The sequence below is a fragment of the Microbacterium sp. ARD31 genome, assembly GCF_031844425.1.
On sequence record NZ_JAUZVE010000017.1, the window covers coordinates 112805 to 159121 of the forward strand.

Annotated in this window: 43 protein-coding genes (1 of these 43 running past the window's edge); 30 read left to right on the plus strand and 13 right to left on the minus strand. The window is 70.3% G+C overall.

Annotated elements, in window-relative coordinates; genetic code table 11:
• Positions 1-1137, plus strand: the 3' portion of a protein-coding gene (locus Q9S36_RS29295) for a carboxyl transferase domain-containing protein (protein WP_311288354.1). It extends 336 nt beyond the left edge of the window; the window shows 1137 of its 1473 coding nt (coding positions 337-1473); its start codon lies beyond the left edge, outside the window; it ends in the stop codon at positions 1135-1137.
• Between the two features lie 12 nt (positions 1138-1149).
• Here the strand turns inward: Q9S36_RS29295 and Q9S36_RS29300 are convergent, their stop codons facing one another.
• Positions 1150-2109, minus strand: coding sequence for a Ku protein (locus Q9S36_RS29300; protein WP_311288355.1), 960 nt, complete (start codon positions 2107-2109; stop codon positions 1150-1152).
• Between the two features lie 95 nt (positions 2110-2204).
• On the opposite strand from Q9S36_RS29300, the gene ligD (Q9S36_RS29305) reads away from it, so the two are divergent.
• From ligD (Q9S36_RS29305) to Q9S36_RS29345, 9 genes are all read left to right on the plus strand, one after another.
• The gene (gene ligD, locus Q9S36_RS29305) at positions 2205-3119 is read left to right on the plus strand and encodes a non-homologous end-joining DNA ligase (protein WP_311288399.1); all 915 of its coding nucleotides are present in this window, start codon (positions 2205-2207) and stop codon (positions 3117-3119) included.
• The gene (locus Q9S36_RS29310; protein WP_311288356.1) at positions 3116-3823 is read left to right on the plus strand and encodes a L,D-transpeptidase family protein; all 708 of its coding nucleotides are present in this window, start codon (positions 3116-3118) and stop codon (positions 3821-3823) included. The genes ligD (Q9S36_RS29305) and Q9S36_RS29310 overlap by 4 nt, the downstream gene beginning before the upstream one ends.
• 64 nt (positions 3824-3887) lie before the next feature.
• Positions 3888-4793 (plus strand): non-homologous end-joining DNA ligase, encoded by a 906-nt coding sequence (ligD, locus tag Q9S36_RS29315; RefSeq protein WP_311288357.1) that lies wholly within the window; start codon positions 3888-3890, stop codon positions 4791-4793.
• A 93-nt stretch (positions 4794-4886) separates the two neighbouring features.
• Positions 4887-5033 (plus strand): hypothetical protein, encoded by a 147-nt coding sequence (locus Q9S36_RS29320; RefSeq protein ID WP_311288358.1) that lies wholly within the window; start codon positions 4887-4889, stop codon positions 5031-5033.
• Between the two features lie 22 nt (positions 5034-5055).
• Complete coding sequence (locus Q9S36_RS29325; protein WP_311288359.1) at positions 5056-5745, plus strand: response regulator transcription factor; 690 nt, start codon at positions 5056-5058, stop codon at positions 5743-5745.
• A 2-nt stretch (positions 5746-5747) separates the two neighbouring features.
• On the plus strand, positions 5748-6953 hold the full coding sequence (locus Q9S36_RS29330) for a histidine kinase dimerization/phospho-acceptor domain-containing protein (protein ID WP_311288360.1): 1206 nt from the start codon (positions 5748-5750) through the stop codon (positions 6951-6953).
• A 50-nt stretch (positions 6954-7003) separates the two neighbouring features.
• Complete coding sequence (locus tag Q9S36_RS29335; protein WP_311288361.1) at positions 7004-10249, plus strand: hypothetical protein; 3246 nt, start codon at positions 7004-7006, stop codon at positions 10247-10249.
• Between the two features lie 73 nt (positions 10250-10322).
• The gene (locus Q9S36_RS29340) at positions 10323-11894 is read left to right on the plus strand and encodes a glycosyltransferase family 39 protein (RefSeq protein ID WP_311288362.1); all 1572 of its coding nucleotides are present in this window, start codon (positions 10323-10325) and stop codon (positions 11892-11894) included.
• Positions 11891-13114 carry a hypothetical protein gene (locus tag Q9S36_RS29345; protein WP_311288363.1) on the plus strand — a complete coding sequence of 408 codons (1224 nt, stop codon included), beginning with the start codon at positions 11891-11893 and terminating at the stop codon, positions 13112-13114. Before Q9S36_RS29340 ends, Q9S36_RS29345 begins: the two co-directional genes overlap by 4 nt.
• Here Q9S36_RS29345 and Q9S36_RS29350 read toward each other — a convergent pair.
• The 5 genes from Q9S36_RS29350 to Q9S36_RS29370 all read right to left on the minus strand — a co-directional run bounded on the left by Q9S36_RS29350 (position 13086) and on the right by Q9S36_RS29370 (position 17532).
• Complete coding sequence (locus Q9S36_RS29350; RefSeq protein ID WP_311288364.1) at positions 13086-13820, minus strand: class I SAM-dependent methyltransferase; 735 nt, start codon at positions 13818-13820, stop codon at positions 13086-13088. The genes Q9S36_RS29345 and Q9S36_RS29350 overlap by 29 nt on opposite strands.
• Positions 13817-14974 (minus strand): dTDP-4-amino-4,6-dideoxygalactose transaminase, encoded by a 1158-nt coding sequence (gene rffA, locus Q9S36_RS29355; protein ID WP_311288365.1) that lies wholly within the window; start codon positions 14972-14974, stop codon positions 13817-13819. The genes Q9S36_RS29350 and rffA overlap by 4 nt, the downstream gene beginning before the upstream one ends.
• Positions 14968-15717 carry a sulfotransferase gene (locus Q9S36_RS29360; RefSeq protein WP_311288366.1) on the minus strand — a complete coding sequence of 250 codons (750 nt, stop codon included), beginning with the start codon at positions 15715-15717 and terminating at the stop codon, positions 14968-14970. Before Q9S36_RS29360 ends, rffA begins: the two co-directional genes overlap by 7 nt.
• Positions 15714-16697, minus strand: a complete 984-nt coding sequence (locus Q9S36_RS29365; protein WP_311288367.1) for a glycosyltransferase — start codon at positions 16695-16697, stop codon at positions 15714-15716. The genes Q9S36_RS29360 and Q9S36_RS29365 overlap by 4 nt, the downstream gene beginning before the upstream one ends.
• Before the next feature lie 220 nt (positions 16698-16917).
• The gene (locus tag Q9S36_RS29370; RefSeq protein ID WP_311288368.1) at positions 16918-17532 is read right to left on the minus strand and encodes a hypothetical protein; all 615 of its coding nucleotides are present in this window, start codon (positions 17530-17532) and stop codon (positions 16918-16920) included.
• A 148-nt stretch (positions 17533-17680) separates the two neighbouring features.
• On the opposite strand from Q9S36_RS29370, the gene Q9S36_RS29375 reads away from it, so the two are divergent.
• A complete protein-coding gene (locus tag Q9S36_RS29375; protein ID WP_311288369.1) occupies positions 17681-18592 on the plus strand; it encodes an ATPase, T2SS/T4P/T4SS family in 912 nt (303 codons plus the stop codon).
• 8 nt (positions 18593-18600) lie between these two features.
• Here Q9S36_RS29375 and Q9S36_RS29380 read toward each other — a convergent pair whose 3' ends face one another.
• From Q9S36_RS29380 to Q9S36_RS29390, 3 genes are all read right to left on the minus strand, one after another.
• A complete protein-coding gene (locus Q9S36_RS29380; RefSeq protein ID WP_311288370.1) occupies positions 18601-18906 on the minus strand; it encodes a hypothetical protein in 306 nt (101 codons plus the stop codon).
• A 111-nt stretch (positions 18907-19017) separates the two neighbouring features.
• Complete coding sequence (locus Q9S36_RS29385) at positions 19018-19926, minus strand: hypothetical protein (protein ID WP_311288371.1); 909 nt, start codon at positions 19924-19926, stop codon at positions 19018-19020.
• A 354-nt stretch (positions 19927-20280) separates the two neighbouring features.
• Entirely contained in the window at positions 20281-21033 is a 753-nt protein-coding gene (locus Q9S36_RS29390; RefSeq protein WP_311288372.1) for an SHOCT domain-containing protein, read from the minus strand.
• A 238-nt stretch (positions 21034-21271) separates the two neighbouring features.
• On the opposite strand from Q9S36_RS29390, the gene Q9S36_RS29395 reads away from it, so the two are divergent.
• Entirely contained in the window at positions 21272-21793 is a 522-nt protein-coding gene (locus tag Q9S36_RS29395; protein WP_311288373.1) for a hypothetical protein, read from the plus strand.
• Between the two features lie 31 nt (positions 21794-21824).
• Here Q9S36_RS29395 and Q9S36_RS29400 read toward each other — a convergent pair whose 3' ends face one another.
• Both Q9S36_RS29400 and Q9S36_RS29405 read right to left on the minus strand, forming a co-directional pair.
• Entirely contained in the window at positions 21825-23048 is a 1224-nt protein-coding gene (locus Q9S36_RS29400) for a 5-methylcytosine restriction system specificity protein McrC (protein ID WP_311288374.1), read from the minus strand.
• A complete protein-coding gene (locus Q9S36_RS29405; RefSeq protein WP_311288375.1) occupies positions 23020-25374 on the minus strand; it encodes an MrcB family domain-containing protein in 2355 nt (784 codons plus the stop codon). Before Q9S36_RS29405 ends, Q9S36_RS29400 begins: the two co-directional genes overlap by 29 nt.
• Positions 25375-27210: 1836 nt before the next feature.
• Between Q9S36_RS29405 and Q9S36_RS29410 the strand changes: the two genes are divergently transcribed.
• The 6 genes from Q9S36_RS29410 to Q9S36_RS29435 all read left to right on the plus strand — a co-directional run bounded on the left by Q9S36_RS29410 (position 27211) and on the right by Q9S36_RS29435 (position 31890).
• Positions 27211-27531 carry a hypothetical protein gene (locus Q9S36_RS29410; RefSeq protein WP_311288376.1) on the plus strand — a complete coding sequence of 107 codons (321 nt, stop codon included), beginning with the start codon at positions 27211-27213 and terminating at the stop codon, positions 27529-27531.
• 195 nt (positions 27532-27726) lie between these two features.
• Positions 27727-29283, plus strand: coding sequence for an AAA family ATPase (locus tag Q9S36_RS29415; RefSeq protein WP_311288377.1), 1557 nt, complete (start codon positions 27727-27729; stop codon positions 29281-29283).
• A complete protein-coding gene (locus Q9S36_RS29420) occupies positions 29280-29735 on the plus strand; it encodes a hypothetical protein (RefSeq protein WP_311288378.1) in 456 nt (151 codons plus the stop codon). The genes Q9S36_RS29415 and Q9S36_RS29420 overlap by 4 nt, the downstream gene beginning before the upstream one ends.
• Positions 29736-29761: 26 nt before the next feature.
• Positions 29762-30205 (plus strand): hypothetical protein, encoded by a 444-nt coding sequence (locus Q9S36_RS29425; protein WP_311288379.1) that lies wholly within the window; start codon positions 29762-29764, stop codon positions 30203-30205.
• Positions 30202-30672, plus strand: a complete 471-nt coding sequence (locus tag Q9S36_RS29430) for a hypothetical protein (RefSeq protein ID WP_311288380.1) — start codon at positions 30202-30204, stop codon at positions 30670-30672. Before Q9S36_RS29425 ends, Q9S36_RS29430 begins: the two co-directional genes overlap by 4 nt.
• Positions 30673-30819: 147 nt before the next feature.
• On the plus strand, positions 30820-31890 hold the full coding sequence (locus Q9S36_RS29435; protein WP_311288381.1) for a hypothetical protein: 1071 nt from the start codon (positions 30820-30822) through the stop codon (positions 31888-31890).
• A gap of 57 nt (positions 31891-31947) precedes the next feature.
• Here Q9S36_RS29435 and Q9S36_RS29440 read toward each other — a convergent pair whose 3' ends face one another.
• Positions 31948-32133 (minus strand): YjzC family protein, encoded by a 186-nt coding sequence (locus Q9S36_RS29440; protein ID WP_311288382.1) that lies wholly within the window; start codon positions 32131-32133, stop codon positions 31948-31950.
• Between the two features lie 330 nt (positions 32134-32463).
• Positions 32464-33915, minus strand: a complete 1452-nt coding sequence (locus Q9S36_RS29445) for a recombinase family protein (RefSeq protein ID WP_311288383.1) — start codon at positions 33913-33915, stop codon at positions 32464-32466.
• A 23-nt stretch (positions 33916-33938) separates the two neighbouring features.
• Between Q9S36_RS29445 and Q9S36_RS29450 the strand changes: the two genes are divergently transcribed.
• The 12 genes from Q9S36_RS29450 (at position 33939) to Q9S36_RS29505 (ending at position 46307) form a co-directional block, all read left to right on the plus strand.
• Entirely contained in the window at positions 33939-34379 is a 441-nt protein-coding gene (locus tag Q9S36_RS29450; protein ID WP_311288384.1) for an ATPase, T2SS/T4P/T4SS family, read from the plus strand.
• Complete coding sequence (locus Q9S36_RS29455; RefSeq protein ID WP_311288385.1) at positions 34379-35233, plus strand: type II secretion system F family protein; 855 nt, start codon at positions 34379-34381, stop codon at positions 35231-35233. Before Q9S36_RS29450 ends, Q9S36_RS29455 begins: the two co-directional genes overlap by 1 nt.
• Positions 35230-36171, plus strand: a complete 942-nt coding sequence (locus tag Q9S36_RS29460) for a type II secretion system F family protein (protein WP_311288386.1) — start codon at positions 35230-35232, stop codon at positions 36169-36171. Before Q9S36_RS29455 ends, Q9S36_RS29460 begins: the two co-directional genes overlap by 4 nt.
• Before the next feature lie 26 nt (positions 36172-36197).
• Positions 36198-36380 carry a hypothetical protein gene (locus Q9S36_RS29465; protein ID WP_311288387.1) on the plus strand — a complete coding sequence of 61 codons (183 nt, stop codon included), beginning with the start codon at positions 36198-36200 and terminating at the stop codon, positions 36378-36380.
• A gap of 9 nt (positions 36381-36389) precedes the next feature.
• Positions 36390-36785 carry a TadE/TadG family type IV pilus assembly protein gene (locus tag Q9S36_RS29470; protein WP_311288388.1) on the plus strand — a complete coding sequence of 132 codons (396 nt, stop codon included), beginning with the start codon at positions 36390-36392 and terminating at the stop codon, positions 36783-36785.
• Entirely contained in the window at positions 36782-37231 is a 450-nt protein-coding gene (locus Q9S36_RS29475; protein ID WP_311288389.1) for a hypothetical protein, read from the plus strand. The genes Q9S36_RS29470 and Q9S36_RS29475 overlap by 4 nt, the downstream gene beginning before the upstream one ends.
• Positions 37228-37680 carry a Tad domain-containing protein gene (locus Q9S36_RS29480; protein ID WP_311288390.1) on the plus strand — a complete coding sequence of 151 codons (453 nt, stop codon included), beginning with the start codon at positions 37228-37230 and terminating at the stop codon, positions 37678-37680. The genes Q9S36_RS29475 and Q9S36_RS29480 overlap by 4 nt, the downstream gene beginning before the upstream one ends.
• 166 nt (positions 37681-37846) lie before the next feature.
• Positions 37847-39106, plus strand: coding sequence for a carboxypeptidase-like regulatory domain-containing protein (locus Q9S36_RS29485; RefSeq protein WP_311288391.1), 1260 nt, complete (start codon positions 37847-37849; stop codon positions 39104-39106).
• A 92-nt stretch (positions 39107-39198) separates the two neighbouring features.
• Positions 39199-41376 carry a glycogen debranching protein GlgX gene (gene glgX / locus Q9S36_RS29490; protein ID WP_311288392.1) on the plus strand — a complete coding sequence of 726 codons (2178 nt, stop codon included), beginning with the start codon at positions 39199-39201 and terminating at the stop codon, positions 41374-41376.
• Positions 41373-43682, plus strand: coding sequence for a malto-oligosyltrehalose synthase (gene treY, locus Q9S36_RS29495; RefSeq protein WP_311288393.1), 2310 nt, complete (start codon positions 41373-41375; stop codon positions 43680-43682). Before glgX ends, treY begins: the two co-directional genes overlap by 4 nt.
• The gene (gene treZ, locus Q9S36_RS29500) at positions 43679-45427 is read left to right on the plus strand and encodes a malto-oligosyltrehalose trehalohydrolase (RefSeq protein ID WP_311288394.1); all 1749 of its coding nucleotides are present in this window, start codon (positions 43679-43681) and stop codon (positions 45425-45427) included. The genes treY and treZ overlap by 4 nt, the downstream gene beginning before the upstream one ends.
• A gap of 97 nt (positions 45428-45524) precedes the next feature.
• The gene (locus Q9S36_RS29505) at positions 45525-46307 is read left to right on the plus strand and encodes a hypothetical protein (RefSeq protein ID WP_311288395.1); all 783 of its coding nucleotides are present in this window, start codon (positions 45525-45527) and stop codon (positions 46305-46307) included.
• Positions 46308-46317: the final 10 nt, after the last annotated feature.

The following is a 46317-nucleotide window of genomic DNA, read 5'->3' on the forward strand; positions in this document are numbered from 1 at the left end:
ACGGCCTCGGGCGGCACGCGGATGCAGGAGGGGACCCCGGCGTTCGTGCGGATGGCGGAGATCTCGCGCGCGCTGATGGACCACCGTGCCGCCGGCCTGCCCTACCTCGTCCACCTGCGCCACCCCACGACCGGCGGCGTGTACGCCTCGTGGGGCTCGCTCGGCCACGTCACCGTCGCCGAGCCGGGGGCGCTCGTCGGGTTCCTCGGGCCGAAGGTCTACGAGGGCCTCAACGGACGGCCGTTCCGGCCCGGCGTGCAGGTGGCGGAGAACCTCGCCGCGGCCGGCGTCATCGACGGCGTGGTCGCCGCCGAGCACCTCCCGGAGATGGTCGACCAGGCCCTCGCCGTCCTCGTCGACGCGCCCGGACCGGGCCGCCTGCCCGTCCGTGCGGCGCGGCCGGTCGGCGACGGGTCGGCCTGGGACAGCATCGAGCGCACCCGCCGTCCGGACCGGGTCGGCGTGCGCGACCTGCTCGCGCACGGTGCCGCCGGCACCCTCCAGCTGCGCGGCACCGACGAGGGGGAGCGTGACTCCACCGTCCTGGTGGCGCTGACGCGGCTCGACGACCAGCCCTGCGTGGTCATCGGCCAGGACCGCTCCCGGCAGGTGCCCGGCCACGCGATGGGCCCCGGTGCCCTGCGCGAGGCGCGCCGCGGGATGCGTCTGGCCGAGGAGCTCGGCCTGCCGCTGGTGAGCGTCATCGACACCCCGGGCGCCGAGCTCTCGCCGGAGGCCGAGGAGCGCGCCATCGCCGGTGAGATCGCCCGCTGCATCGCCACGTTGACGACGATGACGGTGCCGACGGTGTCGGTCATCCTCGGTCAGGGCTGTGGGGGCGGGGCGCTCGCGTTCCTGCCCGCCCGGTCGGTCGTCGCGACCGAGCACGCATGGCTCTCACCGCTGCCGCCCGAGGGCGCCAGCCTGATCGTGCACGGCGACGTCGACCACGCGGCCGAGATGGCGACCCGGCAGCGGGTCCGCGCCGCCGACCTCCTCGCCGACGGCGTCGTGCAGCACGTGGTCCCCGAGGTCGACGGGGAGGCGCCCCGCGACCTCGCCGTCGCGGTGGCCGCCGAGGTCGGCCGCCGGCTGCGGGAGCTGTCCGGCCGCGAACCGGTGGCCCACGCGTCCTGAGCGACGCCGGGGTCAGCTGGCCTTCTTGGCCGCCGTCTTCTTGGTGGTGGCCTTCTTGGCGGTCGTCTTCTTGGCCGCCGTCTTCTTCGCGGTGCTCTTCTTGGCGGTCGACTTCTTCGCCGTCGACTTCTTGGCGGTCGTCTTCCTGGCCGGCTTCTCGTCGGCGTCGTCGGCGTCGACCTCCTCACCGCGAGCAGACTTGGCCGCGGCCACGGACTTCTGCAGGGCGGCCAGCAGGTCGACCACCTCGCCGGAGGTCTTGGTCGAGGTCTCGGTGCGCTTGATCTCGCCGCCCTCGATCTTCGACTTCACCAGGGCCTCGACCGCGCCGGCGTAGTCGTCCTCGAACTCGGTCGCGTCGAAGTCGCCGGCGAGGGTCTCGACGAGCATGTGCGCCATCTTGACCTCCTGCGGCTTGGCGTCGTCGACCTCGACCTTGAAGTCGGGGACGCGCACCTCGTCGGGCCACATCATGGTCTGGAGGACGATCACCTCGCCGGCCTCGGTCTCGCGCACGCGGAGCACCGCGATGGTCGTGCGCTGGCGCAGGGCGACCGTGACCACGGCCATCCGGTCGGCGTCCTTGAGGGCCTGGCGGAGCAGGGCGTAGGGCTTGGCGCCGGCGCCCTCGGGCTCGAGGTAGTAGGACTTCTCGAAGAGGAGGGGGTCGATCTGCTCGCGCGGGACGAACTTCTCCACCGCGATCTCCCGCGACGACGTCGAGGGCAGCTCGGCCATGTCGTCGTCGGTGAGGATGACCATCTCGCCGTCCTCGGTCTCGTAGCCCTTGGCGATGTCGGCGTAGGCCACCTCCTCGCCGTCGAGGGAGCAGACGCGCTGGTACTTGATGCGGCCGCCGTCCTTGGCGTGCACCTGCCGGAAGGACACGTCGTGGCTCTCGGTCGCGGCATAGAGCTTCACGGGGACGCTGACCAGGCCGAAGGAGACGGCACCCTTCCAGATCGCTCGCATGCCAAGACGATAGCCGTCCACGCGGACAGCCGTCTCCACTCGTGTGGGGGAGCAGGGACGCCGGCTCGGGTGCCAGACTGACCCGCGTGCGCCCCATGCTCGCCACCAAGACCGACCGCGTGCCCACCGGCGCGCAGTGGCTGCACGAGGTCAAGTGGGACGGCGTGCGGGTGCTGGTCGACGTACGCGACGGCGTCGCCCGGATGACCAGTCGCAACGACAACAACGTGACCGCGGCCTGGCCCGACCTCAGCGAGCCGCCGCTCGGTGACCGCGACCTCATGGTCGACGGAGAGGTCATCGCCCTCAACGAGCGGGGCGTGCCCGACTTCCGGGTGCTCCAGCACCGCATGCACCTGCGCAACGCCAAGGAGGTCGCCCGGCTGGTGAGGAGCGTGCCGGCGACGCTGATGGTGTTCGACCTGCTCCGCCTCGACGGGGTCGACCTCACCGACCGGCCCCTGGAGGAGCGCCGCGCGCTGCTCGAGGAGCTCCCGCTCGGCGACTCGCGCTGGCAGGTGCCGGCGGCCTACGACGACGGCGACATGCTGTTCGACGCCACCTTGCAGCAGGGCCTCGAGGGGGTGGTCAGCAAACGACGCACCTCGCGCTACCGCTTCGACCAGCGCAGCGAGGACTGGCGCAAGCTAGCCCACCGGCACCGGGGCTCGTTCGTGGTCGGCGGCTGGCGCCCCCAGGTCGGTACGACGAACCGGCTCGCCGCGCTGCTCGTCGGCGAGCAGACCGCCGACGGACTGCACTATCGCGGCCGCGTCGGCAGCGGCATCGCCGGCGCCACCAGCGCCCGGCTGGCGGCGCTGCTCGCCCCGCTGACCAGCGACGTCAACCCCTTCGCGGACGAGGTGCCGCGCGTGGACGCCGAGGGCACCTTCTGGGTGGAGCCGCGCGTGGTCGTCGACATCGACACCCACGGCCTGGGCTACGAGCGCCTGAGGCAGCCGTCGTTCCAGGGCGTGCGGTCCGACCTGGCACCGGAGGACCTCGGATGAGGCCCCTTCTCGTGGCGCTCCCGTCGCTCGTGGCCTCGCTCGTGGCCTCGCTCGTGGTGGCGACCGCGCCGGCGGCCCACGCCGAGCCGGTCGAGCTCGGCGGGGTCCGCGTCGACCTGCGTCCCGGGACGACCCAGGTCGTCACCGTCGACCACACCCGCGGCACCCGTGCCACGGTGTCGCTGTGGCGGCTGACCGCCTCCGGCTGGAAGCGCCAGCTCACCACCCGCGACGGCCGCACCGGGTACGGCGGGCTGGTGCGCGGGGACCGGCGGGTGCAGGGCACCGGGACCACCCCGCTCGGCACCTACGGGCTCACCTCCACCTTCGGCACCCACGGGCGCGACGCGCGCGCCCGGCTGCCGCACCACCGCATCCGGCGCGGCGACTTCTGGGTGCAGGACAACGCCTCGCCCCACTACAACCGGCTGCGCAACCAGCGCGACGGCGGCTTCCGGTGGTGGCTGCCCTCCTCGCACCCCGACTCCTCCGAGCGGCTGACCGACTACCCGCGCCAGTACGAGTGGTCGATCGTCACCGACTTCAACGTCGAGCAGGTGCGCCGCCGCGGCTCGGGGATCTTCCTCCACGTCAACGGCCGCGGCGCCACCGCCGGCTGCGTGAGCGCGCCGCGGCGCACGATCCGCGCGCTCGTGCGGCTCCTCGACCCTGCCCGGGTCCCCGTGATCGGCATCGGCCGATGAGAACCACCCCACGGCGTTCTTCTCCGCCGCTGCGCTCCCCCGAACAACGCCGAGGGGACCCCGGATGAGCGAGGTCCAGGTCGACGTCGGCGGCCGCACGCTGACCATCAGCAACCTCGACAAGGTGCTCTACCCCCGCACCGGCACCACCAAGGGGGAGGTGCTGCACTACTACGCGCAGATCTCGCCGGTCCTGCTGCCGCACCTGAAGGACCGGGCCGTCACCCGGATCCGCTGGCCGCACGGCGTCGAGAAGGGCAGCTTCTTCGAGAAGAACGTCCCGGCCGGCACCCCCTCGTGGGTGCGCACGGCCGAGGTCCCGACCACGGGGTCGCGGTCGGGGAAGGGCGACGGCACCATCCGGTTCCCGATCTGCGACGACCTCGCCACCCTCACCTGGCTGGCCAACCTGGCCGCCCTCGAGCTGCACGTGCACCAGTGGACCGTCGAGCCCGACGGCACCCCCCGCAACCCCGACCGGCTCGTGATCGACCTCGACCCCGGCGAGCCCGCAGGGCTGCACGAGTGCGCGCGGGTGGCGCTGCTGGTCAGGGATGCGCTGGCCGAGCGCGACCTCACCTGCACCCCGGTCACCAGCGGCAGCAAGGGGCTCCACCTGTACGCGCCCATGCCCGACGAGGGGGACGGCGGACTGGACAGCGACGGCACCACGGCGCTGGCCAAGGAGGTCGCCGAGGCGCTCCAGCAGGAGCACCCGGCGCTGGTGACGAGCGTGATGACCAAGGCCAAGCGGCCGGGCAAGGTGTTCCTCGACTGGTCGCAGAACTCCGGGTCCAAGACCACGGTCTCGCCGTACTCCCTGCGGGGACGGGAGCGGCCCACCGTCGCCACGCCCCTGACCTGGGACGAGGTCGAGGAGGGTGCCGAGGACGAGCTGGCGCTCGACCAGTTCTCCCTGGAGCAGGTGCTCGAGCGGGTGGCGGAGCTGGGGGACGTGTTCGAGGCCTGACCCCCGGACCTGTGGGAAAGTGTCCGGATACTTTTACCTCTGGGTAGCCGGTCCGAGGAAAGGCTGTGGATCGCGGACGAAGATTCTTGACCCATGTCCCGCATCGCACTGATCCCCGTCGCAGTCATCCTGGCTGCCGGGTCCGTGGTGATCGGTTCCGGCCAGGCAGGGTCGGCCGAGCCGGCCCACACCTCGGTCTCCCAGCAGGTCGACACGGACATTCCTTCCACGACCCGCTGATCCCCCCTCTATGCTCCTAGGCATGGTGCACGACGTGCTGGTGGTAGAGGACGAGGAGGACATCGCCGTCCCGTTGATGCGCACCCTGGAGCGTGAGGGCTACGACGTCAGCCGCGTCTCGGGTGGCGCAGACGCGGTGAGCTTCGTCGTCGAGCAGGGGCCCGCCGTGGTGATCCTCGACCTCGGGCTCCCCGACATGGACGGCATCGACGTGTGCCGCAAGATGCGCTCCGGGGGATATCTGGGCGGCATCATCATGGTCACCGCCCGCGCCGGCGAGCTCGACCGGGTGGTCGGCCTCGACGTCGGTGCCGACGACTACCTCGCCAAGCCGTTCGGGCTGGCCGAGCTCCTGGCCCGCGTGCGGGCGCTCCTCCGGCGCAGTGCCCACGTCGCGGCGGACGACACCACCGTGGTCACCTCCTCGGGCCTGAAGATCGATGCCGCCTCGCGGCGCGTGCACCTCGGCGACAAGGAGATCGCGCTCACCGCCAAGGAGTTCGACGTGCTGGCGGTCCTCGCGTCCCACCACGACAAGGTGGTCCCGCGCGAGACGCTGATGAACCAGGTCTGGGACCAGAACTGGTACGGCTCCACCAAGACCCTCGACGTGACGATCGGCCGGCTGCGCAGCAAGCTCGAGGCGGCCGAAGCGGGTGAGCGCGTGGTCGCCATCCGCGGCGTCGGCTTCCGCCTGGAGACCGGCAGCTAGAGGTGCGCGAGAGGCTCACCCTCGCCTTCGTCGGCCTCACCGTGGTGCTGCTGGTGCTGGTGGGCGTCGTGCGTGGCATCTGGCTCTCGCACGAGGTCCGCGAGGACGAGCTGGACGCCCTCGGCGAGCATGCCGCGCAGGTCGCGGTGGTGTTCGACCGCCGCTTCGACGGTGGCCTGCCGGTGTCCTCGCTCCAGCTGCAGGACCTCACCAGCTCCGACATCCAGCTGACGGTCAGCCACCCCGACTCGCCCGACCTGACCGCGGTCGGGGACCGGTTCCGCGCGGACGCGCTGGGCGACCCCCTCCGCGTGACCCGCACGGTGGGGGAGACCACCGTCGTCGCGGTCCAGGGCGACGCCCATGTCCGGGCGAGCGCGCAGTCGCTGGTGACCTCGCTGCTCGGCATCATGCTGGTCGCGGTGCTGCTGGCGATCCTGCTCGGGCTCGCGATCGCCCGCCGGCTCTCGGAGCCGTTCGCCTCGCTCGCCCGCAGCGCGGGGGCGCTCGGCCGCGGCCGGTTCGACATCGACCTGCCCGAGTCGCGCATCCCCGAGGTCGTCGCCCTGGGCGCGGCGCTGAAGACCAGTGCGCAGAACCTCGAGCACGAGTTCCAGCGCAACCGCGAGTACGCCCAGCTCGCCTCCCACGCCCTCCGCACGCCGATCACCGCGCTGCGCCTCGAGCTCGACGAGCTGCTGCTCGACCGGCGGCTCGACGAGGAGACCCGGTCGTCCCTGACGCGGTGCCAGACGGGTGTGATGCGCCTGCAGGACACCATCGCCGAGCTGCTCGAGCTCGGCCGCGGCCGCGGCCTGCTGGGTCGTACGACGATCACGCTGCGCGAGCTCGCCGACACCGTCGGCCGGCGGTGGGGCGACCAGCTGCCCGAGGCGCGCGAGGTGCGTACCCGCGTCGAGGCCGGCGGCGAGCTGTCGATCATGCCCGGACCCGTCGAGCAGGTGCTGGACAGCGTGCTCGCCGACGTGTGCGCGCACGGGGCCGGCCCGGTGACGGTCCGGCTCGAGGCCGAGGACCGTCATGTGCGTCTCCACGTGTCGGGTCGCGCCCGCGACGACCTCCCGATCGAGCCGCCGACCGAGCGCACGGACGCCGCCACGGCGGCCTCCATCACCCGGTTCCTGGGCGGCACGTGGGACGGTGACGCCCTCGACGGTGGTCTGGACATCCTCCTGCCCCGGCACTGAGTTCCTCGCCGTTCCTTTACCAGCAGCACCACGAGGGCCACCATGCCCCTATGGGCACCCTGGCCTCAGGGAGTGACAGCCAGGACCTCGGGACCGCCGACTCGACCGCTCCGGGGTGGGTGCCGTACGCCGCCCTGGAGCTCCGGGTCCACGGCGTGCACGGCACCTCCCCGGCCTCGATGCTCGGGGTGAAGACGCCCCACCAGGTCGCCGGAGACGGCATCACAGGGGTGTTCCGCGCCGACGGCGACGACCTGCCGCGCCGCGCGGTGAAGTCCGGGCACGCGGTCGAGGCGTACTCGTGGGGGGCGCTCACCTCCGCGGTCAAGGGCGCGCTCGGCTGGGTGCAGCGGGTGCTGTGGCTGGGACTGCTGCCCTTCGCCCTGGTGAACCTGGCCTACTGGGCCAGGCTGCACGTCGGCACCGACACCCGCACGGGGCGCTGGGGTGCCGGTGCCGTCCGGTGGGCGGCACTGCTGCTGACCATGCTGATCGTCCTCACCACCTGCCTGATCTCCCTCGACCTGGTCGCCTGGCAGTGCTACCGCGGCGGCACCAAGAGCTGCGACGTGCTCCCGGCCCGGCTGGACTTCATGATGTTCCTCGCCCCCAGCCAGCGGCTCGCGGTGGCCTCGCTCGTCCCGCTTGCCGCGATCGCGCTGATGTGGTTCCTCTCGCGGCGCACGCTCGCCCGCTACGAGGCCTCCACCGACCCCTACGAGCTGGGCCGGGCCAAGGCCGAGCGGGCGGCCGCCGAGAAGGCACGGGCCGCGCGGACGTCCCGGACGGCCGCCGCGCCGGCTCCCACGCCCGACACCACGCCTGACGCCACGTCCACCACCGCGTCCGACACCACGTCCGACACCGCGCGCAGGTCACGGTGGCAGCGGTTCTGGGCGTGGGCCACCGGCGACGGCGAGGAGGAACAGGTCAGGGACGTGCACCTGCTGCAGCTGACCCGGTTCTGGTCCTCGACCCGCCGGACGGTCCGGCTGCAGGCGATCCACCTGGCCGCGGCGGTCGCCACGCTGATGGCGTACCTCGGGGTGCAGCAGTGGAAGGTCACGGGCACCGTGAACCCGTGGGCCCTGGCGGGATTCGCGATCCTCCTCACCTGCTTCGTCGCCGCGGCGCGGCTCCACCCGCAGGACGTGGAGTACTTCGGGCCCCGGGTCGACGAGAAGGGTCCGCACGACGCCTGGGCTCCCTGGCTGATGCGTCTGTCGGTCGTCCTGGTGCTCACCCAGCTGGCCTGGCTCGCCTCGCCCCCGGTCGGCGAGCGGTCGCGGGTCGGCTGGGACTCCACCATCGGCTGGTGGGGGCACAACCTGTGGTTCATCGGCACGTTCGTCGCCCTCTCCGTGGTCAACATCGCCGTCTTCGCGGCGGGGCGGATGCGGCCCCGGGGTGCGTTCACCACGATCGTGGCGTTCCTCCTCTTCGTGGTCGTGGCGGCATGGGTGAGCGTGCGGAAGAAGGGGGTCACGGAGCAGCTCGAGGTCGCGCTCCTCCTCGGCGGCGCCCTGTTGCTCGCCCTCGGGTTCTTCGTGGTGATGCTGCGGTGGCAGTGGCGGCAGGCGCGTCCGAGCCTGGGCCGCGGGGCCGAGGCGTGGTACGGCGGTGCTCCCGCGGTGCTGATCGGCGCGGCGGGCTGGATCGCCCTGCTGTTCACCACGGCAGCCGTGACCGGGGCGGCGGAGTACCTCAACGGCCCCGACCAGACGGTGTCCGACCTGACCTCGGACTCGAAGGCGGTCCGGGAGTCGACGGCGCCCAGGAAGGTGACCGCCGGCGCCGACGACGACACCGTCCGCCTCTCGGAGGGGGCGGTGCTGCGCGACGGCATCGTGCTGCTGCCGTTGTCGGACGAAGAGCCGGCCCGGCTCGTGCGTGGCGTCCTCGAGGTCGACCGTGCCGCGGTCCTCGTCGACGAGCTCACCAAGCCGCTGCGGGACACGGTCGTCCGCGCGGGCAGGCTGCGCCTCGAGGAGCCCGCGCTGGACCTCGTCGACACGTGCTGGGCCAGGTCGTCAGCCGCCCTGCCGGCCTCGTGCCACCCCGACACCGTGCGCTTCGAGTCGGCCGCCGAGGTGCCGGTGGGGTCGCGCGAGCTGGTGGTGGCCACGGGTGGTCGGGTGCGCCTCTCGGTCGCCGAACCGCCGACCACGCCGCTGGTGGTGCCGCAGGTCCTCATCTGGGCGCCGATCGTGCAGGTGCTCTGGGCGCTGCTCGCCGCGCTGATAGCGGTCGCGTGCTTCATCCGGCTCAAGATCGGTGTCTACGGCCCGATCAAGCGGCTGGCCCACCGCGAGCGGGTGCCCACCGAGTCGCGCAACGAGATCCGCGGCAAGCGGCTGCGGGCGGCGTACGCCCATCGTGCCGAGCGGCTGCTCGAGCTGCTGGGAGGGGTGACGGTGGCGCTGGTGCTGCTCCTGCTCTGCCTGTCCGCCACCGGCATGCCGCCCAACGTGCTGGTGAGCACGCTGTTCCCCGACTGGCGCAGCGACCTGCCGCACGTCGTCGCGAGCCTTTCGCTCTACGTCGTGCTGGGCCTGAGCGCCGGGTTCGTGCTGCTCAGCAGCTACGTCAGGCGCTCGGAGGCGACGCGCAAGGCCGTGGGCATCCTGTGGGACCTCACCACCTTCTGGCCGCGGGCGGCCCACCCGCTGAGCCCGCCCTGCTACGCCGAGCGGGTGGTGCCGGAGCTGTCGACCCGGATCCGCTGGGCGCGCCAGCAGGGAGCCACCGTGGTGGTCTCCGGCCACAGCCAGGGGTCGCTGATCGCGGCGGCGACCCTGATCAGGCTCGACGAGAAGGAGCTGGAGGACGTCCGCTTCGTGACCTACGGCAGCCAGCTGCGCGCGCTCTACGGCCGGATCTTCCCGTGCGTCCTGGGCCCGGACGTCCTCGGCTACGACCCGACCGACGGCGCGCCCAGGTTCAAGGACCCGCTGCCCGACGCCCCGCGCCTGCTGACGACGTACCACCCCCACCCGCCCGGCAAGGATCCCAAGACGCTGTGGGACCTGCTCGGCCGCGACGGGTGGTACAACTTCTTCCGCCGCGCCGACCCGCTGGGCTGGCGGGTGTTCTCCGACGAGGACTCCACCCACGACGTGGTCGTCCCGGAGGTGCCCCCGAGGCGCGCGGGAGACCCTGGCCCGACGGTGGCCACGCACAGCGCCTACCAGCACACCGTGGAGTACCGCCGCGTGGTGTGTTCCTGGCTGGGGGAGGACCTCGTGCGCGACGCCGACTGGACCATCCCGCGGGTCGAGCCGCTGCCCGAGCCCTAGCCCGACAGCTGACGGACGGCGCACCTCCCGCCGGGTGCGGTCGACGTGCAGGCGGACTCCGTAGGGTGAGCGCGTGCTCCCACTCCTCGACCGGCGGACGACCGCTCGACAGGAGGACGGAGGCACCTCCGCGCGCGTGGACGTGCTCGTCCCGGTCGTGGCGGCCGTGTCGCTGGTCGTCTACACCGTGCACGGCTTCCACGGTGCGCTCACCCGCGACCTCGGTGTCTACAGCTACGCCGGCCAGCAGGTGGCGGAGGGCGTGCCGCCCTACCTCGGCATCCTGAACCGCGCCGGTCCGCTCGCGCACGTGCTGCCGTCCGTCGGCGCGCTGGCCGCACGCGCCGGCGGCTGGGACGACGTGGTGTCCATGCGGGTCTTCTTCATGCTGCTCGCCACCGCGAGCGTGTGCGTCACCTACCTGCTCGGGCGCGACCTGTTCCGGTCGAGGGTGACCGGCCTGGTCTGCGCCGGCACGCTGCTGTCCTTCCACGGCTTCATCCAGTACGCCTCCAACGGCCCGCGCGAGAAGACGCCGATGGTGCTGTTCATCCTCCTCGCGCTGTGGGCGGTGAACCGGCGACGCTGGGCCACCGCCGGCGCGTGCACGGCGCTGGCGACGCTGTGCCTGCAGACCGCCTTCTTCGGCACCATCGCCGCCGTCGTGGTCGGCGTGCTGCTCCTGGCGCACGGCGGACGGCTGCGGGCGCTGGTGCGCGTCGCGCTGGGCGGGCTCGTGCCGGTGGCGGTGCTCGCCACGTGGTTCGCGCTCGCGGGCTCGCTGCGGGCCTCCGTCGACGCGTTCTACTGGATCAACCGGCGCTACACCGTGCCCAACCCGGTGCGCGAACGGCTCGACGCGGTCTGGCTGGACCTGCACGAGGCCTACGGCGCCACCGTCTGGCTGATGCTCGTCGGCGCCGCGGCGCTGGCGGCGTACTCGCTCGCTGTCGTCTCGCGCCGCGCCCGTGCCGCGGACCCGGCCGTGCTGGTGCTGCCGGCGATGACGGCCGGCCTGGTCGCCGGCCTCGCGTGGACCCTCGAGGACTACGACGCCTGGCCCGACCTGTTCGCGGTCCTCCCGTTCGCCGCCGTCGGCGTCGGCGGTGCCTATGCCCTCGCCGCCCGCCTCCTGCCCTCCCGGGCGGCGGTCGGGCTGGCCGCCGTGCTCGTCGCCACGACCCTCGGCCTCGCGCTGGAGTACGCCGTGTCGACGCGCGACCACACGCTCGACGAGCAGCGCCGCGCCACCGCCGACGTGCTCGCCCAGCTGCCGCCCGGCGCCACCATCACCTCCATCGAGGCCCCGCAGCCGCTCGTGCTCACCCGGCGCACCAACCCGACCCGCCACCAGATGTTCCGCAGCGGGCTGCAGGACCACCTCGAGGACACCTGGCCCGGCGGGCGCGCCGGCTTCGAGCGCGCCCTCGTCGCCGACGGCCCCGACCTCGTCGCGGTCGGGGAGACGGTGTCACGTCGGTGGCGGGACTCGCTGCGACCCGACTACGTGTACGTCGGCAGCGCGCCGCAGTGGGACTGGTACGCCCGCGCCTCCCTCGGCGAGCCGGCCCTCGCCGACCTGCGCACCGCGGCCGGGTTCGACCCCGCCAGCAGGTGGAACGAGCCCGAGGTGCCGTCCGGATGACGCGCTCGCTCCGCACCCCGGTCCTCCTCGCGGCCGGCTCGGTGGTGAGCGGGCTGCTGGCCTACCTGCTGTTCGCGCTCGTCACGCGGGGGCTCGGTGCGACGGTGGCGGCGCCGGTGTCGGTGCTCTGGACGATCTGGGCGCTCGCGGGCGCGGCGTTCTCGTTCCCGCTGCAGCACTGGATCACCCGGTGCGTCGTCGCGGGCGAGGAGGGCGACGTACGGCGCTCCGCCGGCCGGGTGGCCGCGCTCGTCGTGGTGGTCGCCCTCGCCCTCGGCCTGCTGGCCTGGGTGGCGCGGAGCCGGCTGTTCCACCGTGACGACGCCTGGTTCCCGGCGCTGGTGGTGTTGGTCGTGCTCGGGTCGGCCGCCGTCGGCGTGCTGCGCGGCGGTCTCGCGGGTCGCGGCCGGATGGCCGCCGTGGCCGGGACCCTGGTCGCGGAGAACGCGCTGCGGTGCGTGCTCGTCGGCGGGCTGCTCCTGGCCGGCGTGCACGACCCCGTGGCCCACGGCCTCTGCCTGGTCGCCGGATCGCTGGTCGCCGCCTGGCCGCCGGCCTGGCGCTACGGAGACACCGGCGCGGGGCAGTCGCGGCCCCTGGCGTTCCTCGGTGGCGCGGCGACCGGGCAGCTGGCCGGCCAGGGCGTGCTGACCGGGGGAGCGGTGCTGGTGGCGCTGCTCGGCGGCACGCCCGCCGAGGTGACCGCGATGTTCGCCGCCCTGGCGCTGTTCCGGGCGCCCTACATGGTCGTGCTCGGGGTGCTGCCCCAGGTGACGCAGGTCGTGACCGGGCACGTCGTCGCGGGGGCGGGCGAGGCTCTGCGACGGCTGGGCCGCGCCTGGCTGGCCTCCACGGTCGTCGTCGTACCTCTCGCGGTGCTGGTCGGCGCGCTGGCGGGACCGGCCCTGCTGCGCGCGGTCTTCGGCAGCACCGTCGAAGTCAGTACGACGACGGCGGCGCTGGTCGCCGCGGGCTGCGCGCTGGCGCTGGTGAACGTCGTGGCGATGGTCGCCGCCCTGGCCCAGGACCGGGCCGCGGGGGTCGCGGCCGCGTGGGGGACCGCCCTGCTGCTGGGAGCGGTGACCGTGGTGGTGCTCTCCGGGAGCGCCGCCGTCGAGCGTGCGGCGACCGCGTTCCTGGTCACCGAGGCGGCTGCCACCGTCGCCCTCGCGGCCGTCGCGGCGGCCGCGCTCAGGACGCGGCCGGGTCTCCCGGCCTGACCGCCGCGACGAACACCGACGACCCGAACGGCACGTCGGCGCGGGCGAGCACCCGCGACTCGGCCCGGCACACCGCGGTCAGGGCCCGGTCGAGGCCGGGGGAGACCTCCGGCAGGCGCGAGTCGCCCTCCGGCGGGGTCCGCAGCCGCCGGCGTACGCGCTCGGCGACGAAGAGGGGGAAGACGCCCCCGAAGGCGTACGTCGCCCGCACCACGCGCGTCCCGGTGCGCTCGACGAGGCCGACCAGCTCGGCGCGGGTGTAGCGCCGGTGGTGACCGGCCTGCACGTCGTGGTCGGACCAGGCCCACTGGTAGGCGGGCACGGAGAGCAGCAGCCGGCCGCCCGGGGCGAGCACGCGGACCAGCTCGGACACGGCGCGGGCGTCATCGGCGCAGTGCTCGACCACGTCGAAGGCCGACACCACGTCGAAGGTGCCGTCGGCGAACGGCAGCTCGGTCGCCGACCCCACGACCCCCTGCCCCGGGACGAGGCCGTCGGGGAAGAGGTCGAGGCTGACGTGCTGGTGGGTGCCCTGCATCCAGCCGACGCTCGGCGCGTCGGCGCTGCCCACGTCGAGGCTGCGCCGTGGCGCACCGAGGTGCGGCCCCATCACGGCACCGAGCAGGTCGGCGCGGGCCCGGTGCCACCAGTAGCCGTCGCGGTGCAGCGACGAGGAGCCCGGCTGGCCGGCCGCGGGCGCGCTCACCGGTCGGGAAGGGTGGTGGTGGCGGCCTCGAGGAACGTGGCCACCACGCGGTCCAGGTCGGCGTCGGTCAGGTTGTTGTGGAACGGCAGCCGCAGCAGCCGCTCGCTGACGTCCTGCGCCACGGGGCACTCGACCTCGCGCGCGGCGAAGGCACGCCCGGCCTCGGAGGCGTGCAGCGGCTGGTAGTGGAAGGTCGCCTGCACGCCGGCCTTGCGCATCAGCTCCAGCACGTCGTTGCGGCGGTCGCGGTGCGGGAGCAGCACGTAGTACATGTGGTGTGCCGGGGTGCGGTCCTCGGGCACGTGCATGAGCTGAACGCCCAGCTCCTCGGCGTGGGGCGCGAGGGCGGCGGCGTACCAGTCGTGCACCCGCTTGCGCTTGGCCTGGATGGTGTCACGCACCTCCAGCTGGGCGAGGAGGTAGGCGGCGAGCACGTCGGCCAGGCCGAAGGACGAGCCGGTGTCCTGCCAGGTGTACTTGTCGACCTGGCCGAGCATGAACGCCTGGCGGTTGGTGCCCTTGTCGTAGAGCACGCGGGCGCGGTCGACGTCGTCGGGGTCGTTGAGCAGCAGGGCGCCGCCCTCCCCGCACACGAAGTTCTTCGTCTCGTGGAAGCTGAGGGTCGCGAAGCGGCCCAGGCTGCCGAGCGGCTCGTCGCGGAAGGCGCCGAAGAGGCCGTGCGCGTTGTCCTCGACGAGCGTGACGTCGGGCCAGTCGGCGAGGACCGCCCGGATCCCGTCGACGTCGCACGCGACACCGGCGTAGTGCACGATCACGACCGCCCGCACGTGCTCGTCCATCAGGGTCGCGAGATGGGCGGGGTCGATGCCCAGCGTGCGCGGCTCGATGTCGCAGAACACCAGCCCGGCGCCCTGCCGTGCGAAGGCGAGGGCGGTGCTGGTGAAGGTGAACGACGGGACGATCACCGTGTCCCCGGGCTGCAGGTCGAGCAGCATCGCGGAGAGCTCGAGGGCGGCGGTGCACGAGGTCGTCATCAGCGCCTCGGCGGACCCGGCGTCGGCCGCGAGGACCTCCGCGGCCCGGCGCGCGAACTCGCCGCCGGAGGCGGGGTGGCCGCCGCGGATCGCCTCCTGGACGTAGTCCAGCTCGCGCCCTTCCACCGCCGGGAGGTTGAACAGGACGTCCGTCACCACGGCAACCGCCTTCCCAGCTGCGCGGCCAGGGCCTCGTTGCTGTGCTCGAAGTACTCCTGCAGGGTGCCCAGGAACGCCTCGCCCAATACGGGCCGCTCGCCCTCGCTCGCATTGACCGGCCCGGGCTCCGGGGGCGGCGCCAGCGCCGGGTCGACGCCCAGCGCCTCGAGGAGGCCACCCAGCACGGCGGGGTCGGCCAGCAGGTCCTCGAGGAGGACGACGTGCACGTCCGCGCCGAACGTGGCGAGCCACGGCGCGAGGTGGTCGGCGTACCGGCCGCGGCGGAGGTAGGCGAAGGGGGAGACCGACGTGCGGTCGGGGTCCCAGGGCTGCTCCTCGACCAGGTCGGCGCGCAGTGCCGTCTCGAGGTCGCGCGTCTCGAGGCCGTGGCCGGTGCTGAACCGCCAGTGCGACACCGCCCGCTGCACCGGGTCGCGCAGCAGCACCACCACGTGCGGGTCGCCGAGCACCGCCGCCGCCCGGGCGGGTGCCTGCGGGTCCTCGAGGTAGCTGGTGCTCTTGTCGACCAGCACCCGCTCGTCGCGGGCGTGCGCGAACCACGTCCGGCGGTACCACTCGGCGCCGCGCGCGGCCAGCGCCTCGTCGCAGAAGACCTTCGGCTCGGGGCGGGCCGGACGCGCCAGGGTGACCTGCGGGTGGGCGTCGAGCGCGGTCGCGAGGTACGTCGTGCCGCACCGCTGGGCGCCGATCACGAGGGCGTGCCGGGAGGAGTGGTCCGTCACGAGCCGACGCGCTCCGTCACGTGGTAGGTCCGCACGACGCTCACGGCGTCGAGCGTGCGAACGACGTACTCGCCGAGCATGGAGAGCAGCATGATGACCACGCCGTTGAGCACGGCGAGCAGCACCGCGATCGTCGTCCACCCCGGCACGGCCGAGTCCACGAACAGGGCGCGGACGAGGTAGAAGAGGCCGAGCAGGAAGCTCGCGGCGGCGATCACGAAGCCGACCGCGGCGGCCGCGCGCAGGGGGAACACCGAGTAGCTGAACAGGATCGCCAGCACCAGCGACAGGATGCGGCGCATGCCGTAGTTGCTGGTGCCGACGGCGCGCGGGTCGTGGCGCACCAGCACGTCGGCGGGGTTGCTGGAGAACATCAGCGCCTGGCCCGTGATGTAGGGGTGCGCGGTCCGCGACGAGCAGATCCGGTCGACGACGTCGCGGCGCAGGATCCGGTAGTTCGAGACGGCGAGGTCCGGCGGCTGCTCGAAGACGCGGCGGTTGACCGCGCTGATCAGCTTGCTGCCGAGGCGGCGGTAGCCCTTGGCCTGCTTGCGCTCGAAGCGCCCGAAGACGACGTCGTGGCCCTCGAGCGCCTTCTCGATGAGGATCAGCGCCTGGTCGGGCGGGTTCTGGAGGTCGTCGTCCATCGTGATGACGTAGTCGCCGGTCGCCTCGCGCATCCCGGCGAGGTTGGCGTGGTGCTGGCCATAGTTCTTCAGCAGGTTGAGCGCCACGACGTTGGGCGAGCGACGCGCGCGGTCGGCGATCACGTCCCAGCTGCCGTCGCGGCTGCCGTCGTTGACCAGCACGACCTGGTGGCGCAGGCCCGCCTCCTCGAAGACCGCGGTCACCCGGTCGATCGTCTCCCCGACCACGCCGGCGCTGTTGTAGACCGGGATCACGACCGAGTACGTCGCCTCCGCGGCGTCGTCGCGGAGGGGCGTGGCCGGCGCGGGGGCGGCGTCGTGGTCGCTGCGCACCGCTCCACCTCCGCTTCTCGTCGAGTCTCGTCCGGCTGCTTGGCCGTGGGGCCGCCCGGTGGCCCGGTTCGAGCATAGGGCGCACCCTCCTCCCCGTGCCCATCCCGGGGACGGGGTTCACCCTCACCCCCGATGCGCCGCACGTGCGGCGGTTCTTGCCCTCGAACCCGTCAAAACGGGGCCACAACCGCCGCACGTGCGGGGGATGAGCGTGCGGGGGTCACTCGGAGGGGGCGAGGTCGCCGGCGGTGCCGGCGACGGACGTCGTGGCGCGCGAGCGCGCGAAGGTCTCCCCGACCTGCTTCCCGGCCTCGGCCACGCCGTTGACGCCCAGGAGGATGCCCATCCACTTGATCAGCGCCTCCCGCACGGACGGCTCCATGAGGTCGGCCGCACCCGGCCAGGTGGCCACCCCGATGAGGAGCAGCACGACCGGGACCGATGCCGCAGCGCGGATCGTGTCGAACTGGGTGGCGGCGAACACGAAGCCGCCCAGCGCCACGCCGCCGACGCCCACCGCGAACTTCAGCTCGGCCGATACCGGGACGTCCTGGTCGAAGTACGAGCGCGCGATGAGGGCGACGAGACCGAGCAGCACGAGGGCGAACCCGAGGAACACGACCTCGCCCCGTCGGCTCCCCCCGGTGCCCATCGCGACACCGGCGACGAAGGTGATTACGCCCGCGACCATCGCGATCACGGCGATGACGACGACGGTGTTCCGCACGGAGCCCGACCAGGCGCTGATGCTGTCCCCGCATGCGGCGATCAGGGCCCAGTAGAGGATGAAGAGCAGGATGCCCACCGAGCTCTGCCACAGCCTGAGTCGACTCATGATGACCCCCGAGTGCCGCACCTGGACCAACGGCTCCGAGTGTCCGCCTCGCGGCTGGGAGTTGTCCACAACCTTTACCTGCGCTCTGGTTCGGGTCGGCGCGTCGTGGGTAACTTGACCGGCAGCACCATCTCGGGAAGCAGGACTCATGGCTGTTGATCGCATCGAGCGACCGCCCACGCAGGCGCGCGTGGGCGCACACGACGCCCACGACCACCTCGTGCGCCAGCTCGACGCCCAGGTGCGCGAGCGCGTGCGGCGCGAGGGCGTCGACCCCCAGCGGGAGTCGCTCGTCGTACGCCGCATCGCCGAGGACGTGGTCCGCGACCACGACCAGCTCAGCCTCACCGGCGCGGTCGCCCCGGTCGCCGACGACGGCGCGATGGTCGGTGAGCTGGTCGCGCGGGTGGCCGGCTTCGGCCCGCTCCAGCCGTTCCTCGACGACCCCGAGGTGGAGGAGATCTGGATCAACGACCCCAGCCGGGTGTTCATCGCCCGGCGCGGCCGGCACGAGCTCACCAACCTGCGCCTCGACCCGGCGCAGGTCGACGAGCTCGTCGAGCGGATGCTCAAGTCCAGCGGCCGGCGCCTCGACATCAGCACCCCGTTCGTCGACGCGATGCTGCCCGAGGGACACCGCCTCCACGTCGTCCTCGAGGGGATCACGCGCGGGTTCACGGCCGTCAACATCCGGAAGTTCCTCCTGCGCGCCCACCGCCTCTCCGACCTCGTCGCCCTGGGCAGCCTCACGCCGCAGGCCGCACGTTTCCTCGAGGCCTCCGTGCGAGCAGGCCTCAACATCCTCGTGGCCGGAGGCACGCAGGCCGGCAAGACGACGATGCTGAACTGCCTGGCGGCCGCCGTTCCGGGTGGGGAGCGGGTGGTCAGTGCGGAGGAGGTCTTCGAGCTGCGCTTCAGCCACCCCGACTGGGTGGCGATGCAGACCCGGCAGGCGGGGCTCGAGCAGACCGGGGAGATCGTCCTCCGCGACCTGGTGAAGGAGGCGCTGCGGACACAGATGCCCAGTTTTCGCACTATGAACTTCTTGCAGATCAGTTGAGCGGTTGGTTAGAGGTCGCCCCTGTACTCGGCAGCCGAGAGTTCATACCGGTCGCGCATGGCGACCATCGTGGGGCAAGTCCGTGGCTCACCGCAGGCGGCACAACGCACCGGGTCCGAGGCCATGGAAGCGCCATGACGTGGCTCGCGATGGGCGGCGAGCGTCGTCCTGTCCTCGCGTAGCACCGCCATTCGGTCGGCCTCGCCCTCAGGCCATGAGGACGGGTCGTCGGAGTTCCCAGAGGACGGGAGTGCTTCCATCTCCCCTGAGATCATAGCCTCGAGGGCGTCGTAGAGGTCCGCTTCGCCAGCCATGCCACGACCCTAGCGAGAACCGAGGTTGGGTTGATCGCCACCTAAGTACAACGGGCAGGCAAGCCATTGGCCCCCCCGGCAACATGCCGGGGGGCCAATTCAGGGCATCGGTCAGTTCGGGATGCGCCACACGCGAGGACGGCGCGTGAGGCGGTACCCCGACGTCGGGGTCGAGCGGCCGTCCCGGTAGTCCTGGAACGCCCGGATGCAGATGTCGTAGGCGGAGGCCTGCTCGATCCGCGACATGCCGCCCCTGGCGACGCGCTTGGCGGCGAGCTTCCGAAGCCCGACCATGGGGCTGTCGGGCTTCACCTGGGCGGCCAGGTCGGCGAGGTCGGTGAAGAAGTCGTCCGCGTCCTGCTGGTCGACCTTGGCCGCCTCGAAGTAGGCAGCGGCCGCGCACGACGCTGGGATGCCCACGCTCTTCGCGACCGAGACGCCGACGAGCACGGCGTCCTTGAGGTCCTGGTTGTTCGACACGAAGTCGATGTACTCGCCGTACGACGGCTCGGCGAGCCAGCGGGCGGGGATCCCGCCGTTCTCGATCTGCCAGACGATCTTGGTGGTCGCGGCCAACTGGGTGGCGTTGCTCTCGCCGCGCAGCTGGAAGGCCTGGGCCAGCGAGCGCTTGGCGCCGACGTCCATCGTCTCCTGCGCCTCGTCCTCGAGCCCCCAGACGATGTCGTAGACCACGACGATGGTGGGGTCCTCCTGCGCGGCCTCCAGGACCGCGGTCAGACGGTTCTGGCCGTCCAGGAGCTTCCCGGTCACCGAGACGCGGATGTTGTCGCCGTTCACCTTCCACGCGCCCCGCTTCATGAGGCCTGCGAAGCGCTCGATCGACTTCCGGTTGAGCCGACGGTTGTGGGTGTTGATGGCGAGCAGCTCGCGCGCTGCATCTGCGTCGATCCGGACGTCGCTGTCCGTCATCTTGCTCTGCGGCAACTGCGCGATGCGTGCCTGGATCTGCGCGAGACCCGCCTGCTGACGGTAGGCCTTGCGAAGGTTGCTAGTGCTCACAGTTCCTCCTGGGACTGGGGTCCGGGTGGCGCGTTGTGCATGGGGCCGGTGGACCGATGTCGCGACCGGAATGATCGCAACTGTAAAGAGTCTGACAGAAGAGTTATCAACGGGCAAATAGGTTCCTTATTTTGGCCCCTTGTGCGACACGAAACTGCAGGTCAAAGCCATATTTGGCTAACGAAGTAGTTGGCGTCGTTCCGCACCATCTGTGAGCTGCTATCGGGACTCGGTGGGCAGGTGCTGCGCCTCGGTACCCGCCCCGGGCGCCGTGACCTTCTACGCTCACGCCAGGCGAACGCCCCTCCCGGTCACTTCGGGAGGGGCGTTCTTCCCCGGTCGCTGGGTCGCTCGTCAGTCCTTCAGTAGGCGGTCCACCGCGCGCTCGAACTGATCCTGGGTCAGCACGCCGTCGTCGCGCATCTGCTGGAGCTTGCTGATCTCCTCGGAGATGGTGCTGCCCTTCGGCTTCACCTCCTCGAAGAGCCGCTTGAGGTTGGGGTAGTTGCCCTCGGTGATCAGGGTCTTGGCGAAGCTGAGCGCTGGGTCGTAGGTCCCTCGACCCTTGTTGTAGGGGATCTCCAGGTCGATCACGCACTCGGGGTGCTGCTGAGCGTGCTCGATGATGGCCTTCAGACTGAGGACGACGGCGTCGGCCTTCTGGTCGGCCTTGCTGGCCAGGTCGGTGTGGGTAGCCGGGTCAGCGAAGACCATGCCTCCGAGCCGCTTGTGCAAGAAGATGGTCGGCTCGACGAACCCCTTGCCTGCGCCGTTGATGCCATTTGTGATCCGGAACGCGCTGGTCGGGGAGAGGCTGCTCTTGACCGAGAAGAGCCCCTTCACCAGAGCGCTCACCCCAGTGAGATCGAAGCCGTTGGCGTTGTGCCCCTGCGGGATGGCGATGACTCCGGCCGCGTAGCAGGCGGACGCGAGGATCCACTCGACTGTGCCACCGGCTACGAACCGGGACCCTCGGTCGGACACGTTGATGGACTCCGTCATGGCGAACAACGAGTCGCGCACCTCGTTGCGCAGGGAGCGGTCCTTCGCCATGTAGTCACGGAGCTTGTCGAAGTCCGCAGACCCCGACGAACTGATCTTGGCCATGAGGGCCTCCTTCGTGTTGGGGACGGCGTATCCGACCCATTAGGAGCAGCATACACGAACATCGTGTAGGAACACGTATCGGGAACACATTGCGCGTGCGCAGTCGTGTCAGGCGAATCAACCGCATGACAGGTATGTGGTGGCCCAGACTGGGGGTATCAATCGCAAGGGGGCCGAATTGATACCGGTGTTCGACGTAGTCCAGCTTCCTCCGGTCGACCTGCACCAGAATGGCTCTGTGCCAGAGGAAGCGTGGGAAGACGACGGATCCCCGGACCCGTCGAATCAGGAGTACGGCGACTGGCATGAGGTAGATGGCCGGGAGCTGGACCTCCTTCTCGCGTGGGAGACGCGCGAACTTCGTCGTCTCGACGGTGAGTCTCCCTCGCACGAGGATTTCGAGGAGCGGGCTTCGGAGCTCGTGAGCGACCCCGACGAGACCGGCTGGGATGCCACGCAGCTGTCGGAACTCTTGGACTTTGGGATCGTGAGTTGTGTCGCGGCGCTGAACTTCGTCGGCGTGCCAACAACATCGTCGTGTCGCGGCCACTTCGGTAGCAGGGTCGGCCGGGACATCCCCTACGTGCGGTTCGTCGGCGACAATATCGACGAAGTCACCTGGGACCTGATCCGAGGCGCGGCTCAGGCGGCCAACTGTCAGTTGGCAGGTTGCGGAGACGGGCTCATCGAGATCATCGGAAGTAGTTGCGCCGACTTGCTCACCTTCGCCCGTTCAGTGCGGGAAGCCCGGCCCTCCTAAGACGAGGTGGCTCTCAGAGCCACAGAGGCACCTATGGCGCCGAGATCTCATCGAGCCATCCGCGGACGTCAGTTACGAGCCGCGTGGCCGCTTCCTGCGATCCGAGCGAGGGGTCTGCCGGCCAGCAGAAGTTCGAGAGCAGCACGTCGCCCACTTGCAGTGGAGCATGCGCGTTCTGCCCCTTGGAAAAGGTGAGGATCGCGGCTCGCTTCATTCGGAAGCCGGTCGCGAAGGCCACGGCTTGGTAGAGGTCGCCCGTGTCCCAATCTGCGCCCTGCACCTTGTACTTCACGTCGCCTATGGCCAGGCCGTTGAACACCAAGTCGGGGTTGAGCGTCTTGGTTGATGGCATCAGAGCCATCCCACGCTTCTCCACGGTGAAGGCAGGTGCAAGTGCATCCTGAAGGACTCGGCGGATTCCGGCTTCAATGGCCTCGGGCGTACGGATCAAGAACGCCCACGCCACCTCTCCGCCAGCGTCGAGTTTGCGCGCCGCGCCTCTTAGCAGTGCCTTCGCGAGCGCAAGACTGTCGCTGTAGTAGGCGGTGCTGGGCGATACCGTGACGCGGAGGTCGCTAGGACGGAGTTGCGACACTTCGTCAAAGCGCGTACTCGCGCGTCGTGCCTTGTTCCGAACGTCGGATGCTGCAAAAGGTGCCCCAGAAACCAGTCGCAAGGCTGCAAGTAGCACTCGGTTCAGCGCGCTGTCACGGTCCAGCTCATCGAACTCGCATGTGACTCGCGCTCGCCCGCGCGTAACAGCGAGCGTTGTGTTCCTGATGTCGATGCGACCGCGCACATGCGCCAGCACCTCATGGTGGGCTTGGTAGTCCTTCATCAGGTCACGACGAAGGACCCTCTCGACGGAGTAGACGAGCCATCTCGAGAGGAGGTCGAAGAGCGACGTGCCGGACGCTGCCCGGGCAGCGAGCGTGTCCATACGCGGAATGGCCCCAGCGAGGCTGAGTAGTTCCAGCGCATGGCTCTCTGGGATCTTCGGTAGGACCGGCACGGTCTGGCCGCCCACGCTGAGGATGCCGATGGCGTCATTTACGCGCAGGGTCCACTGCCCGTGAGAGCCAGTTCGCGCCACGCTGATGGCACTCGCGTCCTGGCCTGCCGTCTTGGCGGCACCCCACCAGTCAGACCTGCCCGCCAGCCGCCTGCCTAGGGTTTGGAGTGACTCCGCCTGCAGATCGTCGATCTGTACGACCGCAGGGCGCGATTCAGTCAGCGTCTGAGGTAGAAGCGACACTCGGCCAGAACTCCTCGATCTTCAGGGACGCTGCGACGCTCGGATCATCGAAGAAGTACTCCTCAAACAAGGGCTGGAGCTGGCGAGTCCACGCTGCGCTCAAGAGGTGAGGAGTGAACGGGTCCGCCATGAAGAACGAATGTCCGACCGTGTGGTGGCGGTCGAGCAACTCTGTGAGCCTCAGGTTGAGTTTGTCGAAGCCGTCGAAGAGGTCTAGGACGTCGCACTGCGCGGTCCTGTAGTAGGACTCCAGCACCTTTCGGCTTGGCGGACACTCGAAGACCTCGAACCGGCGCCGTAGCGCTAGGTCGATGCTGCGAATGCTGCGGTCAGCCGTGTTCATGGTCCCTATGAAGAGCAAGTTCTTGGGCAAGGTGAAGCCCTGCGTGTACAGCAGATCGACCGGCTTGTCGCGATACTCGAGGAGGTACATGAGCTCGCCGAACACTCGGGGCAGGTTGGCGCGGTTCATCTCATCGATGACGAGGACATGTTTCTGATCCTCATCGTCCTTGATCTGGCTCGCCATTCGGAGTACAACGCCATCCACCCGGGCAAAGCGAATCCCTCCGCTTCCAGCGGGTTCCGGACGCAGTCCCTCGATGAATTCCTCATAACCGTACGAGGCGTGGAACTGCACCAGGCCCCGGGCCAAGGGTTCGTCCTGCGTTAGGTAGCGAGCCAGCGCCTCGGCGATCCAGGTCTTGCTCGTGCCGGGCGGACCCGCGAGCACGACCTGAGGGCGCCGCTGAAGCGTGGCGACTAGTTCCTCAAGCCATTGCCGGTCGCACAGCGTCTGCTCGGCTAGCCAGTCCATGTCCAGGGCTGGAATGGACGTCGTGTCGGTCGGATTTGCTGGCTCCTCAACCAGCCCTCCTGGCTCAGTAGGATGCGCAGTCACAGCCGTCGCACCTCTGAGATACACGAAGACCGGGCTCGTTTGGTTGCTGAGCGCGCCCTGCGTCTTCGTGGGGTCGGGGTCACTCGCAAGCACCAGGTTCGAGAGTGCCCATGTGGGCGGGTGAACCTCTTCAAAGTCCGCCAGTTGCAGAAAGAGGATGCACTCGGCGGTCGTGTAGTAGTCCGGCATGAGGTCGGGGTCAACGTCTTCGGCATGAGGCGTGATGGCCATTAGCCGGGTGCGCCACAACTCTCCATTGCGGTAGAGGAAGCAGAGGGTTTCCACGCCGCTGCTCAGTTGCTCTCGGATCAGTTCTAGACGTGCGGCCCCAACCGCGTTTGTCCCCGCCGTTCCGAACTTCCCCCACCACACCGAATCGTGCGTTTCCGCGATGTGCTTGTGCTGGGTGATCGTGTCGGAGCGAATGTCTTTGCTCCACTTCATGACGAGGTGGACGGGCTCGATGGCTGGCAAGGCGGTCAGTCCGGCAGCCTGCGCCGCGCTGAGCGCTTCCAACATGTCGTCGAGGTCGCTTGCGAGTGTGTCAAAGTCCGGCACCGCGTCGCGTTCGTAGCGCACGGCATAGGCGGCCGACGCCTCGTAGCGCAGCGGCCGGGTGGCTTGGGACCGAAGGTCAATCTTGTCCAGCCATTGATCCCGAGCGGTGATGACATCGCGGATGTCAGCGGCACGCTTCTTAAGAACGACGTTGCCGCCCTTCACGTTGGATACGCCTTGCGCCAGCGTCAAGTAGACGGCCGATCCATCAGCGGCAAACAGGTAGACCACGTAGACGCCCTGGGTAGCCGTGTTGTCCTCGCCTTCGCCGTAGACGGATACCCAAGGCACCTCAGCGCGCGTGCCGTAGCCAGTGCTCCCTTCCACCGTGTGACCAGAAGGCACCATCGCGCGCAGGGCCTCAGGGATCGCATCAACTGCCTCTCGGCGATAGGTGGCCGCCGCAGCGGTGCCGGGCTGCTCTCGCCGCAGTTCTTCCATCACCCGATTGAGCAGAACGCCGAGCTCCTCAGCCTCGCCACCCGCCGGCGCCTCAGGCGTGGGGGTCACATCGTTGAAGCGTGGATGGAGCGCCGCCATCACCTGGGCCTTCAGTGCCTTGGGGCGATCGCTTAGCTTGAACTGCACGGAGCATGTATTGAGTCGCTGTTCGATCTGCGAGGCGGTCGCCGGATGCCCGAGTTCCGCGTCCAGTTCCTGCCCCATCTTCTGGTGCAGCACCGAGGCCTGACGGTCACCGCCCAGGTGATCGCGCAGCCTCTCACGCGTTCGACCGCTGTACCCCACGTAGAGCGGGTTTCCGGACGCGTCGCGGACCAGGTGGACGCCTGGCTCGTCAGGAACGTTTCCGAGTTCGGCGCGCTCGAGCGGTTGGGGATCCGAGAAGCCTTCAAGCGGGTCGGACACTGATACCTCCGGTTGCTGGATTGCGCCTGTAGAAGCACCCTGCCAAAAAGGTCTGGGCCTTCGCATGAATCTCCGGCCAGTCGAGCGCTAGATCTCTCCAGATCCAACTACTAGTTCGTTGGCGTTTCCGGCAGGTCCCAACTTCTGCGCCATGGCTCGTCAAGGCCCATGTCGGTCGGTCGCGCGTCGTAGTAGGCAGCCCGCATCGCCTCGAGCAAGTGTCGCGATACTGGTGAGCGTGGCGGCCAGGTGACTGGCCGCGTTCTACGCGGCCAGATGCGGATGAAGTGTTGTTCGGGCTGCCCATCTGCCCAATGTGCGAACGCGTACATCTCCTGAAACGTCCCTACAAGAGCCTCAAGAGCAAGTTCGCCCATCGTCCACACCGAGAAGAAGGTGCAGGCGGGCATGCGCTCGGCTCTAGGCAAGATGCCCGTGAGTCTGGCGCGGTGGTGTGACTCGTCGCTCCTCAGGTCGACTCGTCCGAGACGAACGAACGTCTGCAGCGGTGGCTTACCGGTCTCCAACATCTGTCGGAGACACTTCCTCGCCTTCTCCTCCCCCCAGGAGTCGGGGCTGGAGCCGGCCAGATTCCCTAGCAGAGTCGTCTTGGTAATCCACGATGCGACTTGCGTTTGGTCGTCCGGGCTGAGTAGAACTTTCTCGCCATCAACTAGTGGTCGGATGACGGCTGCCGCACCTGCCTCGAACGTCCGGCCAAGTGTCCCGTTGCACGATCGGCAGATTCGTGTCTTGATCCGCCTTGGGGCTTGGCCTGCAGGGAACGGCCCTTTGGTAGCGATGATGTGAGATCGCAGCCACGTTGGAACGATGTCCTCATCAGTGAGGGAAGCAGCCTGCTGGCAGATCCGACACGTTGGCCGAGTCGTCATCCGGCGTCCCTCCTGAGCTGTTGCTTGCTACTGGATGCTTATCAAAGCCAGTGCCTCAGGATCACGAACTCGGGAAAGTCTCGGCGTGGGGGAGCCCCCTAGTGCGCCAGCCAGCCCAGATCGGTCGCAATAGCCAGCGACAGGCCGTCTAACTCACCCCGCTGTTTTTCAAGAGCGGCAACAAGCCCGGAAGGGGCTGCGGGGCAGGCTTAACGACCTGTTTGCGGCAGCTCGGCCCGAACGGCCGCGCAGGACAGCTGCAGGGCAGATGTAACAAGCGCTTGCAGGGCACGCAGGTCGTTTGCAGGGCGCTCTGACCTGCGTGTTTGCTTGTCGTGCAGGCCATGCAGGTCCATGCAGGGCCTCCAAGCCACCTGGACCTGCAGCACCCCGACCCCTAGGGAGGGGTGCAGGCAGGGCCGCATGGTGCGCTGGCCGCAGGTGGGTTGGACGACGGCGAAGAGAGTAATCGATCGGCGCGCCCGCACCGCGCTGGCGAACGTGCTCTCGTGTGACGCCACCGTTCAGCTCGGGTGGTGCGTGTAGTCGCTTCAGCGGTCCGAACTGCTGTTGCGAGGTGGCCTCCTGTGTCGGCTCGCCCCGTATCGGCTGCCCCCATGGCGGGCGCAGTCCCAAGGGGGATGCGCCGGCGTGATCAACGCCGGGCCCGTTACCAAACCGTGACCTTCGGATATCTGGCCAGCCAAGCAGCGCACCTATGGGCCGTGCCTAAAATGGTTTCAACAGATCGCCCCTGAGCGGGTGATTGCGAAGCAACACACCGGCGAACCTGAGGCGTTGAGGGGAAGCAGGCGGGCCTAAGGGCCGCGTCGCGCACGAGCACCCGAGACCCGGCCCTGAGCGGCCGAGCACGCCAGCATGGTGGGGACCAGGAACAGGCCCCGGTGAAGATTCCGATCTTCCCGAGGAGACCTCAACCGCCATGCCAACACACCCTGAGACCGGCGAGTGGATGCCCGCCGGCGGCTTCCCGAAGCTCCCTGATGGCCGCGAACTTCGACCGACCATCGCTGTCGCCAAGATGCTTGGCGTGACGACCCCGCGTGTTACGCAAATCGCGAAGGAGCAGGACCTCACCGTCTACACCGCCACCGCGCGGGTGAATGGTGGAGCGGCCAACTACTACGTGCTCGAGGAGATCCTGGATCTCAGGTGGCGACGCGAGAACTTCGTTCGGGAGAACACGGCTAACACGAGCCCGACCGAGTTCAAGCTCAAGCGTGCCAAGGGTCAGGACGACTGACCCATGACCACTCTCGCAAACGAGAGCGGCGCCGTCCCGCCACAGGGCGACGCCGCATACGCTCTCGCGTTCCCGATGGTAGGGGACGACGTGCCGGTAGACCGGGCTGTGAGCAGTATTCATCGTGAACTCGCCTATCGACAGGAGCGGTCGGCGGAGAAGGCTCGCACGCTTGACGAAGCGCGCAAGACCGCCATGAAGACGGAAGACTGGTCGGCCTACGAGGCACTTCGGGTCAACCTCGATCACGACGACAGCGATGTCCCTTGCGACCTGCGAGGCAGGGACACGCGCCGTGGCGTCCGCGAGCCCTGGCTGCTCCACGGACTCAAGACCTTCCGCCACTGGCTGACCCCCGACGACACTGCGATCTACGAGCACCGGCTCGAGACCTCAGATGCCCTCTTTGAGTCCGGACACCCCTTCACCAGCGACGGCGGTGGTCGGCTCCTGTTCGCCGAGTTCTCTAGCCGTGATCGTGAGGACGTCACCTCGTGGCGCCCCTGGAACGTTCGGCTCCTCGAGACCCCGATCGAGCCCGAGAGCCCCATGTACTCCCAGCGCCTGACCGCCATGGGCAAGCGCGACCGCTTCGACGCCACGCTGGACAAGGTCGCGGACGGTCACGAGCAGCAACACTGGTTCTTCGCTCACCCGTTCTGCCGCGAGTGCTTTCCCTCGGACTACGTGCCGGTCGACGCCTACTACGCGTCTTGGCTGGTGAGTCAGCGCAGCGAGACCGCGTTCCCGGCGTACGAATGGGACGGTCAGGTGCCGCCCATTCCGGTGATCCCCGACGAGATCTCCTTCCTCAACGATGCGGCTCTCGACGAGCGTCCCGAGACCGGCTGGCTCATCGAGGACGTGCTGCCCGACCGCGGCACCGGCATCCTGCGAGCGCGCGACCAGAGCTTCAAGTCCTTCCTTGCCCTCTCGTGGGCCCTGCAAGTCGTGGTGGACGGCGGGAAGGTGCTCTACTGCGTCGGCGAGGGCGTCAACGCCTTCGCCGCTCGCCGCGACGCTTGGCTTGTTCACAACGGCTACGACGTGGATGACCTCGACGGCAACCTCCACTACGCCGACCGGGTGCCGAACCTATTCACCGGGGACGCGGCCTACGACGCCGTTCTGACCAAGGCGCGGCGCGAGTCCTACGACCTCATCGTCATCGACACATACGCCCGTGCGGCGGCCGGTTCCGACATCAACAGCCAGGGCGACCAGAGCGTGGTCACAGCACGGGTCGACGAGCTCAAGCGAGCCATCGACGGCACTGTGCTTCTCGTTGCCCACAGCCAGAAGTCCGACGTCGACTCCTCGGGCTCCATCGAGATTGAGGACGCTCGGGACTTCGTGTTCGCGATGCGTCGGAAGGGCACCGAGGGCCGAGCCACCTTCGAGGTTGTCAAGCAGAAGGACGGCGTCGAGTCGCGCAAGCCGATCGAGTACGTGACCAGGCAGGTCGGTAACAGCATCGTGCTGGTGGAAGGCGGCGAGGAGGGCTCGTCGCTCATGACCGAGAAGGACTGGGTCGTCGCCGCACTCCACAACACGCAGCACCTCGGGGCCCGCTCAGTGCCCGAGATCCGCACTTGGATCAACGGCCACGAGAGCCGCGACAAGCCGATCAGCGACTCCACGCTGACCTCGACTCTGAGCCGCATGGTCGGCGCCGGGAACCTTGCGAAGACAGGCACGAAGTACGCCCTGGCGGATCAGCCGAGCCTTGACCGACGTGAGGAATCAGCATGAGCGCCGCCAAGCCGAGCAACGTCGTCGCGCTGCACATGGCCGATCCGGTCGCCCTCCTGCAGCAGATGGTCGCCGCTGCCTCTGATGAGGCCAAGATCGACGAGGCTGACCTCCCGGTGCCGCCGGTCGACAGCAGTCCCAAGGCGGCCGCTCTCTGGTACAGCGCTCTCAAGGAGCGCGCCCTCTCGCTCGGCGAGATGGTCGTGCTCGAGGCGCTCGTCACCACTCAGTCACACCTGGACGAGGTCGAGTCAGCCTGGCGACGTGACGGGGCCCAGACGACCTCATCCGGGTCGATGGGCCAGTCCATCGTTGAGCCGCGCATCCAGGAGATGCGCCTGCTCAGGCAGCAGGTCGCGGCCCTTGTCAAGCAGCTCGACCTCGACGGCGTTGGACGGCGCCGCGCCGGCCGACCCACCCGCTCTCAAGGCGGCGGGGAGTGGGGCAAGTGACCAACATTGAAGCGAAGGAGGTCCACGTGACCAACCGGAAGAAGCCCAGCGCGCTCGAGTTCGCGCTACTGATCGATACCGTCGCCGAGCTCAGCGAGGAGCGCGTCACGGCCGCCTACCTGACCGCGACGAAGGCCTGGGGCGACCGAGACGACGTCGAGCAGGCGGAGGGGGATGGTGGCGTCGCGACTACCCGCGACGACCTGACCTCTGTGGTCGAGGACGCCGTCTCGCTGCACCTTCTCGGCCCCTTAGAGGGCCAACAGATCGTGGCGCCGATCGAGGGCGCTGACGCGGGCGCGCTTGCCGTTGCCGTGGACAGGTTCGTGGGCTTCACGCGCCGCCTGCCGCATCTAACCACGCGTGAAGACCGGCAAGCCGTGTGGAATCTCGTCCCCGGCGCACGTCGAAGCGGCACCCCGGCTACTGACTGTGCTGGCGCCTACGCGGCAAGGGCTCGCACGCGATGAGCGAGGACGAGGCCAGCGGATGGCGGACGATCGAGGCTGACGAGTTCGTCATCATCGTCGCCGACTGGTCCGAGCGCGAGGTGCTCGTGTTCTTCGACACCGAGCGGAAGGTTTGGGCGTGCTACGAGTGCCCTAGGTCGCCTAAGGCGACGACAACGTGTGCTCATGTGCAGGCCGCCGTCCGCGATCTCGACTTTTCGATTCTTCTCCGAATCGCGTCGGTGGTGCACAGGCCTGACCCGCCTTCACGCAGGAGCAAGGAAGATCGCGCGGCCGAGCGAACCGTCACCGACGCGCTCGCCCGGAGCGCAGAACGGCGCGCCGAGCGCGCTAGAGCTCACGACGAGCGCCACGCGCGGCTGCCTGACACCGTCACGACGCGCAAGGCATCCGCCTCCGATCATCGGAAGATCGAGGAAACCCGGCGGCGTCGGGCGCGCGGCACATCGCCGTGGGCCCAGATGTAAGCCAATATCGCCCGATCCAAGCAAAGCCACCTGACAACTGAGACCATCTACTACACCAGAAGGAGCGCTGTTTTCCGGCTCGGCCCATGAGGGGCAGGCCAACCCAACTAGTCGTTGCCATGAGAGGTGACGACCAAGGAGAACAGCGTGACCATCTTCAATTCCGACGACGTCTCCACCGAAGACGCCGAGGCGACTAGCCGCAACTACACCCCGTCCGCGCAAGAGCTCGCCGAGGAGATCCCTGACGAGGTAGAGGACTCGCGCCTGACCGACGGCGAGCGCCAAGCTCTCAACGGAGCCACCACGCCGGTCTTCGAACCCATCTCGGGCAACGGTGTGACACGCGAGCCCTCGCCGTCGTTCGTACCGCCGTCCGATGGCTGGGTCCACCCCAAGATCCTCGCCAAGCGCCGCCAGCAGTCGCTCTTTCCTTCGCTGCGAGCGCTCGACGACCTCGACGAACGCGTAGGCAGCGCGATGCGCTTCGACGGAGCGCCCGAGAGGGTCCGAGTCGCAGAGACGGCCGCACGTGACGCCATTGCGGCTGCTCGTCAGATCCGAGCCGACGGCGCCCATCTTGAGAACAGCCGCTATGCCAAGAATGCTGCCGCAAAAGACGCAGCAGCCCTGGCAGCAGCCGACGCCGTCCGCGCCGTGGGTGCCCTCGAGGCCGTGGTGGAGCAGGCCGGTGACGAGTGGCTCGACGGTCTGGTGAGCCAGATCCCGGCCATGCAGAAGCGCGCCGCCAAGACGCTCGAGGCCGCCTTCCAGGCGTACGCGGAGTGGCGGCAGACCATCGCAGCAGCGGACGATCTCAGCCGCGCTCAAGGTCGCTTCGGCGACTGGCACCGCCATGTCGACGAGCGTGAGCTGAACCCGCTTGGCCTGATCAGGGAGATCCGGAGGGCCCGCGACCTCGCCAAGACGAACGATCCCTACCTCTCCGGGCAGTACCTGGTCGACGACCCCACACCCGAGGGCGAGATCCCGGAGTGGACCCTCGCGAGTCTCGAGAGGGCCGCGAGCATCGCGCCGGGATCGTTCGCTGAGAGCCAGCTCATGAGGCTCCGGTCGCCTCACGCGGCCGACGCGCCGGCACGCGAGACGATCGAGGCGAAGGATCTTCGCGTCATCGCCACCCGGCCGATCCCTGCGCTGAACCCGCAGCAGGAGGAGTGGGATCGCCACGCGAGGGCGGTTGACCCGACCCGCTGACGACAGCAAGCCGCCGGGAGAGCACAGGCTCTCCCGGCGGCTTGGTCCGAGCGTCTGCTACTTCTTGTGCTTCGTCACGTCGGGCTTGCCGTAGCCCTGGCCGGGCTTCGGCGTGGGCGGCAGGGGCCGACCCTCGACCGACGTGACCTCCTGACCCGTGCGTCCACCTCGGGGGCCGACGACGGGGTACTGACCTGACACCGGGGTCTTGCTCCCCGGCTTGAGCGGCGGCTTGTTAGCCATCTTGGATCTCCTTGATCCTCCACGGCCACGCCTCCTCGACCTCCCACCAACGAAGCGCTACCTTCGTAATCTCGTTCCCCAACGAAGCGATGGCTGGCTTTGGAGTTGTGACCAACTGCGAAGCCAGCCTTTTGCTTGCTCCGACGGGCGGTGCCCGCGTGACGAGTCTTCCCGAGCGGTTGTCAAATCCAAGCCATTTCCGTGGTTCGCGGCGTGTCGCGCCGCTGGTGTCCACCTTGATCCTCTAGTGTCCACCGGTTCTCCACACTGACGGGCCGGTTATACACAGGCATCAGGGCTTTATCCACAACCACTGTGGGTCACCGCAGGTCAAGCTGGATCGTCGACTCGCCACGAGACGTGGATGCGGTCGAGGTTGACGATTTTGCCGCGACCCGGGCCCTGCTTGGGCTTCCCGGGCATCAGCCGCACGGGCTCGGCGAGGTTGTCGGCCAGCATGGCGCGGCGCCCTTCGACATCCGCCGCGGTCCAGGTCTGCCGGACCGTAAGTCCCGTGAGGTGCAGGGTGTCCGTCCGCTGGATCGGCTGCGCCTGCCTCGCCTCAAGGCGGGCGCGAGCCTCCTGCGCGGCGGCGAAGTTCTCGGTCGTCAGGTTCTCGCTCAGAGCCGCCTGGGCGGCCTTGTCGGCCGCCTTGGCCTCCTCGAGTTCGTCGCCACCCATGAGGACGGTGCGGATCTCGACGTAGGGCTCGTCGCCGAGTCGCTCAAGGAACCGGCGCTCGATCTCTTCGTCGCACGCGACTGCGTTGATCGTGCCGCCTCCGGGACACGCCCCGCCCTTAGAGGCGGCCATGCAGACGTACCGGGTGGGGTAGCGGCCTCCACCGGCCTTCGGCCTGCCGCCCGCCGTCGTGAGCTTGCCGCCGCATCCTCCGCAGAGCCCGATGCCGCTGACGAGCAGATGAGCGGCCGGACGACCGCCGTTGTGCTTGGTGACCCCGTGCCGCTTCGGCTGCAGGCGCACCGACAGAGCATGGTGCGTCGCGGCGTTGAAGACGTGCTCGCGCGACGGAGCGCTCAGAAGCGTGCTGACCAGTGTGGTGCGCTGCCACTCGTAGCCACGTCGCGTCTTGATCCCCTCGGTGTTGAGCCAGTGAACGGTTGAGCGGACGCTGTCGCCCCGCAGAAGGCGCGCGGCGACCTCCTCAAGCACGATTGCTTCGCCGTCGTTCCGCTCGAGGTACTTGCCCACCTTGCCGCCGGCCATCGGGTCTGGCCGTTCCACGACGCGACATCCGAACGGAATGGCTCCGCCAGGGAACCGGCTTGTCTCCGCGAGCCTCTGCTTCGTGGCGATGTTGCGAGACCGGATGCGCTCCCGCTCGGCTCTAGCGACCTCGGCGGCGATGACGAAGCGCCAGCGGAATGCCTCGGCGTCTCGCTCCGAGTCGAGGCCGTCCACCGTGACGAGCCGCACGGGGGAGCGCACGACCGAGCCCGTGGTCGAGTCCTTGCCTTCAACGACGTCAAGCACGAGCGCCGCTGCGTTCACGCCCTCGCGGGTCAGTCGGTCGCTATGGCTGGCGATGAGGGTTCCGGCGTCACCGCTGCGCGCGTCCTCGAGCCAGGCGAGGAACTCCGGACGGTTCCGGATCGCGCCGCTCGTCCCGTTGTCGACGTGGACCGCGTGCACCGTTAGCCCGAGGCTCCCCGCAAGCCGCTGGCAGTCGTCGATCATGCCCTCAAGGCTGAGGTTTGATCCGGTCGCCTGGCGCGAGAGCCGGATGTAGAGCGAAGCGGCGCCGCGGTCGTCGTTGTTCATGTGTTAAGTGTATATGTCTGCAGATGCGGCCGAGCCGGATCCTCGTCGGCGAGGTCCGTGCCGCGGAGTGCCTCGACCTCCTGCTCGCGCTCAACTCCGGCCTCCCGGGGATGTGCACCCTCCACGCCAACAGCGCCCGCGAGGCGTTGGTCAAGATGTGCACGCTGCCGCTCCTCGCGGGCGACAACATCTCCGCCCACTTCGTCGTGCCCACGGTCGCGACCTCCGTCGACCTCGTGGTGCACCTCGGCGTCGACGCCGACGGCACCCGACGGGTCAACGAGATCGTCTCCGTGCCGGGACGCGTCGAGGCCGACGTGATCGAGGTCGAGCCGATCTTCGTGCGCGACGGCAGCGGCCTGCGTCGTACGGGTGGGGTGCCCGCACGCACGGAGCGCTACGAACGTGTCGGCATCGACGTCCATCAGGTGCTGGCTTCCGAGCGTGCGACGGGCGAGGCCTGATGGGCGCGCTCGTCGGCCTCGGCGCCGGCGTCGGGCTCATGCTCGTCTGGTCGTCCTTCGCGCTGCCGCGGACCCCACGCGCGGAGCCCCGCACCCCCTCGGCGCTGGCGCGTCTCCTGGGCCGCGCCGGGTTGGCCGACGTCACCCCGGTCGGCGTCGTCACGCTCTGCGCGGTCCTGTTCGCCGTCGTCCTCGCGCTGGTGCAGGCGGTGTCCCGGACGCTGCCGATCTCCGTCGTCTTCGCCACTATGGCGGCGTACGCCCCCATCATGCTGCTGCGGCAGCGTGCCGCGCGGAGGCTGCGCGACTTCGCCGAGGTGTGGCCAGAGGCGGTCGACAACCTCGCCAGCGCCGTCCGGGCCGGGATGTCGCTGCCCGACGCGGTGTCGGCGCTCGGCACGACCGGTCCAGAGGCGCTGCGCGGCGACTTCGCCCGGTTCGCCCTCGACTACCAGGTCACCGGTCGCTTCGGCGAGTGCCTCGACCGGCTCAAGGACCGGCTCGCCGACCCGGTCGGCGACCGCGTGGTGGAGGGCCTGCGACTCGCCCGCGAGGTCGGCGGCGGCGACCTCGGCCGCCTGCTGCGCAACCTCTCCGGCTTCCTGCGCGACGACGCCCGGACGCGATCGGAGCTGGAGTCCCGCCAGGCCTGGACGGTGAACGGCGCGAGGCTCGCGGTCTCGGCGCCGTGGATCGTGTTGCTGCTGATGTCGTTCCAGACGAGCGCGATCCGCCACTACGCCTCACCGGGCGGGGTGCTCGTCCTCGGCATCGGCTTCACGGTCTGCGTGGTGGCCTACTGGGCGATGATGCGCCTGGGCCGGCTGCCCGTGGAGAAGCGGGTCCTGTCGTGAGCACGCTCGTGTGGGGCGCCCTCCTCGGCGCGGCCGCGGGCAGCGGCCTCCTGCTGGTGGCGCTGCGGGTCGCGGTGCTGCGTCGCCCTCAGCTCGCTGACCGGGTGCTGCCCTACCTGCGCGACCTGCCGCTGCGCGACCAGACGCCCGCCTTCCGGACGGCATCGTCGACGCCGACCTCCGCTGCAGCCGGGATCTTCGGCCCCGTGCTGAGGTCGGCGGCCGACCTGGTCGAGCGGGTGCTCGGCGGCAGCTCGTCCGTACGCCGTCGGCTCCAGCGCGCGGGTCTCGACCGCACGGTCCAAGAGTTCCGGATCGAGCAGGTGCTCTGGGGACTCGTCGGGTTCGCCGCGGCAGCCGGACTCAGCCTGGTCCGCTCGCTCGGCGGCGTCGGCAGCCCTGGCTCGGCGCTGGTCCTGTGTGCGCTCGGCTTCGTGATGGGCGTCTTCCTGCGTGACAACCGCCTGAGCGCGCAGGTCCGGACCCGCGAGCGCCAGGTCCTCACCGAGTTCCCGACGATCGCCGAGCTGCTCGCCCTGTCCGTGGCTGCCGGGGAGAGCCCGGTGTCGGCGCTCGACAGGGTGGTGCGCCGCAGCCACGGGGCCCTGTCCCAGGACCTCGCAGCCGTCCTCGGCCGGGTGCGCACCGGCGAGCCGGTGGGACAGGCCTTCGAGTCGCTCGCCCGGTCGACCGGGTTGCCGATCGTGGCCCGCTTCGCCACCGGCATCACCGTCGCGATGGAGCGCGGAACGCCGCTCGCCGACGTGCTCCACGCCCAGGCCGCCGACGTGCGCGAGGCCGGTCGTCGCCTGCTCATCGAGACGGCCGCCCGCAAGGAGATCGCGATGATGGCGCCCGTCGTGTTCTTCGTGCTCCCCGTGACGATCCTCTTCGCCTTCTACCCCGGCGTGCTCGGCCTCCGGCTCACCACGCCCTGACCGGCTCCCACGAAAGGACACCATCGATGCAGCACCTCCTCCTCACCCTCCGCCCCGTCCCCGATCGCCCGAGGGACGAGCGGGGCGACGTGCCCGGCTGGGTGATGGTCACCTTGATGACCGCCATCGTGGTCGCGGCGCTCACGCCGTTCGTCGGCGACGAGCTGCGCGGCCTGCTCGAGCGTGCCTTCTCGATGGTCAGCGGCTAGGCCTCGGTGATGCGTCGCGCTCGGGACGAGCGCGGGGCCGCCGTCGTGGACTTCGTCCTGATCCTCCTAGTGCTGCTCCCGCTGGTCGTCGGGGTCCTCCAGCTGGCCCTCGTCCTCCACGTCCGCAACACCCTGGCGTCGGCGGCCGCCGAGGGCGCCCGCCACGCAGCTGTCGCGGGCTCGTCGGCACCCGCCGGACGCGCGAAGGTGGAGGAGCTCGTCGACGGTGCGCTCTCCGAGGGTTTCGTGCGCTCGGTGACGGTGCGACCGGCGGTGGTCGGGGGCGCACCCGGCTACGAGGCCGTGGTCGAGGCCGACGTCGGGGTGCTGGGGCTCGGCGGGCCAGGTGTCCACGTCCGGGTGTCCGGCCACGCCATCGCCGAGGCGAGCGGGGCGGCACCGTGACGCGCCGCCGCGACGAGGCCGGGTCGGCGCTGGTCGAGTTCAGCTGGCTGGCGATCATCCTGCTCGTCCCGCTGATCTGGGTGGTGCTGTCGGTGTTCGAGGTGCAGCGAGGGGCCTTCGCGACCAGCGCCGCGGCACGAGCGGCCGGGCGGGCGTACGCACTCGCCCCCGACGACGCGACCGGCGAGCAACGGGCGCGGGCGGTCGTCCAGCAGGTGCTCGCCGACCAGGGCACCCCCGGCCAGCGTGCGACCGTCCAGATCTCCTGCGAGGCGCCCGGGGGCAACTGCCACGTCGGCACCTCGGTGATCACCGTGCGGGTCGACTCCGGCGTCGACCTGCCGTTCTTCCCCGCGATCCTCGGCCGGGGGGCTGCGAGCTTCTCCCTGGACGCCAGCCACACCGTGCCGATCGGGCAGTACGTCGAGAGCGCGCCCGCACCATGAAGCACCGCCGCCGCCGCGACGAGCGCGGGCAGGTCACCCTCCTGATCATCGGGTTCGCCGGCATCCTGCTGATGGCGATCGTCGCCGTCATCGACGCCTCCGCGGCGTACCTCCAGCGGCAAGGGCTCGACAACCTCGCCGACGGCGCGGCGCTCTACGGCGCCGATCTGGGCTCCGCAGGGATCTACGAGGAGGGCCTGCGCGAGCAGCGGCTGTCCCAGCAGGAAGCGGCGGTGCGGGCTGCCGTGCGCGACTACCTGGCCCGGGCCGGGGCCGCGCAGAACTACCCCGGCATCGACGTCGGCGTCCAGGTCGACGCCACCGGCCGCTCGGTCACCGTCCGCCTCGAGGCGCCGCTCGACCTCCCGCTCGCGGTCCCTGGGTCGCCAAGCAACCCGCGCGTGGCCGCCAGCAGCACCGCCGCGGTCGCCGTCGTGGCGGTCGACTGACGTCCCCGCCGCGATCCGTCATGCGGATCGGCACGCATGGGGTCGGGTTCGGATGACGGATCGGGACGCACGGGTCGGTGTGCCCGCCGGGAGGTGACGTTCGCTCCTGCCGCTCGGGCGGCTCCGCTGTGAGGCTGGAAGCACACCGCACGGGAGGAGCACGACCATGAAGTCACTACGCCTGCTTGCCGGAGCCGCCCTGGTGGCGGCCACCCTGGCACCGACACCCGCGGCACACGCGCTCGATCCCGGCAGCATCGCGGGAGTGGTCACGGACGAAGGAGCCGCGCCGCTCGCCGGCATCGAGGTCACGGTGTGGGACAACGTCGGCTACGGCGAGATCGTGGTCGGGCAGGACGTCACCGCAGCCGACGGGTCCTACCAGGTCGACGGGATCGACCCCGACCCCTACTACAAGGTGCGGTTCAGCGACCCCACCGACGCCTGGGCCACCGAGTGGCACCGCGACGTCGTCTCGGGCGTGTTCGCCACGTGGGTCCCCGTCTCGGAGAACGCCGTCAACACGCTCGCGGACACCGAGCTCGAGCCGGCCGCCAGCATCTCCGGGACGGTGACCATCGGTGCCGGCACCCCCGTCGACGGCGCACGGGTCGGCGTGTGGTGGCAGTACGCCGCGCAGGCCTACGCCCGCGTCGGCGAATACACCACTGACGCGGACGGGAGCTACGTCGTCCCCGGCCTCCCGGCGGCGACCTACGCCCTGGTCTTCCACGACCCGGTGACCGGAGCCACCGAGACGTGGGACGACCAGCCCTACATCATGAGCGCCACGCCGATCACCGTCGCGAGCGGTGAGGCGCTGGAGGACGTCGACGTGCTGCTCGGTGGCGTCGTCACCAGCGCCGCCGCGCCGACGATCGCCGGCACGCCGCAGGTGGGCCAGACCCTCACCGCGACGTCGGGCTGGACGCCGGCCGGCGCGACGGTGAGCTACCGCTGGGTGGTCGGCGACGACACCACGCCGTCCGACGACCCGACCGGGACGACGTACGTCCCGACCGCGCAGGACGTCGGCAGGACGATCCGGGTGCAGGCCACCGCCACGGCCGGCGCGGGGTGGGTGCCGGCGAGCGCCTGGTCCGCGGCCACCGCGCCCGTCGTCGCCGCACCGGTTCCCCCGGTGGTCGTCCAGGTCCTCGTCAACGACCGGCGCCCCGTCGTCAAGGGCACGCTGCGGGTCGGCAAGGTCGTCCGGGTGACCAAGGGGAGCTGGACGCCGTCCCCGGCGGACCTCGACTACACGTGGTACGCCGGCGGCAAGCGCATCCGCGGCGCGCACCGGCAGTGGCTGCTGCTCCGGGGGAAGCTGGTCGGCAAGCGCCTGGCCGTCGAGGTCACCGCGTCGGCGCCGTCGTACGAGTCCCTCACGGTGCGGACGCCGCGGACCAGCAAGGTCCGCCGCTGACCGCCCGGGGGTCGGTGACGGTCGTCACCGGCCCCCACCCCGGCGGATGGACGCTGGTCGATTACTCGCCGGTCGCCGGTAGCGTCGCGGGCATGACGGAGACCTGGCCCGGATCGGCCTACCCCCTCGGTGCGACCTACGACGGCAGCGGCACCAACTTCGCGCTCTTCAGCGAGGTCGCCGAGCGCGTCGAGCTGTGCCTGATCGACGACGACCCGGCAGCGGAGGGCAAGCGCCGCGAGACACGGGTGGAGCTGACCGAGGTCGACGCGTTCGTCTGGCACGCCTACCTCCCCGGCGTGCAGCCGGGCCAGCGCTACGGCTACCGCGTCCACGGCCCGTGGGACCCGGCGCAGGGCCTGCGCTGCAACCCGAACAAGCTGCTCCTCGACCCCTACGCCAAGGCGACGGTGGGCGAGTACGAGTGGGACCCGTCGGTCTTCTCCTACTCCTTCGAGGACCCCGACACCACCAACGACGACGACTCGCTCGACCACGTGATGCTCGGCGTGGTGATCAACCCGTTCTTCGACTGGGAGGGCGAGGCGCGCCCGCGCACGCCGTACCACGAGACGCTGATCTACGAGGCGCACGTCAAGGGCCTCACCCAGCTGCACCCCGAGGTGCCCGAGGAGCTGCGCGGGACCTACGCCGGCATCGCGCACCCGGCGGTCGTGGAGCACCTCACCCGCCTCGGCGTCACCGCGATCGAGCTGATGCCGGTGCACCAGTTCGTGCAGGACGACGCGCTCGTGCAGAAGGGTCTGCGCAACTACTGGGGCTACAACACCATCGGGTTCTTCGCCCCGCAGGAGTCCTACGCCTCCACCGACGGCCTCGGCCAGCAGGTGCAGGAGTTCAAGGCGATGGTCAAGGCGCTGCACGCCGCGGGCATCGAGGTCATCCTCGACGTGGTCTACAACCACACCGCCGAGGGCAACCACCTCGGGCCGACGCTCAGCATGAAGGGCATCGACAACGTCGCCTACTACCGGCTCGTCGAGGACGACCTGCAGTACTACATGGACTACACGGGCACCGGGAACTCCCTCAACGTCCGGCACCCGCACTCGCTGCAGCTGATCATGGACTCGCTGCGCTACTGGGTGACCGAGATGCACGTCGACGGCTTCCGCTTCGACCTCGCCTCCACCCTGGCGCGCGAGTTCTACGACGTCGACAAGCTGTCCACCTTCTTCGAGCTCGTGCAGCAGGACCCGGTGGTCAGCCAGGTCAAGCTGATCGCCGAGCCGTGGGACATCGGCCCCGGTGGCTACCAGGTCGGCGGCTTCCCGCCCCAGTGGACCGAGTGGAACGGCGCCTACCGCGACACCGTCCGCGACTTCTGGCGCGGTGAGCCCGCGCTCGGCGAGTTCGCCTCGCGCGTCGCCGGCTCCTCGGACCTCTACGAGAACTCGGGTCGCCGGCCCTTCGCGAGCATCAACTTCGTCACCGCCCACGACGGCTTCACGCTGCGCGACCTGGTGTCGTACAACGAGAAGCACAACGAGGCCAACGGCGAGGACAACAACGACGGCGAGAGCCACAACCGCTCGTGGAACCACGGCGTCGAGGGCCCGACCGACGACGAGCACGTCAATGCGCTGCGCGCGCGCGAGCAGCGCAACTTCATCACCACTCTGCTGCTCAGCCAGGGCGTGCCGATGCTGCTGCACGGTGACGAGCTCGGCCGCACCCAGGACGGCAACAACAACGGCTACGCCCAGGACAACGAGCTCACGTGGGTGCACTGGGACGAGGCCGACCACGGGCTCGTCGAGTTCACCGCCGCCGTCTCCCGGCTGCGCCGCGAGCACCGCACCTTCCGCCGTCGCCAGTTCTTCACCGGGCAGGCCGACGAGAACGGCCTCGACGACATCGTGTGGCTGCACCCCGACGGCCGGCCGATGGAGGAGGGCGACTGGGACTCGGGCCAGAAGTCGCTGGGCATGTACCTCAACGGCGACGCCATCAACACCCGCGACTCCCGCGGCAAGCCGATCACCGACGATCACTTCGTGCTGTGGTTCAACGCCGACGGCGAGTGCGAGGTGACCCTGCCCCCGGCGGAGTACGCCGAGTCGTGGGACGTGCTGATCGACACCGGCGGGGTGGCCGACGACCGTGGCACCTGCAAGGCCGGCACGTCCCTGCGGATGGGGGAGCGGTCCACCCTGGTGCTCCGCGAGCACACCGATCCCGAGCCGGAGGAGACCGACCGCTCGGTCGCCGCATCCCTGAGCACCACCGCGGGAACAGAGGCGCCGTGACCCACGACCCGGACCGGCGCACCCCGCGCAGCACCTACCGCCTGCAGGTGAGCCCCGACTTCACCCTGTACGACGCCGCGCGGGTGCTGCCGTACCTCCACGACCTCGGCGTGGACTGGGTCTACCTCTCGCCGCTGCTGGCCTCCGAGCCGGGCAGCACGCACGGCTACGACGTGGTCGCCTTCGACCACGTCGACCCCGAGCGCGGTGGTGCCGAGGGTCTCGACGCCCTGTCGGCCGAGGCACGCCGCCTCGGCATGGGTGTGCTGGTCGACATCGTCCCCAACCACGTCGGCGTCGCGACGCCGGCCGAGGACCCCTGGTGGTGGGACGTGCTGCGGCTGGGCCGGGAGTCCGAGCACGCGACGGCGTTCGACGTGGACTGGGCGGCCGGTGACGGGCGGATCCTCATCCCGGTGGTCGGCGACGACGACGAGGACGCGATCCGCATCGACACCAGCGGCCCGGGGGAGGGCGTCGTGCGCTACCACGACCAGCGCTTCCCGCTGGCGCCCGGCACGACCACCCTCGAGGAGCAGCACTACGAGCTGGTCAGCTGGCGGGCCGCCGACGAGGACCTCAACTACCGCCGCTTCTTCGCCGTCAACACCCTCGCCGCGGTGCGCGTCGAGGACCCCGAGGTCTTCGCCGAGACCCACGTCGAGATCAAGCGCTGGTTCGACGAGGGCCTCGTCGACGGGCTGCGGGTGGACCACCCCGACGGCCTGCGCGACCCCAAGCGCTACCTCGACGACCTCGCCGCGCTCACCGGTGGCGCCTACGTCCTGGTCGAGAAGATCCTCGAGCCCGGCGAGGAGCTGCCCCGCGACTGGGCCACGTCCGGCACCACCGGGTACGACGCGCTCGCGCTCATCGACCGCGTGCTCACCGACCCGGCCGGCGAGGCGCCGCTGACCGCCCTGGAGGACCGGCTGCGCGGCGCGCCGGTCGACTGGGAGCGGATGGTCCACGACAACAAGCGCGCGGTCGCCGACGGCATCCTGCACGCCGAGGTCCTCCGCATCACCCGCGAGGTCGAGCGGGTGCTCGAGCACCGCAACGAGTCGGCCGACGACGACGCCGTCGCCGACGCGGTCGCCGAGCTGCTGGCCTGCTTCCCGGTCTACCGCTCCTACCTCCCCGAGGGCCGCGAGCACCTCGAGCAGGCGTTCACCCGGGCGCGGGCGGAGCGCCCCGACCTCGCCGCGACGTACGACGTCCTCGAGCCCGTGCTGCACGACGAGTGGGGCCAGCCGGCCCGGCGCTTCCAGCAGACCTCCGGCATGGTCATGGCCAAGGGCGTCGAGGACTGCTCGTTCTACCGCTGGTCCCGGCTGACCTCGCTCAACGAGGTGGGCGGCGACCCGTCGATCTTCGCGATCGGGGTCGAGGACTTCCACGACGCCATGGCGACCCGGCAGCGCGACTGGCCCGATGCGATGGTCACCCTCTCCACCCACGACACCAAGCGCGGCGAGGACGTCCGCGCCCGCATCACGGTGCTGGCCGAGGAGCCCGGGCACTGGGAGCGGTCGCTCGACGAGCTGCTGCGCCTCGCGCCGGTGCCCGACCCCGCCTTCGGCTCCCTGCTGTGGCAGGCCGTGCTGGGGGCGTGGACGCCCGAACACCTGCCCGACCTGCCCGAGCGGCTGCACGGCTACGCCGAGAAGGCGATGCGCGAGGCCGGCGACCGCACCACCTGGACCGAGCCCGACGAGGAGTACGAGGTGGCGGTGCACGCGGCCGTCGACGCCGTCTTCGACTCCGCCGAGGTGCAGCAGGTGCTGGTCGACCTCGCCACCCGCATCGACGCCCCCGCCCAGTCGAACTCCCTCGCCGCCAAGCTGGTCGCGATCACCATGCCGGGTGTCTGCGACGTCTACCAGGGCAGCGAGCTGTGGGAGACCTCGCTCGTCGACCCGGACAACCGCCGGCCCGTCGACTTCGACCACCGCGCCGGCTTGCTCGCCGGCACGGCCGAGGACGACGCCGCGACCAAGCTGCACGTCACCTGCACGGCGCTCACCCTGCGCCGCGAGCGCCCCGAGCTCTTCACCGGCTACACCCCGGTCACCGCGACGGGCACGGCCGCCGGTCACGCGGTCGCGTTCGATCGCGGCGGCGCGATCACCGTGGTGACCCGGCTGCCGGTCGGGCTCGACGCCGCCGGCGGCTGGGGCGACACCCGTCTCGACCTGCCGCCGGGCCGCTGGCACGACGTGCTCACCGGCGTCGGGACCGACGGGCACCTCGCCGACCTGCTCGCCACCCACCCGGTCGCGCTGCTGGTGCGGGAGGACGCGTGAGGGGCCCCTTCGACGTCTGGGCGCCGCGGCCGCAGCGCGTGCGCCTGCTCTGCGGCGACAACGCCGGGGGCTCCGTGCTCGAGATGTCGCGCGGCGACGACGGGTGGTGGACGCCGGCCGAGCCGCTGCCCGCCGCGGTGGAGCACCCCCTCTACGTCGACTACGGCTACCTCCTCGACGACGACCCGGAGCCGCGACCCGACCCGCGCTCGCGCCGCCAGCCCGGCGGCGTGCACGAGCTCTCCCGGCGCGACCTCACGACGTACGAGTGGCAGGACGCCGCGTGGACCGGTCGCCAGCTGCCGGGCTCGGTGATCTACGAGCTGCACGTCGGCACCTTCACCCCGGGCGGCACGCTCGACCACGCGATCGAGCGCCTCGACCACCTGCTCGACCTCGGCGTCGACCTCGTCGAGGTGATGCCGGTCAACGCCTTCAACGGCACCCACAACTGGGGCTACGACGGCGTCGGCTGGTACGCCGTCCACGAGGGCTACGGCGGCCCCGAGGCGTACCAGCGGTTCGTCGACGCCTGCCACGCCAAGGGTCTGGGCGTCGTGCAGGACGTGGTCCACAACCACCTCGGCCCCTCGGGCAACTACCTGCCGCTCTTCGGGCCCTACCTCAAGGACGGCCGCAACACCTGGGGCGACCTGGTGAACCTCGACGGCGAGGGCTCGGCCGAGGTGCGCCGGTTCATCCTCGACAACGTGCGGATGTGGTTCGAGGACTACCACGTCGACGCGCTCCGGCTCGACGCTGTGCACGCGCTCAGCGACACCTCCGAGGTGCACCTGCTCGAGGAGATGGCGGTCGAGGTCGCCGCGCTGTCGGCCCACCTGCGCCGGCCTCTGACGCTGGTCGCCGAGTCCGACCTGAACGACACGCGGCTGGTGACGCCGCGCGAGGCCGGCGGCTACGGCCTCGACGCCCAGTGGAGCGACGACTTCCACCACGCCGTCCACGTCGCCCTCAGCGGGGAGACCGCCGGCTACTACGCCGACTTCGAGCCGCTCGAGGCGCTGGCCAAGGTCTGCGAGCGCGGGTTCTTCCACGACGGCACCTGGTCGTCGTTCCGCGAGCGCGAGCACGGCGTGCCGATCGACACCGCGACGATGCCCACCTGGCGGCTCGTGGTGGCCAACCAGAACCACGACCAGATCGGCAACCGGGCGCGCGGCGACCGGCTGGCCGAGCACCTCGACGACGACCAGCTCGCCTGCGCGGCGCTGCTCACGCTCGCCGGTCCGTTCACGCCCATGCTGTTCATGGGGGAGGAGTGGGCGGCGTCCACGCCGTTCCAGTTCTTCACCTCCCACCCTGAGCCCGAGCTGGGTAAGGCCACGGCGGAGGGGCGGATCGCGGAGTTCGCGAAGATGGGTTGGGACCCTGCCGAGGTGCCCGACCCGCAGGACCCGGCCACCTTCCAGAGGTCCAAGCTCGACTGGGACGAGCTCGACAGCGGGCGGCACGCCGTCGTCCTCGACTGCTACCGGCAGCTCGCCCGGCTGCGGCGCGAGCTGCCGCAGCTGACCGACCCGGCCTTCGGCTCCGTCTCGTGCACGGTCGAGGGGCGCCTGTTCACCATGCGCCGCGGCGACCTGCTCGTCGTCGTCAACGCCGGCGAGGTCGACGTCACTCTCGAGGTGGACGCGAGCGAGGTGCTGTTCCAGACACCGTCGGGCGTAAAGCTCTCCGGTGGCACGGTGGAGGTCCCTCCGCACGCCGGTGCGCTCCTGCGCTGAACAGCCCGTGTCGGATCCGTCGCAACTTTTCCGGCGGCCCTAGAGTCTCCACCACGCAAGGGCCTTCCGGCCGCAGCTCACACCACGGGGAACCACCATGAACCGCATCACCGCCTTCACCGCGGCGGCAGCCCTGGCCGTCGCTCCGCTCGCCTTCGCGGCGCCCTCCACGGCGGCGCCGGCCAAGGCCGGCTCCTACACCGTGACCGCCAAGGTCAACAAGACCGTCGCCATCGGCGAGGAGACCATCATCAAGGTCCGCGGCAAGGTCACCCCGAAGGCCGCCGGCCAGAAGGTCGTCCTCCAGCAGCGCGTGGGCAACAAGAAGTCCTGGAAGTCCACGGGCACCGCCAAGATCAAGGGCAACGGCTCCTACGTGCTCAAGGACGACCCGTCGACGCCCGGCAAGCGCCAGTACCGCGTCCTCAAGCCGGCCTCGAACGGCGTGAAGAAGGGCTTCAGCCCCACGCTCGACGTCGAGGTCTACAGCTGGGGCCGGCTGACCGCCCGCCCGGCCGGTCCGGCGCAGAACGTCCAGTTCAACGGCGCGCTCATCGCCACCGACTACTACGCCGCCAGCGTCCTGACCGCCACGCCGGGCACGGCGTCGTCGATCGAGTACACGCTGGGTCGCAAGTGCCTCCAGCTGCGGGCGACGTACGCCCTCATCGACCAGTCGGCGAGCGGCTCCAGCGGCGCCGTCACCGTCACCGCCGACGGCGCGGTCAAGTCCAGCCACGCCCTCGCGGTCGGCACCGTCGTGGCCGACGAGGTCGTCGACATCAAGGACGCGTTCCGCATCAAGTTCGACCTCAGCACGAGCGCCACGCCGGCCGGCTACGCCGCCGTCGCGACGCCCGAGGTGCTCTGCACCCGCTGACGTCACACCG

Bases quoted from the DNA above. Each gene is read 5' to 3' on its own strand.
- Q9S36_RS29300 (WP_311288355.1), bottom strand. From the start codon at position 2,109: ATGCGAGCGATCTGGAAGGGTGCCGTCTCCTTCGGCCTGGTCAGCGTC.
- ligD (WP_311288399.1), top strand. From the start codon at position 2,205: ATGCTCGCCACCAAGACCGACCGCGTGCCCACCGGCGCGCAGTGGCTG.
- Q9S36_RS29310 (WP_311288356.1), top strand. From the start codon at position 3,116: ATGAGGCCCCTTCTCGTGGCGCTCCCGTCGCTCGTGGCCTCGCTCGTG.
- ligD (WP_311288357.1), top strand. From the start codon at position 3,888: ATGAGCGAGGTCCAGGTCGACGTCGGCGGCCGCACGCTGACCATCAGC.
- Q9S36_RS29320 (WP_311288358.1), top strand. From the start codon at position 4,887: ATGTCCCGCATCGCACTGATCCCCGTCGCAGTCATCCTGGCTGCCGGG.
- Q9S36_RS29325 (WP_311288359.1), top strand. From the start codon at position 5,056: ATGGTGCACGACGTGCTGGTGGTAGAGGACGAGGAGGACATCGCCGTC.
- Q9S36_RS29335 (WP_311288361.1), top strand. From the start codon at position 7,004: ATGGGCACCCTGGCCTCAGGGAGTGACAGCCAGGACCTCGGGACCGCC.
- Q9S36_RS29345 (WP_311288363.1), top strand. From the start codon at position 11,891: ATGACGCGCTCGCTCCGCACCCCGGTCCTCCTCGCGGCCGGCTCGGTG.
- Q9S36_RS29370 (WP_311288368.1), bottom strand. From the start codon at position 17,532: ATGAGTCGACTCAGGCTGTGGCAGAGCTCGGTGGGCATCCTGCTCTTC.
- Q9S36_RS29375 (WP_311288369.1), top strand. From the start codon at position 17,681: ATGGCTGTTGATCGCATCGAGCGACCGCCCACGCAGGCGCGCGTGGGC.
- Q9S36_RS29380 (WP_311288370.1), bottom strand. From the start codon at position 18,906: ATGGCTGGCGAAGCGGACCTCTACGACGCCCTCGAGGCTATGATCTCA.
- Q9S36_RS29390 (WP_311288372.1), bottom strand. From the start codon at position 21,033: ATGGCCAAGATCAGTTCGTCGGGGTCTGCGGACTTCGACAAGCTCCGT.
- Q9S36_RS29410 (WP_311288376.1), top strand. From the start codon at position 27,211: ATGCCAACACACCCTGAGACCGGCGAGTGGATGCCCGCCGGCGGCTTC.
- Q9S36_RS29415 (WP_311288377.1), top strand. From the start codon at position 27,727: ATGAAGACGGAAGACTGGTCGGCCTACGAGGCACTTCGGGTCAACCTC.
- Q9S36_RS29420 (WP_311288378.1), top strand. From the start codon at position 29,280: ATGAGCGCCGCCAAGCCGAGCAACGTCGTCGCGCTGCACATGGCCGAT.
- Q9S36_RS29430 (WP_311288380.1), top strand. From the start codon at position 30,202: ATGAGCGAGGACGAGGCCAGCGGATGGCGGACGATCGAGGCTGACGAG.
- Q9S36_RS29440 (WP_311288382.1), bottom strand. From the start codon at position 32,133: ATGGCTAACAAGCCGCCGCTCAAGCCGGGGAGCAAGACCCCGGTGTCA.
- Q9S36_RS29445 (WP_311288383.1), bottom strand. From the start codon at position 33,915: ATGAACAACGACGACCGCGGCGCCGCTTCGCTCTACATCCGGCTCTCG.
- Q9S36_RS29450 (WP_311288384.1), top strand. From the start codon at position 33,939: ATGCGGCCGAGCCGGATCCTCGTCGGCGAGGTCCGTGCCGCGGAGTGC.
- Q9S36_RS29455 (WP_311288385.1), top strand. From the start codon at position 34,379: ATGGGCGCGCTCGTCGGCCTCGGCGCCGGCGTCGGGCTCATGCTCGTC.
- Q9S36_RS29465 (WP_311288387.1), top strand. From the start codon at position 36,198: ATGCAGCACCTCCTCCTCACCCTCCGCCCCGTCCCCGATCGCCCGAGG.
- Q9S36_RS29470 (WP_311288388.1), top strand. From the start codon at position 36,390: ATGCGTCGCGCTCGGGACGAGCGCGGGGCCGCCGTCGTGGACTTCGTC.
- Q9S36_RS29480 (WP_311288390.1), top strand. From the start codon at position 37,228: ATGAAGCACCGCCGCCGCCGCGACGAGCGCGGGCAGGTCACCCTCCTG.
- Q9S36_RS29485 (WP_311288391.1), top strand. From the start codon at position 37,847: ATGAAGTCACTACGCCTGCTTGCCGGAGCCGCCCTGGTGGCGGCCACC.
- glgX (WP_311288392.1), top strand. From the start codon at position 39,199: ATGACGGAGACCTGGCCCGGATCGGCCTACCCCCTCGGTGCGACCTAC.
- Q9S36_RS29505 (WP_311288395.1), top strand. From the start codon at position 45,525: ATGAACCGCATCACCGCCTTCACCGCGGCGGCAGCCCTGGCCGTCGCT.